The sequence below is a fragment of the Balneolales bacterium ANBcel1 genome (assembly GCA_029688905.1).
Lineage (GTDB): Bacteria > Bacteroidota > Rhodothermia > Balneolales > Natronogracilivirgulaceae > SLLW01.
Window position 1 is genome coordinate 1 of record JARULB010000009.1, and the last position, 57,671, is coordinate 57,671.

The 57,671-nt window shown below is 54.6% G+C and carries 53 protein-coding genes and 6 tRNA genes; 32 read left to right on the forward strand and 27 right to left on the reverse strand.

All coding sequences use genetic code 11. The annotated features are described in order from the left end of the window. Positions 1-73: 73 nt before the first annotated feature. The 7 genes from QA596_11890 to queA all read right to left on the reverse strand — a co-directional run bounded on the left by QA596_11890 (position 74) and on the right by queA (position 2,849). Positions 74-145 (reverse strand) — tRNA-Thr (locus QA596_11890). 8 nt (positions 146-153) lie between these two features. Further along, positions 154-229: transfer RNA gene (locus QA596_11895), tRNA-Gly, on the reverse strand. An 8-nt stretch (positions 230-237) separates the two neighbouring features. Continuing rightward, a tRNA-Tyr gene (locus QA596_11900) sits at positions 238-320 on the reverse strand. Positions 321-356: 36 nt separating this feature from the next. After that, positions 357-429, reverse strand: a tRNA-Thr gene (locus tag QA596_11905). A 168-nt stretch (positions 430-597) separates the two neighbouring features. Further along, positions 598-1,086, reverse strand: a complete 489-nt coding sequence (gene ispF / locus QA596_11910) for a 2-C-methyl-D-erythritol 2,4-cyclodiphosphate synthase (GenBank protein ID MDG5768163.1) — start codon at positions 1,084-1,086, stop codon at positions 598-600. Further along, entirely contained in the window at positions 1,083-1,799 is a 717-nt protein-coding gene (gene ispD, locus QA596_11915; protein MDG5768164.1) for a 2-C-methyl-D-erythritol 4-phosphate cytidylyltransferase, read from the reverse strand. Before ispD ends, ispF begins: the two co-directional genes overlap by 4 nt. Positions 1,800-1,802: 3 nt before the next feature. Then, complete coding sequence (gene queA / locus QA596_11920) at positions 1,803-2,849, reverse strand: tRNA preQ1(34) S-adenosylmethionine ribosyltransferase-isomerase QueA (protein ID MDG5768165.1); 1,047 nt, start codon at positions 2,847-2,849, stop codon at positions 1,803-1,805. Between the two features lie 104 nt (positions 2,850-2,953). On the opposite strand from queA, the gene QA596_11925 reads away from it, so the two are divergent. The 9 genes from QA596_11925 to QA596_11965 all read left to right on the forward strand — a co-directional run bounded on the left by QA596_11925 (position 2,954) and on the right by QA596_11965 (position 10,392). Further along, positions 2,954-3,040 (forward strand) — tRNA-Ser (locus tag QA596_11925). Between the two features lie 183 nt (positions 3,041-3,223). Further along, entirely contained in the window at positions 3,224-3,742 is a 519-nt protein-coding gene (locus QA596_11930) for a hypothetical protein (GenBank protein MDG5768166.1), read from the forward strand. A 65-nt stretch (positions 3,743-3,807) separates the two neighbouring features. Next, the gene (locus QA596_11935) at positions 3,808-4,248 is read left to right on the forward strand and encodes a LytR C-terminal domain-containing protein (protein ID MDG5768167.1); all 441 of its coding nucleotides are present in this window, start codon (positions 3,808-3,810) and stop codon (positions 4,246-4,248) included. An 8-nt stretch (positions 4,249-4,256) separates the two neighbouring features. Continuing rightward, positions 4,257-4,643 carry a ribosome silencing factor gene (rsfS, locus tag QA596_11940; GenBank protein MDG5768168.1) on the forward strand — a complete coding sequence of 129 codons (387 nt, stop codon included), beginning with the start codon at positions 4,257-4,259 and terminating at the stop codon, positions 4,641-4,643. Then, entirely contained in the window at positions 4,615-5,037 is a 423-nt protein-coding gene (locus tag QA596_11945; protein MDG5768169.1) for a hypothetical protein, read from the forward strand. Before rsfS ends, QA596_11945 begins: the two co-directional genes overlap by 29 nt. A 198-nt stretch (positions 5,038-5,235) precedes the next feature. Next, the gene (locus tag QA596_11950; protein MDG5768170.1) at positions 5,236-6,579 is read left to right on the forward strand and encodes an MATE family efflux transporter; all 1,344 of its coding nucleotides are present in this window, start codon (positions 5,236-5,238) and stop codon (positions 6,577-6,579) included. 396 nt (positions 6,580-6,975) lie between these two features. Beyond that, entirely contained in the window at positions 6,976-8,244 is a 1,269-nt protein-coding gene (locus tag QA596_11955) for a type III polyketide synthase (protein ID MDG5768171.1), read from the forward strand. Between the two features lie 174 nt (positions 8,245-8,418). Next, the gene (locus QA596_11960) at positions 8,419-9,210 is read left to right on the forward strand and encodes a methyltransferase domain-containing protein (GenBank protein ID MDG5768172.1); all 792 of its coding nucleotides are present in this window, start codon (positions 8,419-8,421) and stop codon (positions 9,208-9,210) included. Positions 9,211-9,237: 27 nt separating this feature from the next. Then, the gene (locus QA596_11965) at positions 9,238-10,392 is read left to right on the forward strand and encodes an NAD(P)/FAD-dependent oxidoreductase (protein ID MDG5768173.1); all 1,155 of its coding nucleotides are present in this window, start codon (positions 9,238-9,240) and stop codon (positions 10,390-10,392) included. A gap of 132 nt (positions 10,393-10,524) precedes the next feature. Here the strand turns inward: QA596_11965 and QA596_11970 are convergent, their stop codons facing one another. Then, a complete protein-coding gene (locus tag QA596_11970) occupies positions 10,525-11,268 on the reverse strand; it encodes a superoxide dismutase (protein ID MDG5768174.1) in 744 nt (247 codons plus the stop codon). A gap of 213 nt (positions 11,269-11,481) precedes the next feature. Between QA596_11970 and rplM the strand changes: the two genes are divergently transcribed. The 9 genes from rplM (at position 11,482) to QA596_12015 (ending at position 22,359) form a co-directional block, all read left to right on the forward strand. After that, positions 11,482-11,925: a 50S ribosomal protein L13 gene (gene rplM, locus QA596_11975; GenBank protein MDG5768175.1), complete on the forward strand. Its 444-nt coding sequence runs from the start codon at positions 11,482-11,484 to the stop codon at positions 11,923-11,925. A gap of 2 nt (positions 11,926-11,927) precedes the next feature. Beyond that, positions 11,928-12,314, forward strand: a complete 387-nt coding sequence (gene rpsI, locus QA596_11980; GenBank protein ID MDG5768176.1) for a 30S ribosomal protein S9 — start codon at positions 11,928-11,930, stop codon at positions 12,312-12,314. A gap of 133 nt (positions 12,315-12,447) precedes the next feature. Then, a complete protein-coding gene (gene rpsB, locus QA596_11985) occupies positions 12,448-13,443 on the forward strand; it encodes a 30S ribosomal protein S2 (protein ID MDG5768177.1) in 996 nt (331 codons plus the stop codon). Between the two features lie 75 nt (positions 13,444-13,518). Further along, positions 13,519-14,349: a translation elongation factor Ts gene (gene tsf, locus QA596_11990; GenBank protein MDG5768178.1), complete on the forward strand. Its 831-nt coding sequence runs from the start codon at positions 13,519-13,521 to the stop codon at positions 14,347-14,349. A 100-nt stretch (positions 14,350-14,449) separates the two neighbouring features. After that, positions 14,450-15,163, forward strand: a complete 714-nt coding sequence (gene pyrH / locus QA596_11995; protein ID MDG5768179.1) for a UMP kinase — start codon at positions 14,450-14,452, stop codon at positions 15,161-15,163. A gap of 77 nt (positions 15,164-15,240) precedes the next feature. Continuing rightward, the gene (gene frr / locus QA596_12000) at positions 15,241-15,807 is read left to right on the forward strand and encodes a ribosome recycling factor (GenBank protein ID MDG5768180.1); all 567 of its coding nucleotides are present in this window, start codon (positions 15,241-15,243) and stop codon (positions 15,805-15,807) included. A gap of 24 nt (positions 15,808-15,831) precedes the next feature. Beyond that, the gene (smc, locus tag QA596_12005; GenBank protein MDG5768181.1) at positions 15,832-19,347 is read left to right on the forward strand and encodes a chromosome segregation protein SMC; all 3,516 of its coding nucleotides are present in this window, start codon (positions 15,832-15,834) and stop codon (positions 19,345-19,347) included. Positions 19,348-19,437: 90 nt separating this feature from the next. Further along, a complete protein-coding gene (ettA, locus tag QA596_12010) occupies positions 19,438-21,111 on the forward strand; it encodes an energy-dependent translational throttle protein EttA (GenBank protein MDG5768182.1) in 1,674 nt (557 codons plus the stop codon). 9 nt (positions 21,112-21,120) lie between these two features. Next, positions 21,121-22,359, forward strand: coding sequence for a 4-hydroxy-3-methylbut-2-enyl diphosphate reductase (locus QA596_12015; protein ID MDG5768183.1), 1,239 nt, complete (start codon positions 21,121-21,123; stop codon positions 22,357-22,359). Positions 22,360-22,490: 131 nt separating this feature from the next. On the opposite strand, the gene QA596_12020 is transcribed toward QA596_12015, so the two are convergent. The 5 genes from QA596_12020 to eno form a co-directional block, all read right to left on the reverse strand. Continuing rightward, positions 22,491-23,480, reverse strand: a complete 990-nt coding sequence (locus QA596_12020) for a CdaR family protein (protein MDG5768184.1) — start codon at positions 23,478-23,480, stop codon at positions 22,491-22,493. A gap of 103 nt (positions 23,481-23,583) precedes the next feature. Further along, complete coding sequence (locus QA596_12025) at positions 23,584-23,883, reverse strand: DUF721 domain-containing protein (protein ID MDG5768185.1); 300 nt, start codon at positions 23,881-23,883, stop codon at positions 23,584-23,586. 2 nt (positions 23,884-23,885) lie between these two features. Further along, complete coding sequence (locus QA596_12030; GenBank protein ID MDG5768186.1) at positions 23,886-25,019, reverse strand: DNA replication/repair protein RecF; 1,134 nt, start codon at positions 25,017-25,019, stop codon at positions 23,886-23,888. An 81-nt stretch (positions 25,020-25,100) separates the two neighbouring features. Further along, a complete protein-coding gene (locus QA596_12035) occupies positions 25,101-25,709 on the reverse strand; it encodes a hypothetical protein (GenBank protein MDG5768187.1) in 609 nt (202 codons plus the stop codon). 181 nt (positions 25,710-25,890) lie between these two features. Further along, complete coding sequence (eno, locus tag QA596_12040) at positions 25,891-27,174, reverse strand: phosphopyruvate hydratase (protein ID MDG5768188.1); 1,284 nt, start codon at positions 27,172-27,174, stop codon at positions 25,891-25,893. Positions 27,175-27,355: 181 nt separating this feature from the next. Here eno and QA596_12045 point away from each other — a divergent pair, with 181 nt between their 5' ends. After that, positions 27,356-28,036 (forward strand): HAD family hydrolase, encoded by a 681-nt coding sequence (locus tag QA596_12045; GenBank protein ID MDG5768189.1) that lies wholly within the window; start codon positions 27,356-27,358, stop codon positions 28,034-28,036. 219 nt (positions 28,037-28,255) lie between these two features. Here the strand turns inward: QA596_12045 and QA596_12050 are convergent, their stop codons facing one another. Next, positions 28,256-29,089 carry a hypothetical protein gene (locus QA596_12050; protein ID MDG5768190.1) on the reverse strand — a complete coding sequence of 278 codons (834 nt, stop codon included), beginning with the start codon at positions 29,087-29,089 and terminating at the stop codon, positions 28,256-28,258. Between the two features lie 155 nt (positions 29,090-29,244). On the opposite strand from QA596_12050, the gene QA596_12055 reads away from it, so the two are divergent. The 8 genes from QA596_12055 (at position 29,245) to QA596_12090 (ending at position 34,255) form a co-directional block, all read left to right on the forward strand. Beyond that, positions 29,245-29,610: a hypothetical protein gene (locus QA596_12055; protein MDG5768191.1), complete on the forward strand. Its 366-nt coding sequence runs from the start codon at positions 29,245-29,247 to the stop codon at positions 29,608-29,610. Next, positions 29,607-30,467 (forward strand): peptide chain release factor N(5)-glutamine methyltransferase, encoded by an 861-nt coding sequence (gene prmC, locus QA596_12060; protein MDG5768192.1) that lies wholly within the window; start codon positions 29,607-29,609, stop codon positions 30,465-30,467. The genes QA596_12055 and prmC overlap by 4 nt, the downstream gene beginning before the upstream one ends. Before the next feature lie 389 nt (positions 30,468-30,856). Then, positions 30,857-32,359: a chromosomal replication initiator protein DnaA gene (gene dnaA / locus QA596_12065; protein MDG5768193.1), complete on the forward strand. Its 1,503-nt coding sequence runs from the start codon at positions 30,857-30,859 to the stop codon at positions 32,357-32,359. 10 nt (positions 32,360-32,369) lie between these two features. Beyond that, on the forward strand, positions 32,370-32,732 hold the full coding sequence (gene folB, locus QA596_12070) for a dihydroneopterin aldolase (GenBank protein ID MDG5768194.1): 363 nt from the start codon (positions 32,370-32,372) through the stop codon (positions 32,730-32,732). Beyond that, on the forward strand, positions 32,717-33,208 hold the full coding sequence (gene folK, locus QA596_12075) for a 2-amino-4-hydroxy-6-hydroxymethyldihydropteridine diphosphokinase (GenBank protein MDG5768195.1): 492 nt from the start codon (positions 32,717-32,719) through the stop codon (positions 33,206-33,208). Before folB ends, folK begins: the two co-directional genes overlap by 16 nt. Before the next feature lie 10 nt (positions 33,209-33,218). Further along, entirely contained in the window at positions 33,219-33,857 is a 639-nt protein-coding gene (locus QA596_12080; protein MDG5768196.1) for a deoxynucleoside kinase, read from the forward strand. Between the two features lie 3 nt (positions 33,858-33,860). Continuing rightward, complete coding sequence (locus QA596_12085; GenBank protein ID MDG5768197.1) at positions 33,861-34,103, forward strand: hypothetical protein; 243 nt, start codon at positions 33,861-33,863, stop codon at positions 34,101-34,103. A gap of 68 nt (positions 34,104-34,171) precedes the next feature. Then, positions 34,172-34,255: transfer RNA gene (locus tag QA596_12090), tRNA-Leu, on the forward strand. Between the two features lie 137 nt (positions 34,256-34,392). Here the strand turns inward: QA596_12090 and QA596_12095 are convergent. The 13 genes from QA596_12095 to QA596_12155 form a co-directional block, all read right to left on the reverse strand. Next, a complete protein-coding gene (locus QA596_12095; GenBank protein ID MDG5768198.1) occupies positions 34,393-35,568 on the reverse strand; it encodes a type II and III secretion system protein in 1,176 nt (391 codons plus the stop codon). A gap of 27 nt (positions 35,569-35,595) precedes the next feature. Then, on the reverse strand, positions 35,596-36,447 hold the full coding sequence (locus QA596_12100) for a hypothetical protein (GenBank protein MDG5768199.1): 852 nt from the start codon (positions 36,445-36,447) through the stop codon (positions 35,596-35,598). A 36-nt stretch (positions 36,448-36,483) separates the two neighbouring features. After that, positions 36,484-38,172 (reverse strand): hypothetical protein, encoded by a 1,689-nt coding sequence (locus tag QA596_12105; GenBank protein ID MDG5768200.1) that lies wholly within the window; start codon positions 38,170-38,172, stop codon positions 36,484-36,486. Positions 38,173-38,190: 18 nt separating this feature from the next. Continuing rightward, positions 38,191-39,405 carry an ATPase, T2SS/T4P/T4SS family gene (locus QA596_12110; GenBank protein ID MDG5768201.1) on the reverse strand — a complete coding sequence of 405 codons (1,215 nt, stop codon included), beginning with the start codon at positions 39,403-39,405 and terminating at the stop codon, positions 38,191-38,193. Positions 39,406-39,482: 77 nt separating this feature from the next. Next, positions 39,483-40,520 carry a hypothetical protein gene (locus QA596_12115; GenBank protein ID MDG5768202.1) on the reverse strand — a complete coding sequence of 346 codons (1,038 nt, stop codon included), beginning with the start codon at positions 40,518-40,520 and terminating at the stop codon, positions 39,483-39,485. A gap of 28 nt (positions 40,521-40,548) precedes the next feature. Continuing rightward, positions 40,549-41,103, reverse strand: a complete 555-nt coding sequence (locus QA596_12120) for a hypothetical protein (GenBank protein MDG5768203.1) — start codon at positions 41,101-41,103, stop codon at positions 40,549-40,551. Further along, positions 41,100-41,594 (reverse strand): cyclic nucleotide-binding domain-containing protein, encoded by a 495-nt coding sequence (locus QA596_12125; GenBank protein MDG5768204.1) that lies wholly within the window; start codon positions 41,592-41,594, stop codon positions 41,100-41,102. The genes QA596_12120 and QA596_12125 overlap by 4 nt, the downstream gene beginning before the upstream one ends. Before the next feature lie 87 nt (positions 41,595-41,681). Further along, a complete protein-coding gene (locus QA596_12130; GenBank protein MDG5768205.1) occupies positions 41,682-42,167 on the reverse strand; it encodes a hypothetical protein in 486 nt (161 codons plus the stop codon). Positions 42,168-42,329: 162 nt separating this feature from the next. After that, the gene (locus tag QA596_12135; GenBank protein MDG5768206.1) at positions 42,330-44,105 is read right to left on the reverse strand and encodes an ATPase, T2SS/T4P/T4SS family; all 1,776 of its coding nucleotides are present in this window, start codon (positions 44,103-44,105) and stop codon (positions 42,330-42,332) included. 106 nt (positions 44,106-44,211) lie between these two features. Beyond that, on the reverse strand, positions 44,212-45,540 hold the full coding sequence (locus tag QA596_12140) for a type II secretion system F family protein (GenBank protein MDG5768207.1): 1,329 nt from the start codon (positions 45,538-45,540) through the stop codon (positions 44,212-44,214). Positions 45,541-45,630: 90 nt separating this feature from the next. Next, the gene (locus QA596_12145; GenBank protein MDG5768208.1) at positions 45,631-46,062 is read right to left on the reverse strand and encodes a hypothetical protein; all 432 of its coding nucleotides are present in this window, start codon (positions 46,060-46,062) and stop codon (positions 45,631-45,633) included. 147 nt (positions 46,063-46,209) lie between these two features. Beyond that, complete coding sequence (locus QA596_12150) at positions 46,210-46,683, reverse strand: hypothetical protein (protein ID MDG5768209.1); 474 nt, start codon at positions 46,681-46,683, stop codon at positions 46,210-46,212. Positions 46,684-47,233: 550 nt separating this feature from the next. Beyond that, positions 47,234-48,415 (reverse strand): acetylornithine transaminase, encoded by a 1,182-nt coding sequence (locus QA596_12155; protein ID MDG5768210.1) that lies wholly within the window; start codon positions 48,413-48,415, stop codon positions 47,234-47,236. Between the two features lie 328 nt (positions 48,416-48,743). Here QA596_12155 and QA596_12160 point away from each other — a divergent pair, with 328 nt between their 5' ends. The 5 genes from QA596_12160 (at position 48,744) to QA596_12180 (ending at position 57,643) form a co-directional block, all read left to right on the forward strand. Further along, positions 48,744-49,487: a lysophospholipid acyltransferase family protein gene (locus tag QA596_12160; protein ID MDG5768211.1), complete on the forward strand. Its 744-nt coding sequence runs from the start codon at positions 48,744-48,746 to the stop codon at positions 49,485-49,487. A gap of 259 nt (positions 49,488-49,746) precedes the next feature. Then, the gene (locus QA596_12165) at positions 49,747-51,051 is read left to right on the forward strand and encodes an efflux RND transporter periplasmic adaptor subunit (GenBank protein MDG5768212.1); all 1,305 of its coding nucleotides are present in this window, start codon (positions 49,747-49,749) and stop codon (positions 51,049-51,051) included. A gap of 77 nt (positions 51,052-51,128) precedes the next feature. Further along, a complete protein-coding gene (locus QA596_12170) occupies positions 51,129-54,275 on the forward strand; it encodes an efflux RND transporter permease subunit (protein MDG5768213.1) in 3,147 nt (1,048 codons plus the stop codon). Positions 54,276-54,447: 172 nt separating this feature from the next. Then, positions 54,448-55,326: a carbohydrate kinase gene (locus tag QA596_12175; GenBank protein MDG5768214.1), complete on the forward strand. Its 879-nt coding sequence runs from the start codon at positions 54,448-54,450 to the stop codon at positions 55,324-55,326. Positions 55,327-55,345: 19 nt separating this feature from the next. After that, the gene (locus QA596_12180; protein ID MDG5768215.1) at positions 55,346-57,643 is read left to right on the forward strand and encodes an alpha-amylase family glycosyl hydrolase; all 2,298 of its coding nucleotides are present in this window, start codon (positions 55,346-55,348) and stop codon (positions 57,641-57,643) included. Positions 57,644-57,671: the final 28 nt, after the last annotated feature.

Genomic DNA, 57,671 nt, shown 5'->3' on the forward strand with positions numbered 1-57,671 from the left:
GATCGCTGATCTTTTGAGTAATAAGTAAGTTTGCTAAATGAAATGAATCGCTTCTTCTCTTCTTCAACACCTGAGCCGCTACTCGGATTTGAACCGAGGACCCCTTCCTTACCATGGAAGTGCTCTACCTCTGAGCTATAGCGGCTTAACAACTGGAGCGGGCGACGGGACTCGAACCCGCAACATTCAGCTTGGAAGGCTGACACTCTACCAATTGAGTTACACCCGCATGGGTTGTGGGGAGGACAGGATTCGAACCTGTGAAGGCGTAAGCCAACAGATTTACAGTCTGCCCCGTTTGACCGCTTCGGTACCTCCCCGGGTTTCAGTAATCGAAAAGAACACTACACTAAAAGAGCCAGTGACCGGATTCGAACCGATGACCGACGGTTTACAAAACCGTTGCTCTACCAACTGAGCTACACTGGCATTAACAAAACAACTGACTAACCGGGCATGAAATTGTATCCTTGACGGTATCGCCAAACCCGAAAATCAGTTTATTTGATTCGATAGGCGCAGTTTCCCGTACATATCGAAAGACTGTTAAATTAGGGACTCTCGCACACCATGTCAACAAAACGGTGAAAAATATTTTTAATCGTTTTTTTCGTCTTCAAAAATCAGACATGTTGCCATGGCGCACATGGCTTCCTCCCTGCCAATAATCCCTACTTGTTCAGAGGTGGTTGCCTTGATAGAAACTTTATCAACAGCCATCGAGAGGTCTTCGGCTACATTTGCTCTCATCATTTCAATATGCGGGGCCAGTTTCGGCTTTTCCGCAACGACAGTGACATCCACATTTCCCGGCCGATGCCCTTTTTCGGCGAGGAGATCCGCAACCGATCTCAGCAGCACCCTGCTGTCGGCATCCTTGTACTGTGACGCGGTATCCGGGAAATGTGTCCCAATATCTCCCAAGGCAGCCGCCCCGAGCAGGGCATCGATAATAGCATGCAGCAACACGTCGGCATCGGAATGACCGTCCAGCCCCTTGTCATGGGGTATCGTCACCCCACCGAGAACAAGCTTTCGGCCTTTGGCCAGCCTGTGAAGATCATATCCATAACCCACGCGTATCATACGGCCGAATGTGACTGAACCCATTTCTCTGCAAAAAAGAGATCGGATGGGTAGGTAATCTTGATATTCTCCTGGGATCCCCGGACCATATATACCGGATACCCCGCAAACTCTGCAAGTGACGCGTCATCGGTAGCTTTAAAGCCGCTTTTTTCGGCTTTTTTGTAGGCATCTACCAGAATGTCCTTGCGAAAAACCTGGGGTGTCTGAGCCAGCCAGACCGACTTTCGTTCCGGTGTGGAAACCACCTGCCCGTCCCTGACCACTTTCACCGTATCGCTGGCGGGTATTCCAAGAATAGCCGCTCCGTTCGAAAGCGCAAGTCTGATCGCCTCCCGAACCGCATTAAGTGGAAAGCAGGGGCGCACGGCATCATGAATCAGAACTACATCGGCACTGGATCCCATCAGATGAAGCAATCCGTTTTTTACAGAATCCATGCGTTCATCACCGCCATGGATGACATCCAATATGACATCCTTTTCTCTGCCGGCTTCCCGCAAACACTGCGAGGCGATATTCCGGGTAGTCTGAATCAATTCCGGTGAGGTCGGGATTACAAGGTACCGGACAGTTTCCAGCATCATAAGCCGGTGCACAGTATGAGCCAGAACAGGGCGGCCTCTGAGCGACAGCAATTGTTTTACCTGCCCGGAACCCATCCGGGTTCCACTTCCGGCCGCCGGAATTATGACCCCTGTCGTTGAATCCATGGGTTAAATAATTAACATCGCGTCCCCGAAGGAAAAGAAACGGTACTTTTTGGCTTCCGCTTCCTTGTACACCTCCATCAAAAAATCAAAATCGGCAAAAGCGGCCGCAAGCATCAGCATGGTTGATTCCGGCCGATGAAAGTTGGTGATCAACCCTTCCGTGATCTTGAAATCGTAGGGCGGATAGATGAACTTGTCGGTCCAGCCCATGGCCGGCTTTACATGACCGCTGGCGGTGGTGCTTGTCTCAATGGCCCTGACCGAAGAAATTCCACAGGCAACCACCTTGTTCTTCTTCGAGTTAAGCGCCTCGTTGATAACCCTTGAAGACTCTTCCGATATGTAGTAATTCTCTGAATCCATACGATGCTTGGTCAGGTCCTCCACCTCCACCTGACGAAACGTACCCCATCCGATATGGAGTGTAATCGGCGCCATGCGAACTCCTTTCTCCTGCAGCTTTTCGAGCAGCTCCGGAGTAAAATGCATCCCGGCCGTTGGTGCGGCCACCGCCCCTCGCTCCCGGGCAAACACCGTTTGATAACGCTCTTTATCCGCTTCTTCCGGCTTCCGCTTGATATAAGGAGGAAGCGGCATTTCACCCAGCTCGTCAAGAATGGAGTAGAGCTTCTCGTTGGGCTCATCAAAAAGAAACCGAATGGTGCGGCCGCGGGACGTGGTGTTGTCGACCACTTCGGCCACCAGGTCATCGCCGAAATAGAGCTTGTTGCCGATTCGGATTTTTCTGGCCGGCTCCACCAGCACATCCCACAATTTGTTTTCCGGCTGCAACTCGCGAAGCAGAAAAACCTCAATGGAAGCATCCGTTTTTTCCTTCTTGCCTTTCAGCCTGGCCGGAAAAACCTTCGTATTATTATATACCAGGCAATCACCCTTTTCGAAATATTTATGGATATCGGAAAAATTTTCATGCGTGACCGTTTTGGCCGCACGATCCAACACCATCAGCCTTGACGAATCGCGAGGCTCAACCGGGTGTGAAGGGATTTTGATTTTGTCCAGCTCATACCTGAAATCCGTTAATTTCATAATTCGGTTTGATTGATGAGGTTTTTCAAAAAAGTATTGTAGAACTGCGAAAAGTTCAGTAATATAAGCATTTTGGAGTCGTTTTACAAGCTTATTTTAGGAACGGAGGTGTGCCAGAGCGGTCGAATGGGGCGGTCTCGAAAACCGTTGTGCACGCAAGTGCACCGGGGGTTCGAATCCCTCCACCTCCGCTGCTTTTTTCTTGGCAGAGTATTATTCGGGACTGTTTCATAAAATCAGGCCTTCCCGCTGTCGTTTTTTTCTCTATTTTATCATATCAAGGCCTTGACATAATTTGAGCGTTTTCGTTACGTTGAGAAGTAACAAACGGAGTCATATACAGAACACTCACACCGAACATTCCCGGGAGTTGTATGAAAATTTCAACGGTTGTCAGTTTACTTCTTCTGATTATCTGCGCGCCGCTCCAGGAGGGGATGGCTCAGTTCCGCTCTGATAACAATTCCGAGTTCGACCGGACAGGACACATTCTGCGCAGCGACAACCCGGATGCCGGAAGCGGCCTTTTCGGATTGCAGGATTTCCAAATGGACCATTCATATGAAATGACCATGGGATCTTTTGGCGGCAACATGTACAACCAGAACATGTATACCAATACCATGCACCTGCTGTTTAATGAGAACCTCTACGGCCGGGTCGACCTCTCCGTTGCTCACTCCCCGTTCGGGAACAACTTCATGGGTCAGGACAACCAGGCCCAGTTTTTTATCCGCAATGCGGAGCTGAACTACCGGTTTAGTGACAATGCGCGCATCCAGCTCCGGTTTCAGCAACTGCCTGCCGGGTATGGATACGGCCGGGGATTTGGCTACGGCGGGCCGGCATACCACCGAAGCCCGTTTTACCACAACCCGTATTCCCGATGGTAACACCCCGGGAAATCGTCCGATCGCAATCTCCAGCGGTCACGCCCAAGCTATCTACAGTTATTTGAATGACGCATAACAAGAGCTCTACTTTCCTGGTTCATGCCTCTCTGGGCTTTCTGAGTATCCTTTTGCTCATCCTCCTGGCCGCCCTCTTCACACGCATCATTTATCCGCGCATAATTGCCGAACGCAGTGAAACCGGTACGCTGCTGAGCGAGGTTATTCAGATTGAAGTAGTCAACGGGTGTGGCGTCCCCGGCCTGGCCACCCGATTTACCAGCATATTGCGTCAAAACGGCTTCGACGTCGTACAGTCGGGAAATTTTGACACCTTCGACATCAGGGAATCCCTGGTAATCGACCGAAACGGAAATATGGAAAACGCCCGCAGGGTCGCACGGGCCCTTGGAATACCCGATGATCGCATTTTGCGGGAGATTTCGTCCGATTTCTATCTTGATGCCACCGTAGTCATCGGTGCCGATTATGAATCTCTAAAACAGTAAAACCATCTATGACCGAAACTTCTCAACCCGATGTTGAAACAGAAACCACGACCTTTCCGCAACTTGTATCCCTCATCAATGAAGCGCTGCTGGAGAGAAAAGCCGAACAACTGGTCGTACTTGATGTGAGCGAAATCACTACCCTCGCCGATTATTTTATTATCTGCTCCGGCGGATCGGACACCCATATCAAGGCCCTGGCCGACAACGTCAGTGAAAGTATCAAAGAGAGCACAGGCGAACATGTCTGGCGCAGAGAGGGGCTGGAAAGCAAAAAATGGGTCGTTCTGGACTATGTGAACGTTGTAGTGCATGTTTTCAACCACGAAACCCGGTCTTATTACGCGCTGGAGAATATGTGGAGTGATGCAAAAATCACCTCAATTGAAGATTGATACGACTGCCGCGATTGTACTGACTTTCGTTCTGGCCATCGCCTGCAGCACGGAAGAGCTGGCAGAGCGTTCGACGCATCGGCCCGCCGAACCCGAGAACTCCCGCAACATCTCCTCCGGACCGGTATATGTGGAAGCTCTCGGACTCAAGGAGGATAACAGCAAGGCTTTTCTGCAAATCAAGGGGCATCTGCCCACTCCCTGCCACCGGCTCTCTCCGCCCGTCCGGCATCAGCATTCGGATACCCTGAGCATCACCCTCTCCTCCTGGCAGCGTTCCGATGTCATGTGCGCACAAGTGCTGGAGCCTTTTGTGTTCTATCTGGAACTCAACGATGAGGAGCTCGATCTGGCCACCGTAATCACCTGCAACGGGATCACCATCACTCCCTGACCCAATCGCGCGCAACCATCCCCTCATCCAGGCGCCAAATCCATCCGCGCTGTTGGCTATTTAAAAATTCCGAATGGTTTTTTTGAAACACCGGCATATCTTTCCCGCCACCGGACACCCCTCGCTTTCGCATTTCATAACAATGGCCCGCGCATTCATCTACACAAGTTTGTCTCATTCTTTCTGGAGACGACCCGAATGAGCCTGAGAACCGAATTTCAAAACGAGTCACGGTTAACCCTCGGACTCGGTATCCCTCTGGTCGGCGCGCAGCTGGCGCAGGTGTCCATGAGTTTTGTCGATACGGTGATGGCCGGCAACTACCATCCCGACGACCTGGCCTCGGTCGCCATCGGTTCCAGTTTCTTCATGCCGCTCTTTACTATTGCCGTCGGCATCCTGATGGCGCTCAGTCCGATCATAGCACAGCTTTTCGGCTCCCGCCGGCTCGGGCTCATCGGCAAGAAAGTCCGGCAGGGCCTCTGGCTGAGCCTGTTCCTCTCTGTACCGGCCATACTCGTACTCAACAATCTCGGTCCGGTGATGAACCTCCTGGGCTTCACCCCTGAAGTCATCTCAATCACATCAGGCTACCTGTTCGCACTTTCCTGGGGCATCCCCGCCATCTTCGCCTTCATGGTGCTGAGGTTCTTCAACGAGGCACTCGGCGCAACCAGGCCGGCACTCTATGTAACCCTGATCGGACTGGCCTTCAACATTTTGGGAAATTACACGCTCATCTACGGACGCTTCGGGTTCCCGGAGCTGGGCGCTGTCGGCACCGGATGGGCTACCGCCCTGGTATTCTGGGTGATGTTCCTGGTGATGCTCTCATATACCGCCGGACGCAAAACCTTTCGGAGGTTTCAACTGTTCCGCCAGATTCGCCTGCCGGAACGACGGCATATCGGTGAAATCCTTCGTATCGGCACACCCATCGGCATCAGCATGGGGATGGAAACCAGCATGTTTGCCATGGTCGCCCTGCTTATGGGATCGCTCGGCACGACCATCGTTGCCGCCCATCAGGTAGCCATTAATATTGCCTCGGTTACCTTTATGATACCGCTCGGGCTCTCCATGGCCATTACCGTCCGTGTCGGTCAGCTTCGCGGGAGAAATCAACCGGCAAAGGCACGTTTTGCCGGCTTTACCGGCATCATCCTGTGCACCCTCATCATGAGCCTCGCCGCCCTGATCATGATCAGCTTCCCGAAGCAGATTGTCGGAATCTACACCGGCGATCCGGAAGTCATCGAAATGGCATCCATGCTGCTGATCATGGCCGCCGTTTTCCAGATTTCGGACGGATTGCAGGTGGGTGGATCCGGGGCACTACGCGGACTCAAAGACACCCGCGTGCCCATGATCGTCAACCTGGCCGCCTATTGGGGGATCGGAATACCGCTGGGCTACTTTCTGGGGATGATCCTGGACTGGGGTCCGCGCGGCCTGTGGATGGGGCTTATTGCCGGCCTGACCGTAGCCGCCATTCTTCACAACATAAGATTTCACCGCATCACCAGAAGAATGACCTCGTAGCGCTTCAATGACGAGCAGCTCCATTCGCACCTTCTGTTCCTCCGTTTGGCAACTCTCTGCAACCCAATTTATCAGTGATTCCTGAAATCGTTTGGTCACACTTCGGGGATCTCTCCGGACGAAGGAAATCGCTCAGGGTTTTCTTGTCCGAGTGACCCGGGTCGCCATCGTTTCACATGCCGACTGCTGTTCGGATAAACGATATCGTTCCTGTTGCGGTTATGGTCAGGGTACAACACGGTGCCGAAAGTTCCGCTCCCGGCAGATACGCAATACCCCGAAGAAGTCCGGCAGCCTGCCGTTATCCCGATTGTCGGGATTCTGCATTGTCTGGAAACGGGAGCATACCTTATCACCGCAGAGCCATTGTTAACGTGAAAAAAGTGAGGAAAATGCATGGCTGTCCACATTCACCGCATCGAGACCTCAGTCCCCGACACCTTCTACCGCCAGTCGTTTGCCTCCGAATTGATGCAAAACATTCCCTGGCGCAGGGCCGGGACCAAACGAATCCTTCGAAACATATACCAGCAGTCCGGTATTGAGAAGCGGCACAGTGTCATTACGGATTTCAACGGGTCAGCGACCTCTCCCCTGTTTTTCAACCGGGACGGTTCCCCGGCGCCTCCTCCCGATACACAAACCCGAAATGAGTGGTATACCCGTGAAGCGCGCCGGCTTTTTTTACGGCTTGGTGACCAGCTGTTGCGCAATTCGCCCGGATTCAACAAAGAGGATGTCACTCATGTGATTACGGTTTCATGCACCGGTTTCTTTGCACCCGGACCGGATTATTACGTAGTGCGGGAGCTGGGGCTCAGGGACTCGGTTCAACGGTATCATATCGGCTTCATGGGATGCTATGCTGCGTTTCAGGGACTGAAGATGGCGGATTCCTTCTGCCGATCGAATCCCGATGCCGTGGTTCTGGTTCTCTGCGTTGAGCTTTGCACCCTGCACCTGCAATTCAGCGAAGATACCGATGCCATCATTTCGGCTTCCGTTTTCGCGGATGGCGGATCGGGAGCACTGGTCAGTGCCCGGAATCCGTCCGACATCCGTCGGATGACTTCACAAGACGGCCACAACCCCCTTCCAAAATCACTAAATGACGATGATTCACCAACCGGTCTGCCCGACTCCGGGCAAAGTCAGGATATAACCCTGGAAATGCTGGACTTTCAATGCAGCATCACTCCGGAAGGAGAAGAGGATATGGCCTGGACCATTGGCAACCAGGGTTTTCTGATGAGGCTCTCCACATACGTGCCGGATATCATCCGGAAAAATATCGGGCCGGCACTCACATCCATATTGAAGTCGGCAGACCTCAAATCCGGCGACATCGCCCGATGGGCGGTGCATCCCGGGGGGCGGGCCATTCTGGACAAGGTCAGAGACGCATTGCAACTTCCCGACGAACAGCTTTCAGATTCCCGAGCCGTACTCCGCGATTACGGCAACATGAGCAGCGCCACAATTTTGTTCGTTTTAAAAAGGATGATGGAGGACACCAGCCTGCAGGCAAACCGGACCGTGTTTGCGATGGCCTTCGGACCCGGTCTCACCATCGAATCCGGTTTATTCCGCACCCGACAGATTTCGAACCGCGAATCGCAGCAAAACCGTCAAAATAAAGAGGTCCCGAAAGCAGTAAAATCCTGAAATTGAAGTTCCGTACCGGGTATCTTTCCTGCACATGCAAAACACCTGCACACAAACGCGAAAATCCTGCCGCAACAAACACCTGGCCTTTCGGCGGTGAAGCGATCCGGCTTTCTGCCGATAACCATTTCCGGTATCTTCTGTTTCCATCATACGATTTCCCGGCATTCCCCCATGATCACACCCCTTACCCAGCGACAGTCCGAGCTTGTTGAATGGATGGACAGGCCCGATTGCAACCCGGAGCTCCTGCGCAACACCTACCGCCACTTTTCTACCGTCAATGAGTGGATTTCAGGCTGGCGGGATGTGTATCTGCGCCTTATCCGTCCCGAGCTCGTTCCCGGCAAGTTGTTCCGGCTGCTTGATGTTGGTTCGGGTGGAGGAGACATCACAAAAAAACTCTGGAAATGGGCCAGAAATGACGGTTTTACGCTGGATGTCACGGGCATAGACCCCGACCCTCGCGCGCTTGCCTTTTCTTCGGAACACATACAGCCTCATAATTATCCAGGACTTCGATTTGTGCAGACCGACACCTCCGGACTCCTCCACAACAACATAAAGTTTGATTTCGTCGTGAGTAATCACGTGCTTCATCATCTTAAGAACAGGGAAGTCGCTCCGTTTCTGAACGGACTGTCGCAGCTTGCATCCAGACGCGTTATCTGCAGTGATATTGAACGCTCGTCCCTGGGCTATTTCCTGTTCTCCGCACTCACATTGCCGCTGTTCAACGACTCCTATATCCGAACGGACGGACTGATATCGATCAAAAAAAGCTTTACCTGTAATGAGCTCATGCGCATTGCGCCATCCGGCTGGACGGTCAGGCGCCAGTTTCCATTCCGCCTTCTGGCGATATATGACACTGCCGCATCAAAGCGTTCATCTGCAAGCAGCCCGCATCCCTACCGGTCCATTGCCGCCGGCAATCTCGCATCCGGTCAAACGAAACAAATCTGAGCACATCCAACCAGAAACGGCCGCCCCATGACCCTTCAGGGATCTTTCGATCTTGCAATCATCGGAGCCGGACCCGCAGGGCTGCTTGGCGCCGCTCTGGCTGCCGGAAAGGGGCTCCGGACACTGCTCATTGAAAAGGAGCCCACGGCCAATCGACACTCCAGGTCAATCGGCATCCATCCGCCATCCCTCGAAATATTCTCCAGACTTGACTTGCTGGACCCTCTCCTGCAAGAGGGGGTCAGCATCCGGAAAGGCCTGGCAAGTGAGGATGGGGGAAACACGCTCGGAGAGCTCGACTTTTCAACCCTTCCGGAACCCTTTAATTTCATCCTCACGATTCCCCAGTGGAAGACCGAGATGATTCTGGAACAGCATCTTAAACAAGTCGGTGTGCACGTTTTACGCGGGTACCGCCTCACCGGATTAACCCTTCCAGAGGCGCCGCATTGCCACCTTGAGATTACAGACTCTGCCGGAAACCGGCATCACATCGAGGCAGGCTTCGCCCTGGCCTGCGATGGCAAAAACAGCACTACGCGCAACTTGCTGGGCATTCGCTTCTCCGGATCCTCATACAGGCGACGGTTTGCCATGGCTGATTTCACCGACCACACCGGCTTTGGTCCGCATGCCATCGTTTTCTTGTGCAAGGAAGGACTCGTGGAAAGCTTTCCGTTGCCCGGAAATGTGCGACGATGGGTGGCAGGTCAGGTCCGTGGACAGCGTACCGGCAGTGCAGACGAGCTTGCAGCGATTATTGCAAGGCGAACCGGCTGCCGGCCTGACCCGCAGACATGTACCATGTTTTCGGAATTCGGTGTCGAGCGATACCTCGCAGAGAGATTGTCGCGAGGCAGAGTGATGCTGGCCGGTGATGCTGCCCATGTAACAAGTCCGATTGGTGGACAGGGAATGAACCTCGGGTGGATGAATATGGTGGATGCGACCGATGCCATTGAACAGGTGTTGCAGGGCGGCCTGAGTGCTGAAGATGCCGGCAGCCAATACGACCGGATTGCGCGAAAAAGGGCGGTGAAAGTGATTCGGAGGGCGGAAGCAAACATGTTGCTTGGCAGCCGCACCGTGTTTCACACCATCCGCAACGGCATGGTGAAAATGCTTCTGAAAAGTTCTGTGAGTGAGGTATTGAAGCGGCGGTTTACCATGCAGGGGCTATAAGCCACCAGGTAAAAAAAAAGCCCGGTCATTCGAAAATGCCGGGCATTGCAAGTAGTAAGGCCTAAACCTTTACGTTAATGTTTGCGGGTTACTTGTAAAGATAAAAGTCCGCCGGACATTGTCAAGAGGTTGTCAGCTATTCGTAGCGCGTGCCGTATGATACAGACGGGCGACGGCATCCCAGTCGATTACGTTCATGAACGCTCTCACATAGTCAGCCCGCCGGTTCTGATAACGCAGGTAGTAGGCGTGCTCCCAGACATCCACCGGCAGCAGGGGTACGGTCACCATGGGCGACAGGTTCTGATGCTTTTCCGCCTGCAGCACCATTAGCCGATCGGCATACGGCTCCCATGCCAGAACGCCCCATCCGCTGGCCTCCACGGCGCTTGACGCGGCGATATAATGTGCGGCGAATTTGTCAAAACTTCCAAAAGATTGATCGATGGCACGGACCAGGTCGGGATCCGACGGCTCGCCGCCGCCGTCGGGGCTCATCACTTCCCAAAAAATCTGATGCATAAAATGACCGGCCCCGTGAAAACCGACTTCTCTGGACCAGTGCTTCACCAGTGCGAAATCATCCGCTTCCCTCGCTTCGGCCAGTTTGGCAAGCGCGTTATTCAGGCCGTTTACATAGGACTGGTGATGAATACTGTGATGCAACTCCATGGTCTGGGCATCGATGTGGGGCTCGAGCGCATCATAGGAATAGGCAAGCTGGGGCAGGCGGTACTCACCGGACGACTCGGAAAAGGTCGATTCCAACCCAATCGCTCCGGCTGGCAGGCCGTTAGCCAGTGAAGTTCCAAATCCATAGGAGCCGAGCAGGGCGAATCCGCCCAGTGTTGATGTCAGGTATTCTCTGCGATTCATGGGGAGGGGATTAGGTTACGATTAGAATGAAAACTCACTCCAAACAACACCACGCACTGCAAAAAGGTTGACGGAAACTAAAAAAAACGACAACCGGCTATTGCTGAGAATCGGATGTTTATAATGTTGCAAGACAGAAATATTACTTTTATATTTCCAGACTTGACATAAATCTTATTAGTTAGCGATCTCCCAATAAAAAAACAAAAGACCGTGAATACCGAGAGTTTTAAAACATATTCGGCAAAACCTGGCGACATTCAGAAAAAGTGGGTGGTTATTGACGCGGAGGGACAGCCCCTCGGACGCCTGAGCACCAAAGTCGCGACCTTGCTCAGAGGCAAGCACAAGCCCGAATACACGCCCCACATGGATACGGGCGACAACGTGATTGTAATCAATGCCGGCAAAGTGGCCTTATCCGGAAAGAAAATGCAGGACAAGCTGTACTTTCGCCACTCCGGTTATCCCGGCGGAACCACCTTTACCACAGCGGAAGAGGCTTTGAAAAAAGATCCCACATTTCTGGTGCGAAATGCCGTCAAGGGCATGGTGCCGAAAAACCGTCTGGGCCGCAAGCTTCTTACCAACCTCCGTGTTTTCGCTGGACCCGAGCACAACCTGAACGCGCAGAAACCTGAAACAATTGAACTTTGACAATGGCTAATCAATCCTTTCTGGGCCGGAGAAAAACATCGACAGCACGCGTGCATGTAACGCCCGGCTCCGGTAAAATCACCGTCAACAAAAAAGACTTCGAAACCTATTTCGTATTGCCGGCTCAGCGTAACACGATTAACCTCCCTTTTGAGGTAACCGAGACTACCGGCAAGTACGACGTCAAAGTGACGGTTCGCGGCGGCGGCATCACCGGCCAGGCCGATGCGGTACAGCTTGGCGTAGCCCGGGCGCTCAATACGATGGAGCCCGAAACCCATACTGTGCTGAAGTCGCATGATTTACTGACCCGCGACGACCGGATGGTTGAGCGCAAAAAATACGGTCAGCCCAAAGCCCGGAAGAACTTCCAGTTCTCCAAGCGCTGATTTTTATCCCATTATCACAATCACACATACACAGTGACCCGTGACCAGGTGTTCTCTGCTGCCGGCGGCGGCGGGAATTTGTCACAGGGAATGACCTGTGTAGTGGCCCAACCTTAAACATACGAGTACCGACATGGCTAAAGCTGCATCAGTAGAAGAGCTCCTCAAGTCAGGGGCACACTTCGGACACCTCACCAGGAGATGGAACCCCAAAATGCGCGAATTTATTTTCATGCAGCGCAACGGGATCCACATCATCGACCTCAACAAGACCCAAGCCCTTCTTCAGGAGTCGCTGGACGAGATCGCAAAAGTCGCCCGTTCCGGAAAGAAAGTGCTTTTTGTCGGGACAAAGAAGCAGGCGCAGGAAATTATCCGCACCGAAGCGCAACGTTGTGACATGCCCTACGTTACACATCGCTGGCTTGGCGGTATGCTCACCAATTTTGTGACCATCAAGAAAAGCATTTCCCGCATGGAAGAGATCCATGCCATGCAAAATGACGGCACCTACGACAACATCACCAAGAAAGAACGGCTGATGCTTGACCGTGAAAAGCAAAAGCTGGAAGATGTCATGGGAGGTATCTCCAAAATAGGCCGCATTCCCGGTGCGCTTTTCGTTGTCGATATTGTCAAGGAGAATATCGCCGTCAACGAAGCCTTGAAGCTGAACATCCCCATCTTCGCACTGGTAGATACCAATTGCGATCCGGATGTGCCCGATTACATCATTCCCTGCAATGACGATGCTGCCAAAGCCATTCAGCTGGTAGCCTCTAATGTTGCCGACGCCATTATCGAAGGAATGGCCGAGCGGGAGGCTTATCAGCAGGAACAGCTTGCCACTGATGCTGCGCAGCAGGAGGAAGGCGAAGTAAAAGAAGAGATGACCGAAGCCGATGTGAAACCCACCCGGCGCAAGCGCTCACGCAAGCCGAAAGCAGAACCCAAACAAAAAGTGGCTGTAAAAGCCGGTAAAACGGATTCGGAAGAGAAAAGTGCGGCTGACGCAGGTACGACCCCAAAAGAAGCATCTGAAGACGCTTCCGGAGAAAAGCCGCAAAAAGCGGAAAAACCCGCTTCCGATAAGGATGCAAAAAGCGACTCGGCCGCATCCGACAAATAGCGGTGCTCCTTTGCTATCATTTCGCCGGGAAACCGGACCAGAACCACAACTTCCATTTTACGTATTGACAAGACAATGAGTATATCAGCCTCCGATGTAAAGAAACTCCGCGACCAGACCGGCGCGGGTATGATGGACTGTAAGAAAGCCCTGACCGAAAGCAACGGCGACATGGAAGCCGCCATTGAACTTTTGCGGAAAAAAGGGCAGAAAGTATCCGAAAAACGGGCCGACCGCGAAGCCAATCAGGGCGTGATCGTGTCCCTGCTCTCCGACGACAAGAAGAAAGCCGTTGCCGTTGAACTCAACTGCGAAACCGATTTCGTTGCAAAGAACGAAGAATTTGTCGAGTATGCCAACGACTTTGCCCGCGCCATCTTCGAGCAGGAGCCGGCTGACCGGGACGCGCTGCTTGCCGCAAAGGTAAGAAACCTCACAGTAGCCGACATGCTCAAAGACCTGGTCGGAAAAATCGGTGAAAAAATTGACATCGGCCGCTTTGAAATTATGAAAACCGATGGCCAGATCATTGACTACATCCACCCTGGCAATCAACTCTGTGTACTCGCCGAGTTTGAAGGGCCTCTTGAGAATGCAGGGGTTGGAAAGGATGTCGCCATGCAGGTGGCCGCCATGAACCCGCTGGCCGTAACCAGAGACGGTGTGGACAGCAAAATTATGGAAAAAGAGAAGGAAATCGCCAAGGAGCAGCTCATCAATGAAGGCAAGCCCGAGGAAATCGCAGAAAAAGCGGCCGCCGGAAAAATGCGCCGCTTCTTCGAAGAGCGGGTACTTCTGGAGCAGAAGTTTGTAAAAGACGGCTCCCTGAGTGTTCAGGACTACCTGAAGCAGGCCGGGGAACCGACAGTGCTTTCATTTGCCCGCATACAGCTTGGCGGTCAATAAGTAACGGCTATTCAAGGCTGCCTTCGGGCGGCCTTTTTTTTATCCCCGAACGGGGAAATACTGTCTCTTCATCTACTTTCCACCGAACCGGAGCGGCGTTGTGAAACATTATAACAGAGTACTTTTGAAACTGAGCGGGGAGTCCCTGCTGGGAAAACAAGGGCATGGTATCGACGGAGAGGTATTGACACGCTATGCCGAAGAGATTCAGGAGGCCACACAGACCGGAACCCAGATCGCCATTGTCATCGGTGGCGGTAATATCTTCCGTGGCGTCCGGGGCGCCACCCAGGGCATGGATCGCGTGCAGGGAGATTATATGGGCATGATGGCCACTCTGATCAACAGTATTGCTCTTCAAGATGCCCTGGAGCGTAAAGGTGTGCACACCCGCTTGATGTCGGCTATCAGGATGGAGCAGGTGGCCGAGCCCTTCATCCGACGGCGGGCTGTCCGCCATCTCGAAAAGGGACGGGTGGTGATTTTTGGGGCCGGTACCGGCAACCCCTACTTTACGACCGATACGGCAGCCTCGCTGCGGGCCATCGAAATCGAAGCCGATGCCATCCTCAAGGGAACCAGAGTAAACGGAATCTATGACTGCGACCCCGAAACCAACAGTGATGCGCAGAAATACGACGAAATTAGCGGAGACGACGTGCTGAAAAAGCGGTTGGCTGTCATGGATCTGACCGCCTTTACCCTCTGCAGAGACAACAAAACCCCGATTCTCGTCTTCAACATGGATCAGAAAAAAAACCTCAGCAAAGTGATCCGGGGCGAAGCTGTCGGCACCCGCGTTTACTGGGACTGAGCGCGCTTTTTTTTTTGCCAATTTGTTATATATTTCGCATCTGAAACAGCATTTCTCACTCTACTCTTCAGATGTTTATGATACCTGAACTGCAACCATTTCTCGACGAGGCTAAAGAGCGGATGGATGAAGCCATGTCCTTTCTGAAAAAAGAACTCGGCTACATTCGCGCCGGCAAAGCCACCCCCCAACTACTGGACGGCATCAAGGTGGATTACTATGGAGCCCAGACTCCCCTGAACCAGCTTGCCAATATTTCTGCTCCCGACGCGCGCCTGCTCACCGTCGAGCCGTTTGACAAGTCAACCGTCAAACAAATAGAAAAAGCGATTATGACGTCAGGGCTCGGCCTCAATCCCAACAACGACGGAACCCTCATCCGTATACCGCTGCCGGCACTCTCCGAAGAACGCCGGGCCGAACTGGCAAGGGTATCCAAAGACAAGGCGGAAGAGGCACGGATTAGCGTCCGGAACACGCGGCGTGAAATCAAGGACGAAATCAAGCAGGAAGTAAAAAACGAATCCCTGCCGGAAGACTCCCGCTTTGATGCCGAAGAAGAACTCCAGAAACTCACCGACTCCTACATCGTAAAAATTGACGGGATGCAAAAGGAGAAGGAAGATGAGATCATGACTGTCTAATTTTCGTGAACTGGGTAATCCTGCATGTATCTCGCCGAACTTGAACTACACGGTTTCAAAAGTTTCGCCCACAAGACCAAAGTCAAGTTCGACAGCGGCATAACGTCTATTGTCGGACCCAACGGTTGCGGTAAATCCAACATTGTCGATGCACTTCGATGGGTCCTGGGAGAGCAGCGGCCATCCCTCCTGCGCTCAGCCGCCATGAGCAACGTCATCTTCAACGGAACCGCCGCCAAGAAGGCGCTCGGAATGGCGGAGGTGTCGGTTACGATTATCAATAACCGGGGAGTGCTGCCCACCGAGTTCTCCGATATCACCATGACGCGGCGCCTCTACCGTTCGGGGGAAAGCGAGTACCTGCTGAACAATAAGCCATGCCGCCTTCGCGACATCACCGACCTCTTCATGGATACCGGTATGGGGGCCAACGCCTACTCGGTGATCGAGCTCAAAATGGTGGAAGAGATTCTCAACGACAAGAACAACGACCGCCGGAAGTTGTTCGAAGAGGCCGCCGGCATCACCAAGTTCAAGGAGCGCAAGAAACAGACCATGAAGAAGCTCTCCGATACACGCGGCGATTTGCAGCGTATGGAGGATATCCTTGTGGAGGTCCGCAAGAAGACCCGCTCACTGCAGGCGCAGGCTTCGCGCGCCGAACGGGCCCAGCGGTACCGCGAGGAGCTCGAATTTCTTGATAAAGCCGTATCCCGCCAGGAGTATCTGGACGTGCGGGCGGAACTGAATCCGCTGCTGGAACGTATCGCCAGCGCCACCTCCACCCGGGAGGAGTTGGATCGCCGCCTCAAACAGCTCGAACAGAATGAAACCGAAGCCCACGACGAGCTTATTGCCAAAGAACAGGCGCTGAATGAGTTACGGCAAAAAACGGCCGGACTGACCGAAAACATACAGGAGAAGCGTTCGGAAGTCCAGATCATCACACAAAAGATCACCAACGAAGAGAATATTATTCGCGGTTACGAACAGGATGTCTATCAGGCGGAGACCGACATCAAGGATTTACGCAAGGATCTGAAGGCCAACCAGGCGGAGCTGAAATTGTCGGAGGAGAAACTTGCGGCTGTTCGCGAGGAACGGGACGAAGCACAGGTATTACTGGAAAAAAACCGCCAGGAAGTGAACCGGGTCAGGGCGGAACTGGAAGAGGTCAACCGACGGCACAGCGATGCCGGCCGACGCATCAACGAGCTGCAGAACCGACGGATCCGGCTGGAATCAAGACTGGAGAACAATGCGGAGCAAAAACAGCGCATTGAGCGGGAACTCGGCGAAAGCAGGGAAAAGATAAACGCGCTGGAAGGAGAATATGAGAAGCTGGAAGGCCTCCATGAGGCATTGCAAGCCGAGTATGATGATGCCGAGCTGGAGCTTGAAAGAGCAAGAAAAGAGCGCGAAGAGCTGTTCAACGCAATCAACCGGCAGAAAGACACCATCCGCAGCCTCAAGAGTAAAAAGGATGCGTTTGAATCGGAGCACCGGCTGCTTAAAAACCTGGCGCAGTCATCCGACGCGCATCCTGCGGGAGTGCACTATCTGAAAGAGCAGCAAAACGCATTCACCAGACTCGAGATTCTGAGCGACCTGTTCCGGAGCAGGGACGAAGACGCCGCCGCCGTGGAAGCCGTACTGGGTGAAGCCGCCAATTTCGTGGTCACTTCCAATGAAGAGGAGGCGGTCCGGGCATTCGACATGCTTCGGGAAAAGGACAAGGGACGGGTGACTATCATCCCGCTCAACCTGGTTTCTGGCGGTCATCCTGTGCTGGAAAATGCGCTCTATCACGATATCCGGACCGACACTGACTACGAGCCGCTTCTGCGCCTGTTTTTCGGCAGTGTGATGCTGGCCGACGACATCAGCTCTGCTGTAAAACTGGCCGGCAGTGAATCTTGCACGGCCGTGACGAGGACGGGCGATGTCGTCACTTCCGACGGATTCATGTACAGCGGCAGCAGTAATCAAAACGCGGGCATCCGCATCGGTTTGCGCGAAAAGATCGAAAGGTGCCTGCAACAGGCCGAAGCGGCCGGCCGGGAGGTGGAATTGGCCGAAACCGAGCTGGGCGAGACCGAAGACGCCTATCAAAAATTCTCCCTCCAGCCACATCAGCAGAAAGTGAAGGAGGCCGCATCAGCCCTGCAAAAGCACGAGGCAAAGGCCGGATCCTTCCAGACCCAGTCCGGTTTTTACAGCAAATCCATTCAGGATCTGCAGCGCCGGATGGAAGAACTTGAATTCAGCACCGGAGAAGCCGACCGGGAGCTTGAAGAAATCACCCCGCAGCTCAAGGAGCTGGAGAGTACGCTGACCGGGATCGTCCGGGAGGAGGTCAGCCTCAAATCGCACCTGCAGGAAAAAGAAGATGCCCAGCAGCGGTCACAGTCGCGCTACAACGACATCTCCCTGAAATACCAGAATGCGGAAAACGAGGTCACGACCCTCAAACGGGACATCGAGCGTTTCGAGTCGGATGTTCAGTCGATTAAAGACCGCCTGCAGCATCGGGCGGATCGTGCCAGGTCGAGCAAGGACACCATCCTGAATCTGCGCGAGCAGATCGAGCAGGCCGAAGACGCGCTGCGTGAGCTGCTGGCCGCCAGAGAAACAGCCGTAAAAGAGCAGGATCAGGCCGACGAGGCCTGTTCACACCAGCGGGGGAAGATCAACCTGCTGGAGAGCGACCTCAAGGAAGTGCGCAACAGAAAAGAGTCCAACCAGGATCTGTTCCACTCCCTGGAAATGGCTAAATCCCGGCTGGAAATGGATCAGAAAAATATCAATGATCACATCTGGGACACCTACAGCCTTACCGTCGACCAGCTGAATCAGCAACTGCCGGAAGACACCGACCTGTCCACTGCGCGGGAAACCATCTTCACCCTGAAACAGCGGCTCAAAAACATCGGGGAGGTCAACCCCCTGGCCATCACCGAGTACGAAGAGGAAAAAGAACGCCTCGAGCATTTTGAAAAACAGATCGGTGACCTCGAACGGGCGGAGACTCAGCTCATTGAAACCATCCAGGAAATCAACCGAAACGCCCAGGAGCGCTTCAATGAAACCTTCAAACTGATCCGTGAGAACTTCCGCACGGTGTTCAATACCCTTTTCGAGGAAAACGACCATTGCGATCTGGTGATTGATGAAAGTGCCGACGACCCGCTGGAAGCCAAAATCGAGATCATAGCCAATCCCAGAGGCAAGCGTCCGAGTGTCATTGAACAGCTCTCCGGCGGCGAAAAAACCCTGACGGCCATCGCGCTTCTGTTTGCCATCTACCTGGTCAAACCCTCTCCTTTCTGTGTGATGGATGAGGTGGACGCTCCGCTCGACGACCCCAACATCCTGCGGTTCACGAAGCTGCTCAAAAAATTCAGCGAACAGACCCAGTTCATCGTCATCACCCACAACAAAACAACCATGGAGAAGTCCGAGACCATGTACGGGGTGACCATGCCGGAAGTGGGTATCAGCAAACTGGTTGGCGTGCGGCTGGATGAGGTCGCAGCCTGACGGCGAATTGCGGTTCCAGGCGCGGCGCTCAGAATTCCGCGCAATCCTTCGTATCTTTGGCGCTCAAACCTCCACCGAATTAGAACAGGAATGAGCGACAACAAAATCATTTTCTCGATGACGGGCGTCGGCAAAACCTATGGCCCGAACCGGCGCGTACTCAAAGGCATCTACCTCTCCTTCTTTTATGGGGCCAAAATCGGCATTATCGGGGCCAACGGATCCGGGAAAAGCACCCTGCTCCGGATTATCGCCGGCCTGGACGACAACTACGAGGGCGAAGTCACGTCAACGTCGGGTGTCACATTCGGGCACCTGCCCCAGGAGCCGGAGCTCGAACCCGGCAAAAAGGTTATCGATATTGTGGAGGAAGGGGTTCAGGAGCTGGTGGACCTTGTCAGGGAGTATGAGCAGATCAGCGAGAAGTTTGCCGAGCCGGATGCCGACTTCGATGCCCTGATCGCCCGCCAGTCATCTCTTCAGGAACAGATCGACCAGAAGGATGCCTGGGATCTTGAAAGCCGACTTCAGATGGCCATGCAGGCCTTGCGGTGCCCGCCGAAAGATACTCCGGTGGATGTGCTTTCCGGTGGGGAGCGGCGGCGGGTGGCATTGTGCCGGCTGCTATTGAAGGAACCGGATGTGCTTCTGCTGGACGAGCCTACCAACCACCTCGACGCCGAGTCGGTGCAGTGGCTGGAACAGCACCTGGAGCGGTACGAAGGCACGGTAATCGCCATCACCCACGACCGCTACTTCCTTGACAATGTGGCCGGATGGATCCTGGAGCTGGATCACGGCGAAGGTATTCCCTACAAGGGAAACTATTCCGGATGGCTGGAGCAGAAGCGAAAGCGCCTGGATGTGGAAAAGCAGCAGAACCACCGGCTTCAGCGCACCATCGATCGCGAGATGGAGTGGATCAACACCAACCCGAAAGGGCGCCAGACCCGGAGCAAGGCGAGAATCACGGCCTACGAACAGCTGTTGTCCAGCCGGGAACAGGAAAAGAGACGGGATGAGCTTGAGATTTACATCCCGCCGGGGCCACGGCTCGGCGACAAGGTGATTCGTGCACACGGCGTTTCCAAGGGATTCGGTGACAGGCTGCTCTTCGAGCAGATGGAATTCGACCTTCCGGCCGGCGGCATCGTCGGAGTTATTGGTCCGAATGGCGCTGGAAAAACCACGTTATTCCGGATGATCACCGGGCAGGAACAGGCCGACAGCGGAACCTTTGAAGTCGGTGACACTGTAAAAATCGGGTACGCCGACCAGGCCCGGCCGCTGGATCCCGCCAAATCGATCTGGGAAGAGATCTCCGGTGGAAGCGACACCGTCACGCTGGGTTCCATGGACATCAACTCGCGCGCCTACGTGGCCCGGTTCAATTTCAGCGGCAGCGACCAGCAGAAAAAGACTTCGGAGCTCTCCGGCGGCGAGCGGAACCGGGTGCATCTGGCAAAGACACTGCGCGAGGAAGCCAACCTCTTGCTGCTCGATGAGCCCACCAACGATCTGGATGTTCAGACACTGCGTGCCCTTGAAGAAGCGTTGGTGAACTTTGCAGGATGTGTTGTCGTTATTTCCCACGACCGGTGGTTTCTCGACCGGGTTGCCACTCACATACTGGCGTTCGAAGGCGACAGTCAGGTGCGATGGTTTGAGGGCAATTTCAGGGAATATCACGATTACCGCCGGGACGTGCTGGGGATCGACGACCAACCCAAAAGCATCCAGTACAAAAAGCTGAAAAGAGACTAATCCGCCGCTATGCCCAGGGAGTTTCACATACCGGACCTGTACCAGTCGCAGATCATCAAAACGGTTAAAAATGCCCGGCAGATTCTGGATCCGCGAAAAAAGGACCGAACGCCGAGCGTTCTGGATCTTGGTCCGGTTCGCTATCTGATTCCAAGACACTTCGGGTTCTGCTACGGCGTTGAAAACGCTATCGACATTGCCTACCGTACCGTGGAGAACCATCCCGGGAAAAACATTTTCCTGCTCAGTGAAATGATTCACAATCCGACGGTAAACAAGGACCTGGAGGCGCGGGGAGTCCGTTTCCTGTTTGAAACCGACGGAAGCGAACGCATCCCGATCGCAACGCTCACACCCGACGATATCGTGATTGTACCCGCTTTCGGCACCACCGTGGAAATTCAAAAAAAGCTGGAGGCCCAGGGAGTCGACCCCTATCAGTACGACACGACCTGCCCGTTTGTAATCAAGGTCTGGAATCGGGGCAAACAACTCGGAAAGAAAGGGCACGCATTGGTGATACACGGCAAACACAAGCACGAAGAGACCCGGGCCACTTTTTCACACAGTTCGCAGCAGGCGGCCTGTGTGGTCGTGCTTAACCCGGAGGAAGCGCGCATACTGGCCGACATCATGGTTGAAAAAAGGCCCAGGGATGACTTTCAGAAGTATTTCGGAATGAAATGCACCGACGGCTTTGATCCGCTGACCGATCTGAAGCGTTTCGGGGTTATCAATCAGACTACCATGCTGGCTTCCGAGACCCGGGAAGTGATGGAGATCCTGAAACAGGCGGTGATAGAGAAACATGGCGAAGCGGATGTGGAGATGCACTTTGCCGACACCTCCGACACCCTCTGCTACGCGACCAACGAGAATCAATCGGCAACCTACGCCCTGATGGAAGAGCGGGCCGACCTGGCGCTGGTTGTTGGCGGATACAACTCCTCCAATACCATGCACCTGGTGGAGTTACTGGAAGAGCGTTTTCCAACCTATCACATCCGCGACGCCTCGGAAATCAAGTCACAGTGGGAAATTCACCACTTCAACCAGTGGAAAAAAAAGGTGGAGAAAACCCGAAGCTGGATGCCGAAAACCGACGGGCCGATGACCATTGCGCTCACCTCCGGCGCTTCTTGCCCGGATGCTCTTGTGGATGAAGTGCTGCTCAAAACCGCCTCCTGGTTTGAGGATTGCCTGCCGCTGGAAAAAGCCCTGGAGCCGTTCACGGCCGAACCCGGATAACCGGCCACGATACTGTTCTATTCGAGGGGACTACCGGCACAGATTGGATCGAAACGGCAGAAATCGCAGCAAACCGTCACAAATCATAGCAAAACGGCAAGAATGGTCGCAAGCAGATAAAGAGCGGCCAACTACTCTCCGATTACCCTGAAATAGGAAACCCTGCGCGGCTGAAAGGATCGAAGCCTCAGATTCAGTGCTTCGGTGGTGGGCCTCACTTCCGGCACCAGAAAACCGGTAGTGTCTTCGATAACGTCAAAATAGTCCACATAGGCTTCATACGGTACCATCTCCTGGGCCCGGCTGTAATGCTCGATAGGCACATCGTAGCGAATCGTGAGCACGGACGGGCTTAACCTGACCTGCTCCCCCTCCGGAATATTCCTGGCCTGGACATAGACCCTGACCTCCCCTTCCGTGAATTCGGTCACATCAAACGACAACACCACACGGCTTGTATCCTTTGAGACGAGCGACCTGGACCCGGCAAGCCGTACCGGCTGTTCAACCCTGTCCTTGACGTTTCTGAGCCGCAGAATTTCGGTCGGCCAGCTGCTGATTGTATCCACAACCGATTCAGCCCCGGTAACGGTGACACTGTCGGGATCGGATCGGACATCGCCCATTATCTCAAACCGGCTCTCCAGCCGCACATCAATCCGGGGAGCGACCGGTACCCGCTTCTGCGTTTTCATCTCCATGGCTACGGTGAACTCCGAAGGCGCTACCTTGTTTACGACCAGGTCCGGGTAGCCTGCCAGATGCTCCTGGATTCTGTCCGCGACACTTACCGTGCCCCTTTCGTAGGGAATCACAATCTCCGGTGGATTTCTGTACAGAGAGAACAGATTCCAGCCTTCACCGCTGATACCAACCCTTGCTGAAGCCGGAGGCGGCTCCGAGAACGCCATCTCGTCGCTGTACTCGACCACCTGCAACGGCACTTCCAGCGTAATGCTGTATTCCCGGCCAAGGTTTACCAGCAGCCACAGGGAAAGGGCAATCACATAGCCGATCAAAAAAACGATCAGGATTTCCCTCTTGTGCAGATAGGTGGTTTCCCTCTCGGTTGGTTTGAACAACCGCATCAGCCAGTTACCGTTCTTTCGATCTATATCCATTCTCTTAAAATGGGCGATGGGTTATCATTATCAGTCAAGGAGACACATCCACAATATGCAGGGAAACGCATGCCGCCCGGCCGAGCCGGCATGGAACCGGCAACTACGATTTAACCACAATATCGCGAATGATTTCCTCTTTTACAGCACGGTTAAGAGTTTTTGCGAGTTGGTGGCGCTGCATATGGATTTCATGCCGCCAGGACGGATCAGAAACATGGAGGACCAGCCGGCTGCCCTGAAATTTCATATCCCGAACCTGTTCGCGAATAGCGGCTCCAACCTTCTCCGGCCAGAGAGCGAGAATCATCCCCCGTTTAAGCGAGACCCGGTGCGGATAATTATCGATATAATCATCCAGAAGGTCTTTCAGGGCTTTGGGTTGTTTGCGTCTGTATGCCATTATCAGGCCTTTTCAGATATCAACGTTCCTTCGCTTACACGAAATTCCGATATACGGGCATCGCCGCGGGAGGAAAAACCCGAAATTTTATCGGGGTGTGCCGCCGTTACAAACGACTGCCCTTCATGCTGCAGCAACATTTCCATTACGATACCGGTTTTATGCGGATCCAGGTCACCAAACACATCATCCAGTAAAAAAACGGGAAGGTCGTCCAGCGCATCCCGGTAAAAGTAGAGCTGCGCCATTTTCAGAGCCAGGGCAAACATCCGGTGCTGGCCCTGCGATCCGAATTTACGCAGTTCCATGTCGTCAAGAAAAAAAATCAAATCATCGCGATGGGGCCCGTGCAGTGTCTGCTGGCGCTCCAGCTCCCGGCTGTGCGATTCTCTGATTTTTTCCCCGTAAGCCATTCTGATCTCCTCGTCGGAGAGTCCTGTGTCGCAGACCGAACGGTATGTCATGGCGGGTTTCAGTCCGGTACCAGTCAGCTGTTCATGCGCCTCTTCCAAAAAATGGTAAAACTGCTGCACAACACTGCTTCGCTTTGCAACTATCCGGGCACCGGTCTCCACAAGTTGCAGGTCCCAGGGTTCCAGCATCGCCTCCAGTAATCCGGGCGTGTGGTGATGATCGGAGAGCAGCCGGTTGCGCTGCCTTACAATCTTCCGGTACCGGATGAGGTCATCCAGATAGGCCAGCGAGGTTTGCGCGATCAGGGCGTCCAGAAACGAACGCCGTTCGGCCGGACCCTCGCCTGTCAGTTTTTTATCATCGGGCGATACCAGAACCACCGGCACCCTGCCGATAAGATCAGCGTGACGCTCCAGCGGACTGTCGTTCACCCGCAGGCTTTTGCCCTCTCCTTTTTCATAAGCGCAGCTGATTTCAAAGCGGTCCCGGATGGAACCCCGAAACTCCCCTTTCACCAGAAAACCGGTTGCTCCCTGTCTCACCACGTACTGATCCGAGCTGCTGGTAAAACTGCGCCCCATGCACAGATAGTGAACCGCATCGATCAGGTTGGTTTTTCCCGCGCCATTCGGACCGGTAATGATATTGATCCGTTCACCCCACTCTGCGTCGGTATGAAAATGATTTCTGAAATTGGTGAGGGAAAGCCGGGTATTGATCATATGGATTATGTCCGGTCGAATGACCTGGGCGCAAATTAGTTATGGGCGATACATACCCGGCCAGGTGTGTCCCGGATCGGGTCAGGTGCCCTTTTCCTGATTCTTGCCGCTGTCGTCATTGCTATCTTCGCCGCTCTCGTCACTATCGGATTCCACGGCAGAGGGCGTCTCCTCCGAAGCAACTGAAGGCTCATCATCACCGGAGTCCCGGTCAGCGCCGGGTGCCATCTCATCGCGGGATGCATCTTCACCATCCGCAGCCAGCTCCTCGCCGGAAGAAACGGTTTCTGTGGAAGCGGATTGCTCGTCATGGCCGGCATCACCACCGGCTTCCTCTTCACCAGTGGAGCTATCCGCGCTGGTATCGGCGGCCTCATCCACAGCGTTGCCCACATATTCGTCCTCGTTAACGTCAGTCGGACTCTCATTCGCGCCATCGTCGCCCTCCTCTTTGGGCAGCGCCTCATTCACAACAATGGTGCGCTCGAGAAAGACGGTATTGTTCAGTTTTTCAATGGCCTCCTGCGCCTCACCATCTTCCGCCATCTCCACAAAACCGAAACCTCTGGATCTTCTCGTTTTTTTATCACGAACGATGAAGGCGTTGGTGACCTCACCAAAATTTTCAAACAGTTCTTTCAATTCCTTTCGCCTGGTTTTCCAGGCCAGATTTCCAACGTAGATATTCATAACGAAAATATACTTAGATACGGGTGACCATGGTTCGCAATACAACCTGCCACAGCAGGTAATGCCGGATGCAATTTAAAAAAAAAGCAGACTGCGAAGAAACACAGTCTGCTTTTGAAATAACCGCGGCTGCGCGAACTAACCGGGCAGGTTCATGATCGCGCAACGGCATACACCGGACCTAGACATTGAACGCGTCACGGCCCAGAAACTCGGCGCTTTCGCCCAACTGCTCTTCAATGCGGATCAACTGATTGTACTTGGCGAGGCGATCGGTACGGCTCATGGAACCGGTTTTGATCTGACCCGCGTTGGTGGCAACAGCAAGATCGGCAATGGTGGTGTCTTCGGTTTCACCGGAACGGTGGGAAATCACGGCGGTATAGGCATTTTTGTGTGCCAGTTCGATGGTATCGAGGGTCTCGGTAAGCGTACCGATCTGGTTTACCTTGATAAGAATCGAGTTGGCTACACCCTGCTCAATGCCCTGCCCCAGACGTTCGGAGTTGGTAACAAACAGGTCATCGCCCACAAGCTGGACCTTGTCGCCGATAGCGTCGGTGAGCTTTTTCCAGGCATCCCAGTCATTTTCGTCCATGGCATCTTCAATGGAGATAATGGGGTACTTGTCTACCCAGCTGCTCCAGAACTCAACCATGTCATCGGCATTCTTCTTGCTGCCGTCACTCCATTTGAACTCATAGAGTCCACTTTCCGGATTGTAGAATTCGGCTGAAGCGGGATCCAGCGCAAGCAATACATCGTCGCCCGGCTTGTAACCGGCCTTTTCGATGGCCTTGAGGATCACTTCCACGGCTTCTTCGTTGCTCTTCAGGTTCGGGGCAAATCCGCCTTCGTCACCAACCGTTGTTGCATAACCCATGTCGGTGAGCACCTTCTTGAGGTTGTGGAAGATTTCACCGCCCATCCGGAGTGCGTGCGAGAAAGAGTCAGCGCCACTCGGCATGATCATGAACTCCTGCAGATCGACGTTGTTGTCGGCATGGGAACCACCGTTGATGATGTTCATCATCGGCAGCGGCAGCACCTTTGCGTTCACACCGCCCACATACCGCCAGAACGGAATATTCAGCGCGTTGGAAGCGGCATCGGCAACGGCGAGGGAGACACCCAGCATGGCATTGGCGCCCAGCTTGGATTTATTCTCGGTACCGTCAAGCTCCAGCAGGATGTTGTCGATATCCACCTGGTTGAATACGTTGTAGCCGATCAGTTCGTCATTGATCGTTTCGTTGACGTTGTCAACCGCTTTGAGTACGCCTTTGCCCATGTAGGCATCGCCGCCGTCGCGAAGCTCAACAGCTTCATGTTCGCCGGTGGATGCACCGGACGGCACGGCTGCGCGTCCCATGGTTCCATCCTCCAGAATCACGTCTACTTCCACTGTCGGGTTGCCCCGGGAGTCAAAAATTTGACGTGCAATAATGTCTTCAATAATTGCCATAATAACAGGATTTAAGTGATAATTTTCGGTGTCGATTACGGTTTAAAGGTACCCTTTTTTTTGCTAAGTTGAAAAGATTGGTCGCATATTAATGGAAGAATAACTCCGCAGCCGGCCGGCCCCGGTCTCGCCCGACAAGCAGGCATTTTTGAGCCTTCCTCTTTCACTCCAAATAACCTCAATGAACCTGGCATACCTTTTTGATATTGACGGCACGCTGCTGAAAGTTAAGAACCGGGTTAACCGGGTTGTAATTCAGGAGGTGCTGAACCGGCTCGGAGTTGACAGGGAGGATGTGCGCACAGTTGACTTTGCCGGGCGAACCGACCGGGCCATTTTCACTGATCTTCTCGATGGCTATGGTGACGGCCTGTTCGACCAGGTCAAACGTCATTATATCAGCGCGCTCGATGCCTCGCTTCGCCGGGAGGATGTGCATGTTCTCCACGGTGTGGAGAGCTCCCTCCGGTATCTTGCTGAAAAGAGCGCATGGACCGGACTACTGACGGGCAATTTTGCCCGGGCCGCTGAAATCAAGATCAGCCGCACGGGCCTGGACAACCATTTCGCATTCGGGGCTTTTGGAGATGATCATGCCGACCGAAACGATCTGCCCCCCAACGCCATGAAGGCGCTGGAATCCTTCTCCGGAAAGGCATTCCGGCCTGCCGACCTGGTCATCATTGGCGACACCCCCAGGGATATCCTGTGTGCCAGGTCACATGGTTCCCCCTGTGTTGCCGTTTCAACCGGTCACTACACAAGAGAACAGTTGCGTTCATACCGGCCGGATGCCCTCCTCAATTCACTGGAAGAGTTTCCAGACTGGGACCGGCAGTTCCGCAGATCCCGAATGAACTGATGCTCGTTTTCCCGGTTTTCCGGCGGGAATGCCATTGTGCGGAAATATGAATGGGTACCCGGGATAATTAATTGCACAGGAAGAACGCTGTCTCTTGCCGCCGGTCCGGGACGCAGGCATAAGCGACCTCTCGTGCAGGAAAGAAACTCCCCGGCAGCAAATGGCTGGGGGGGATACGAGCGCCTCTCAGGAGAAGTGCGCGGGAAACATCCGCCGCAATTACCACATGGAACCGAAGACGAAAGTAATGTGGGGCGTTCCAAAGAAAGATTGCTTGCCGGCGGCCGGCTGAAGCGCTCCGTCCGGCAGTTCGTCTACAGGCAGAAAATCAAAACCAGGGCCGGGCATCTTCGGCTCCATAACCTGGATTCCATTGGGGAAGTAGTGGAAAAAGTATCCAATGCGGATGGTCTGGATGTTTCCGAAATCGCCGCCAAGATTGGCACCGATAGAGAGATGTCCGGCCGCCCCGAGAATAAACTCTCCATCGCCCCACCCCTCAAGCGGATCATAATGGGGATCCACATTAACACCAACCATGCCCTGGGTAATGCGAAACCCGTAGCCGAAACGGTCGTGGTCGTAGTAAGGATAGACAAATGCAGGGGAAGGTCCGCCGGAAACCTGACCGAACAGGCGGAAGTTGTCTGACAACGTCCGGGCGAAAAAGCGCTGCTGGACACCAAGCATCAGCGGAAATGCCATTACCCGGTTGTATTTGTTCGGGATGGTGGACAGCCCCCAGTTGGATTGAAACGTCTGCTCGTTCTCATCCTTGACATTGCCAATCTGAAACTCCAAAATCATTTTTCTGTTACGCGACAACACCCGGCGGTATTCCGCTCCGGCTCCGAACCCGAAATTGTTTACCTGCAGCCGGAAGCCGGCTCCATTTCGGATATCGAAATCAATCGGGCTCAACGGCTCGGTAATCTCAAGCAGGTCCGGTTCTACCCGCTCCTGCGCATGGGACACTCCGGTAACGGCAAGTACCGTACCGGCAAAGAAAAACAGAGCAACAGCGATAATGGAGTGCCTCATGGCATTACTCATGGTTGAATTTCGGTTGCAGCGGAGTTCAGCATTATGACTGACCGCTTGCGAATGACAAAAACTGTCGTATTTTCAGACATCCAAAAACGGATACTTCAGCGAGGATAACGCTTATTCCGCTTATATGGTATCCCGATCCGAAACCTGACAAAACAATGGCAACAGTTTCTCAATTCCAAATCTACGGACCCGGCAAAACCCTGAAAAGTATGGGTGCGGCCATGCAAAAAGAGACGCCTCACGTACATTATTTTACAAGAAGTATCGATGAACAGCAAAGCATCTGGGTTTTTTTGTACGAAGACCAGAATACTGCGGTTCAGAGCTCCCGTTGTGTGACATGCATTCTTTCTGAGTATCCTGACTCCTTGAGTTTGGAAATTGCCGATATCGGCAGACAAAGCGGGTTTCGCGGATCGCAGGGCCTTAACGAGGAGCCGGTCTACGACCAGTTGATTGATTTCATTCTCGATTACAGCAAGCAGTTCGGCCTGACTGTTCAGAACAAAGAGAGCGAGTGAGCAGCAGCGATAACAACAACGAGTGGGATGTGGTCCGCATGCTGGAATGGGGCACGGATTACTTCCGGGAAAAGGGGGTGCCTTCTCCCCGGTTGAGCATGGAGTGGATCCTCTCGGATGTGTTGAAGATCAGGCGGCTCGATCTGTATCTGGCATTTGACCGGCCTCTGACCTGTCGGGAGTTGGATGCCGTCAGACCGATGGTTAAACGCAGGGCCGAACATGAACCGCTGCAGTACATCACCGGCACCGCCGACTTCCATCAGCTCACTCTGCGGGTTACACCGGACGTGCTGATCCCCAGACCGGAAACCGAAGAGCTGGTGGAACGAATCCTGGAAGACCATCCGCCCGACACCGCACGCACCTTTCTGGACATCGGCACCGGATCCGGATGCATTGCCCTGGCCGTGAAGAAGGCCCGCCCGCAGTGGGAAGTCACGGCAATCGACCTCTCCGAAAAGGCGCTGGAGATCGCCCGGCAGAATGCCCGGGAAAACCGGCTTGATGTTGCGTTTGTCCATACTCCATTCGAGCCCTGGAAGCCCGGCCGCAACTGGGACATTATCGCCTCCAATCCGCCCTACATCCACGAAAACGAAATCCCGGATTTGGCCGAACAGGTGATCAAATATGAACCGCGTAACGCCCTGATTACCGAAGACATAGTGGACATATACCGCCGCCTGGCCGATTTTTGTGAAACCTTTCTCACTCCGGGAGGATCCTTCTATTTTGAGATAAATGAAGCACACGGAGAAGCCCTGCTCAAGACATGCGGCGAAAAAGCTCTAAAGTGCCGTCTTGCAAAAGACTATTCAAACAAAGACCGCTTTATTACAGGAGTTCGAAGCTGATTTGTGCTATTTCATTGTTTTTCAACGCATTACCTCATCCAACCAAGCAGGGGCCAATTTATTTACCTCGGGTGTTGAAAACTTGTTGAAAACTTTTGGCGCGGAACCGCCGCCTTTCTGAAACCTTATCGTTTGAATCCCAATATACGAATTTGCCTAATTTTGCCCAGCATACATTTTGAACATACCTCTCCGTATTTTACTAAATATCATTAATTTACCAGCTTATAATCAATGTGGATAAATAGGCCTTGCCGGATATACACAGAATTGACAAGTGTGCTAAATATTGCCATCTTCATTTCAGCCCGTCGTCAAAGCGCGACAGTAATTGTGGATAACCAGTACAGCCACACCTAAAAGTCAAGCGTTTTTTTTTAAATTTTTTAATGGCATTAGCAAAAAAATATCATACAGAGGAAAAAGGGAAAGAGGTATCGGCGGCCGGTGTATGGGCGGAGTGTCTTGAAATTATCCGGGATAACATTAATTACCAGAAGTATACATCCTGGTTCCAGCCGATCAAGCCGGTCGCATTAAACGACAAAACCCTGACCATTCAGGTACCTTCCCAGTTCTGGTACGAATGGCTGGAAGAACACTACTACAATATTATGCGATCCACGATATCAAAAGTACTCGGTGAGGGGGCCAGGTTTGAATATTCGATCGTGTTGGAAAAAGCGGAGCAGGAGAGTCAGGATTTATCGGTGAGAATGCCTCAGCGGTCGAACCCTCCCGTACAGGACAGCCGCAACCAGGACAGTCGGGGGGGAAATGGATTCAACAACGCCTATTCTGCGGATTCCATCCAGAACCCGTTTGTTATTCCAGGTATTCAGAAAGAGAAAATCCACTCCAACCTCAATGAGAGTTACGTTTTCAGCCATTTTATTGAGGGGGACTGCAACCGTCTGGCGCGGTCTGCTGCCATAGCCATCGCGGAAAATCCCGGAAAGAACTCCTTCAACCCGTTTTTTGTCTATGGCGGCGTGGGACTGGGAAAAACGCATCTGGTTCAGAGCATCGGAAACAAAATTCGCCAGGATTTCGGCGACAGGTACTCCACCCTGTACATCTCATCTGATCAGTTCACCAACGAATTCGTCCATGCCATCCGGAACAACCGGGCCCGGGAATTTTCCATGTTCTACCGGAGTATTGACGTACTGATTGTCGATGACATCCAGTTCTTCAGCGGCAAGGAAAAAACCCAGGAAGAGTTTTTCCACATTTTCAACGCCCTGCATCAGGAAGGCAAGCAGATTATCCTCACCAGCGACCGTGCGCCCAAAGACGTGCCCGATATCGAGGAGCGTCTGATATCCCGTTTCAATTGGGGTTTGAGCGCTGATCTTCAGATGCCTGATTACGAAACCCGCTACGCCATCCTCGAAAAGAAGTCCATTGACAACGGCATTGAATTTGACGGCGAAATATTCGAGTTCATCGCCCACAACTTCAAATCGAGCATACGCGATCTGCAGGGAGCGATCATCAAGCTTCTGGCCACCGCGTCGCTGCAGCGAATCGACAACATCGACCTGCCGATGGCCAAGCGCATCCTCAAGGATCTTATTAAAGAGACCAAGAAGCATATTTCGATCGAGAGTATCCAGCGCCTGGTCTGCGACTATTTCGGCATCGACCCGAACAAGGTCAGGGAAAAAACCCGCAAGCAGGAGATTGTCGAAGCCCGGCAAATCGCCATGTACCTCTCCAAGACCATGACCAAGTCGAGCCTGAAAACGATCGGGCTGCATTTTGGCGGGCGTGACCACTCCACGGTGATCCATGCCATCGGCTCTGTGGAAGACCGGCTCGAAACCAGTCCCAAATTCCAGCAAATCATCAAGGACATCCAGCAGCGTGTCGAGTTGGCCAGCATGTAACGGATCGGGTATGGACTGCATCACCATCAAAAACATGACCTTCCGGGGTCTGCACGGACATTTTCCGGAGGAGCGCCGGGACGGTAATGATTTTGAAGTGGATGTGACGATTTGGGTTCCGCTGCAATCCGCATCCCGTGATGACGAACTGGGACAAACGATCGATTACAGCCATGCAGCCGGACTGGTACGGGAGGTGATGGAGGGCCCGTCGGTCAGGCTCATAGAAACGCTGCTCTACCGGATCGGGGAGCAGCTGGCGACAACCTTTCCTGAAGCACATGAAATCGAGGTCGCGATCCGAAAGCTCCATCCGCCCATGAACCCATCATGCGAATACACCGAAGTCAGAAGCCGATGGCCCAGGCAGTAATAGCGTTAGGCTCCAACCTGGGCGACCGGGCGGCCCACATGTCCAAAGCCCGGGCCTTCCTCGGTTCGTTAAGCGAAAGCAGCCTGGTGGTATCGGCCATCTATGAGACCGAGCCCGTAGGCGAGGCTTCGACCCATATGTACTACAATGCCGTGTGCGCGTTTCAGACCCGGCTGGAACCGATGGAGCTCCTCGAAAAACTCAAGCGCTACGAGCAGGAGTACGGCCGGGATCCCTCCGCCCCTCGCTGGTCCAATCGGACGATCGACCTCGACATTATCGATTTCAACCGGGAAACCATCTCCAGACAGCGGCTTCAGGTTCCCCACCCGGAGTATACCCGGCGGCTTTTTGTATTGCTGCCACTTCAGGAGCTGTTCCCCGAATGGACCGACCTCCGGTCAGGTACGCCCATTTCCGACATGATCGCCTCCGCACCTAAAATTGATGTTTTTAAAAAAGGGGTAAATTGGTAGCTTTCCGTCCATGAATCAGTACGATTTCATAGCAATCGAAGGCGTGATCGGGGCAGGAAAAACCTCCCTGGCACGACTGCTTTCCGAACGCCACAACGCACGGCTGGTTCTGGAGCAGTTCGAGGAGAATCCGTTTCTGCCCGACTTCTACCGCGACCGCGAACGATACGCCTTTCAGACCCAGCTCGCTTTTCTTGCCAGCCGCTTCAAACAGCAGCAGGCCTTGCGCAGCCGCGACCTGTTCCAGGAAATGGTAATATCGGACTATCTGTTTGAAAAGGACCGAATTTTTGCCCGGCTTAATCTGTCGGGGGACGAGCTTGCCCTCTACGACAGCATCTATACCATTATGAACAGCATCGCCGCAAAAGCCGACCTGGTGGTGTTTATTCAATCTTCAGTGGACCGCCTCATGCAGAATATCAGTGACCGGGGAAGGCCGTATGAAAAGGAGATCAGCCGCTCTTACATCGAGGAACTCAACGACGCCTACAACCATTTCTTCTATCACTATACACGGTCACCGCTGCTGATTATCAATGCCAGCGAAGTGGACTTCGTGCAGGACAAACAGCAGCTCAAATACATTGAAGATCAAATATTTCTGGAGCCTATTCGTAGCAGTACTACACACATCACTCCCAGATAGCCCATGTTGCGTATCCTGCTTATTATTATCATCGCCTACCTGGTGATTCGCATCGCCCTGAGACTGTTGCTGTCGGAATCCCCCTCACAGCGCCGCAACCGGGTAAACAGTGCCGGAAACTACGGACAACCCAACGGAGATCCCCGCTTCAGCCGTGGCAAAAAAACCGGCCGCTCCCGTTTTGACCACATCGAAGACGCCGAATTTGAAGAAATTCCGGACAAATCGTCACGGAAGAAAAAATAACGGAACCCGGAGTGAAGCGGTTGCAAAAGTAGAGCGTATCATCGTATATTTGGAATCTACTCTCAAATGCCCTGGTGGTGGAATTGGTAGACACGCTATCTTGAGGGGGTAGTGCCTTAATTGGCGTGCTGGTTCGAGTCCAGTCCAGGGCACATAAGTAAAAAAAAGCCTTGCAGCTCAATTAGTTGCAAGGCTTTTTTTTGTTGCCGGTTTTTGGTGCGAGCCTTTTGGCGGATTTCTTCTCTTCCACTCACTCCCCGTCTGATACACCCGCAAAAACCGCTAGCTGTCAATCCAGCAATTCGAATTCCTCGCGCATTCCCTCGATCAGTTCCGGAACGGTGAAGAAGGTGCCTTCCAGCCGTTCCTGAAGGGTGGGTACCAGATTAGCTTCCAGAACCACAACCAGCTCCTGGACATTGTAATTCGTCGAACTGTATCCGAACAGGTATCGAAGTCCGAAGAACCAGCCCGGCAGATCCTTGAGAATCGGAACGCCGCGGCGCACTTTGGAGGTCTCGGTTTCGTAGAGGCCGCCGATCACGGTTGACTCGCCGCTCAGCATCAGTATCTCCGTATTGGCCTCCTGCTTATTGACCACCGTGCTTACGGCACCCGGAGCCGCAGTGCTTCTCTCGGCCTGCACCGTCATGTATATAAAGGGTTGGCCCTGGTGGTAGAGCACGTTGGGGGTCACTTCCAGAATGGTTCCGGTACTGAAAAACTCGTCGATCACATTGCCTGCAAAATCACGCTGGCGGATGGAAAAGTCCTGGCCCACCTGAATGCGCCCGGTCTCCCCGTCCATCACCTTGATGTTCGGCGACGAGAGCACCTCTCCCTTGTTACTCGACTCAAAAGCGTTGAAAAGAGCCGATATGTCCCATCCCGAGCTTCCGATATCATCCCAGTTCACCTCCACGCTGAAGGCATCTTCGGTCACCTGCGCGGCGGCGACGTTATCCACTCTGACCTTCCCGTTGTGCAGGGAGGTCCAGTCGATACCCAGTTCCCGTATCAGCTGCCGGCTTCCTTCGAAGAAGGTGGCCTTGATCTCAATTTCCCGGGTATTGAAATCAATGACTCGCTCACCGTTTCGGCGTACCGGCTCCGCTGCCTCCTGCCGCACCGGCTGCTCCACGATTTCGATCTGCCGCTCCCCCTCCCTCACTACAAGATTGTGATAGGACGCAATCCGGTCGAGGGCGTCGCGCCAGTGCAGCCTGGGAATCGGTACACCAATGGCTCCGCTGAAACCCGATCGGTCGACGATGGATTTGTTTCTGAAACGCTGGGAGAGCTCTTCGAAAACAACCAGCGCCTCGGAAAAAGGCACGTTCTCGGTCAGCACCACCAGTTCATCGGGGTGGGTGTACTCCCGTTGCGGCAGCTGATTTTGTCCCGTCGCGATTCCGGTTGCTGCAAAAACCATCACCCATGCCATAAACCCTGTTATATACCTCATCCGATTCTCCTGTTTCAGTGAAAGAAATTATTCCAAATTAAGTGTAACTCTGTCCACAATTCCGCCGCGGTTAAGCTGAAAGACCGCTCGCTGATCACCGGTGTCGATGCGCTGCAAATGGCCGAGATACACCGGATCGCCCACCGACAGCCTGCGCACCGCACCGCCCTGATCCTCGACCAGGATATAGCGGGTGGTCATCCCGACCATCGAGCTCTGATCCACGTCCACAAGGCCCCGTGTATTGGGTGGTACCGGATGGATCAGCGGATAGAAGGGATTGTGCCCGACATTGCCGGCAGAGGCGGGCAGTATCAGGGAAGCGGTATAGTCCAGACGGTCGTCCCGGTTGTAGTAGGCCTGGAGAGTCATCCGGAACTGGACACGGCTCAGCCGCTCGAGTTCTGTAATATTCCGAATCTCCACCGATTCAATTTTTATAATGGGACTTCCATGCTCAATGCGGTATATGAAATTGTAGAGGTTCCGGTAATATCCCTCCCCGTCGATGGTCAGATTCAGGTACCCGTAATCATCCTGCAGGACCGAGTCGCGGACCGAGTAGTTCAATTCGGTGAAAGAGATACCCCGGTTCAGCTGTTGCAGATAATCATACAGCCGGCCGGCACGGTTGTCGGTCAGCAGCTCTTTGGGGTGATTTTCCCGGATGTGGACCTGCCTCGCATACTCCATCGAAATATGGTCATACAGCCCGGCCACCTCGGCAAGTTCGGCGATGTCCTGCTCCCTCTGCTCGCGGGTCTCTTCAAGCTCAACCACCTTTGAGGCATACGTCAAATGAAGAACAAGCCACCCCCCGCCTGTAAACAGCACCAGTGCCAGGGTGAGTATCAAGGTATTTCGGATTCCGTAATTCATGGTCAGCTTTTGTAAAAGGTTAATTCCGTCTCCTGGTCAGGGCATCTCCCGGAACCCCGAAACATCTTCAAAATTAAATTCCGGTATATCGGGGTTGAAGCGTTCCTCATCCGACCTGAAATTGTTGACGCGAATGGTGAAATGGTAGACCGTAGCGCCGCGAATGGTCCCCTCCGTCACCTGAAATACATGGGCGTCGTCAAAAATTTCGGATACCAGCGGGATGCGATGCCGGTACAGGGAGTATCCCTGCAGATTCAGGTCGTTGCCGGCTGTCTGAAGTGACGTGATCCAGGTGTTCCTGATATCTCCCATCCCCTCGTTGAGCTGTTTTATGGTTTCCGACCACAGCAGGGTCTGTTCCGAAAGCCCGGTAATCCGTTCATTCATCTCCTGCAGAACCAGTTGCTGCTCCATCAGATGGTTCACCTCGGAGGCAATCGGCTGCAGTTCGGAGATTCGTGCTTCGCTCAAAGCCACCTGCCGTTCAAGCGACTCCTGCTGCGCGGAATAATCCTGATACCAGTGGTTGATCAGGAACGGCGTGGCGGCAATCATTGCGAGCAGCAGCATGCCGTGCCACTCCAGTTTGAACACCCGCTGGCGCTCGCGGACATACTCCGGAAGCAGTGAAAACGAAGGCCATTCGCCCGTATCCACGCCTGCCGCAGCCTGGGCCGCTCCGATAGCCGTGAGATAGGAGTTGAGCGCGTCAGGGTCGCCGGCCAGTTCCTCCGGCAACAGCAGTTTTTCCGGATCGGGTTCAAAAAGCTCCACTTCGGTATCACGGAACTTGTCCCGGAAAAAATCACGTGCCTGTTCACCCATTCCGGAACTGTGCACAATCACCAGTCGCTCAAGTGACGTGACGGTTCCCTTGTCGATTTCAAACAGGACTTTGCTGAAAAGCGTCTGCAGAATATTCCGGTTTTTGGCCCCTTCCCCGATGAGGGGCATCACCTGCACAATTTCACGGCCCTTCAGAAATACGATGCGGCTGGTCTTTTCGCCGATACTGATCAGACCGGTTGTCTCGTCGTCTGCCAGTTCGTAATGCGAGCGCATCAGGCCTGTCCAGATGGCCTCGTCGGGTAGCATCTCACTGATCAGCATTTTGCCTCTATAGCTGGTTCCGGCCAGCTCAACAAGGTTCAGCAAACTGGTATCCTGGTCGTATGAAACCAGCCATCCCTCGCCATTTTCCCCGACATCCCAGGTATACTGCTCGGTGGTTACGACCTCATTATAGATTGGTGCCAGCTTGCTGGTAAAAAACTCTTCCCTCTCCCGTTTCTTCATCCTGGCGGGCTGAACATCGCTGAGCGGCTGAAACACCGATCGTCCCTGGGGGATGTTGAGGCCCACATACACTCTTCGCCTCCCAAGATGGTGGAAAAACTCGGACACAACCTGATCGTTGCTCTCTTCTTCTGCGGTTTCGAAGACACTTCCGGAAAGATCCAGCCCCTCTTCATCTTCGTCGGTTTCACTTTCCTCCGAATAGGAAGGTTCCGGTTTGTCCGGCTGCCCCTCCAGGTTAAAAATATCCTCTTCCGAATCCTCTTTGGTCTCCTCCGGCTGTGATGCCGTCCCCTGATGTATCGTCTGGGGCAGGACCAGTGTCTTGACACTCAACAGCTCCAGCGCGCCTCCCGCTTTCCCCAGCCGCGCGGCGTAAATCCGGTTGCCGTCGAGGGCAAATCCAATATATTCCCTGGTAGCCAATAGAAACTCCTTTTTTAGTTATCTGAGCAGATCTTTCAATCGCTTTTTGTTGTTTGCGTAGTTCATTGCCTCGTCTACCGAGATCATATGCTGATCCACCAGCCGCTTGAGATCCTGCTCCAGGGTGTGCATCCCGTATTGGGACCCTTCGGCCTGCATCTGGTAGATCTCCCCCACATTGTTATTTCGGATGGCGGCCCTGACCGACGGTGTCGCGAGCATCACCTCTTTGGCCAGCACCCGTTTTCCGTCGGTGGTGGGAACCAGCTTCTGACTGACAACACAGGTAATGACATCCGCCAGCCTGTTCCGCACCCGTTCCTGCTCCCTGACCGGCACTTCACCGATAATCCGGTCAATGCTCTCCATCGCGGAAGCCGTATGCAGTGTGGAGAAGGTTTTGTGCCCGGAGTCGGTGATTTCGAGTGCGGCGAGAATGGTCTCGTCGTCGCGCAACTCCCCGATTACGATGATATCGGGATCCTGGCGCATCGCCTGTACCACTCCTTCCCGGAACGATGGCACATCCCGGCCAACCTCGCGGTGGCGGATGATGCTTTTGATCGGGGTATGCACCAGTTCCACGGGCGCAGAAATAATCACGATGTGGGCGGGTGATGTCCGGTTGTTGGCATCGATGATGGTATCAAGCGTGGAAGACTTTCCCGAGCCGGTGATACCGGTCACCAGTGTCAATCCGTATTTCAGGTAATTCAGGCTCAGGGCCCGGGCCACCTCGGGATGAAACTGCAGTGATTTGAACGGCCGGATCTCAGTGTCGATTCGTCGCATGTTCAGCGCCAGGTGCTCCAGGTCGAAATACATGTCGGCGCGAAAACGCCGGTCGGCTCCGTCATCGCTGCGAATGACGTACGAAAAATCGAGGTTGCGGTGCCGAAGCAGGTAATCGAGCTGGTCGTCACTGATGATGTTCAGCAGCAGCAGGTCGGTCTCCTCCAGCCGGTAGGAACCCGTACCCGGCACGGGCTTTTTGTTGCCGTGAATCCGGTACCAGACCTGACCGTTGCACCCGACCCCGCCGATATCAATATCCGACGCCTCGGCGGGTTCCATCCCCAGCAGATGATGCTCCAGCTCGGAGACGAGATGACCACGCATATCAGCCGGAAGATCCTCCAGCAGCTGTCGGATTTTTTTAAAGCGATCCACCCCTCTCACATGAGAGATCATGGTCTGAAGCTGCTGAAACACCCCCTCCAATTGTGAATTCAAAACCTGCGATCCCATAAAAAAGTGTCTTGTAAGGTCACCCGGAAACCGGATGCCCGCCCAAATAATTAAAAAAAACGTTAGTAGTAGATCCGGTCCACTACCATTCTTGTTTCATCAAAAATTCCGGATAGACTGTTGTTGATATTATTGAGTGCCTGGCTGCTGTACTGAATGGTGGCATTGCCGGTGAAGTAGGCATCGCTGCTTTCCGGGTCGTCAATTTCCAGCAGCGCGTTGTCGGAAAACATCATCGCACCGTACACATGCACATTCCCCCGGATGTCGAGTTCACCCTCGACCAGCACCAGGCCCTGGAACGCGAAATTTCCGCGAAAGTCCACTTTCGATCCTTCCGTAACAATCATGATGCCGGCGGCATTGACATTGTCGCTGACCTTGTTGTACCCGTCGAACAGCGTGATCGCCGGATACTCCACCGATCCCAGATCCGTCTGGCTCTGATAGACAGTTGCCTGTGTCTTGTACATTTCAAGAAACTCGAATACCGTCTGGGCGTTCATATCCTCCTTGTGTATGAAGTCTGGGTCTCCGGTGTATGATGCGTTCCCCTGGTGATTAATCAGGTAAGACTCCTCATCGACCGCGGCAATACCGGGAACCGCAGCCTCCGGACCCTCCGAACCATCGGGGTTGGTATCATATCCACTAATCTTCGCGTTTCCGCTCAGGTTAACTTCGGAACCTGTCCCGTAAAATCCAAGCGCGCCGTCCACCGGTGGTATAATGGTTCCTTCATTGACAAAAGCGAACGATTCGAACTCCCGCCCGTGCAGGGTATGGCCGGCTCTAACCCTTAAAAACCGGGGAGGAACTTCACCGGGGGCATCGTCGTGGGTATCTACATGCACATTGATATTCATACCGTCAACCGTAAACACCCAGGGCGGCGAACCGCTTAGCTGCTGGTCCTGGTCATGAAAAAGGCGGTTCAGGCCCAGTTCCAGGCCGATCCCGGTGGCATTGCGTGCCTGGTTGACCTCAAATGTCTGCACATTGCCTTCTGTGGCCGACAGCTGCCGCTGATAGACCGCTCTCTGGACCATGCCGAGAATGATCATCGAACCCAGACAAAGTATCAGCAGTGCGCGGCCCATGAAAGCAGTTGTTGGTGAAAGAAAACGGTCAGTGCAGGTGAAGCGGTGTAATTTCCGTGGTACGGGAGGAGCGTCCGAAGTGCCGGTTGTCGTACCCTTCGGCACTTTCCGTCACCAGCTCCAGTCGAATCTGCCGGATTTCGTCATATGTTGCGGGATCCGGCTCGAAGGTCTGGCGGTGTTCGTCAAGATACTCCAGTCGAAAACGGGTGACGCCGGCACTCACCATCTGTTGATTGCCGTCAACGATACGGTAAAGCGGGCTGATCGATGGGTTGTCGGGAGAAACCATCGCTCCCTGGTCGAACTGCCAGCGAATTTCGGTCGGGTCTTCATCGCCTTCAAAATGTGCCCTGAATCGGATCTGGTGGGAATCGGCGGCGACAACGGGTGCCGACTCCACCCGGTAGCCCATGGCCCGGAAATCTTCGGCAATCAGCTCCAGCACCAGCTCGGCGCGGATATCTGCCATACGGTACATCGTCTGCTCCCCTCCTGTCCGCGACACATGGTGATTCAGTGCCAGCAGCGACAGCATGATAAGTCCCGAAATGATGGAGCTGATGATGTATCCCAGATTCATGCAAGGCCTCCGGTGCAGTCAATGAGTTTTCGCTGGAGCCGGGCCACTTTGGAATTCATGGCCGTCAGCCGTTTCTGCTGGATCTCCAGCAGATTCATAATAAAGAGCTTGAACACCCGCTCCGGGCGGGTTCGGAAAAAGCGCAGCACAGCGTCCCGCTCAAAACGGATCATGGCACAGTCTGTCTCGGCCTTGACCGTTGCGATCCGGAATCCGTTGCTGAAAAGGAACGTTTCACCGATAAAATCGCCGGCGTCCAGTTGTGCCACCTCGATCCCGTCTTTCCATATGCTAAGCTTGCCGTCGGTGATCAGCCATGCATCGCTGATTTCATCCGAACTCTCCGACAGGATGATTTCACCAGCCGGATAGGTCTCCAGATCCCCTGTCATCAGAAAACCCCGGAAATCCTCCGGGGCAAACTTTCTGAGCAGGGCGGGAACATTCTTCAGTATCTGCTGGACCCTTTCGTGATTAAGCAGGTTTGTCATGACTCCTTCCCCCTATTTTCCAATATGCGCCCGGTACCATGTACCGTAATGTTATTCGATATGTGATGTCGTTTGCTGCCCATGGTGTCAAAAGTAAGTTTTAACATATTGCAAACGAACGCTTTGCTCCGATTGCAGCGGCCTGACCCTCGCGGTCAGCTGCTTGCTGAATGTCGGGTGCTGCACAACTTGAAACGGAGGCTCCGGTTCCACGTAGGTGACGGTCACCTCCAACTCATAAAACCCGAGGCTCGTCTCCACCGTATCCCGGTATCCGTGAAAGTGGTCGAAAACGGCAAAATCGCCGCGGCTCATATGCTCCGCCGCACCCAGCTGTTGCCGAAATCCGCCGGGGAGCGTTTCCGGATCCACACCGGTCAACAGCACCTCGTCAAATGGCTTGCTTCGGGCTTCATCTACGATAGACTGTGCCAGCGCGATGCCCGTGTTCTCATATTCATGATCCACGATCATCTGGTCGCTGTGCACCACAAAGTGATTTGCCTGTAAAACCAGTACAGAGAAAATCACAATGGAGGCCATCGCAAAGAAAAGGTCCGAAACGTCGCTCATCAGCTGTTCCTTTCTGTTTTCGTTTCACTACCGTGTTGCTGCTGATGCCCGTCCGGCATCCTTCTGCCTCTTCGACACCCGGCGGGACATGTGCACTGTCATCCTGTTATCGGCTGTGTGCTGTATTCATATTAATAAATTCTAACTTTAGCTCCTAACTTCTTAATCTTCAAGCGTTGTCGCTACAATTTCATCGATAGTAGTAGTGCCGCTTTTGATCCGCTCCCGGCCCGACGCCCGCAGGGTGAGCATTCCGTTTTCCTGCGCCTGGCGGCGAATCCGGTCTTCGTCGATATCCGCACCCGATTCAAAGATGATGTTCTTGATCTCCTTGTCGAAGTAAAGCGCTTCGTGGATAGCCACCCGGCCCTTGAACCCGCCGTTGCACTTTTCACATCCCACCGGTTTGTAAAAGGTGGTCTGCTCAATTTCTTCATCGGTGAAACCGAGGTTTTTGGGCAGCTCCGGATTGAGCTCCTCCATCGGCACCTTGCAGTTTTCGCACAGCCGGCGCACCAGCCGCTGGGCCATCACCAGATTGATGGCGTTGGCGATCAGAAACGGCTCCACGCCCATCTTGAAGAGCCGGGCAACGGCGCTGGGCGCATCGTTGGTGTGTAGGGTGGAGAAGGTGAGGTGCCCCGTATTGGCCAGTTTAATGGCGATTTCGGCGGTTAGCAGGTCACGGATCTCGCCGACCAGCACGATGTCGGGGTCGTGCCGCAGAATCCCCCTCATGGCGTTGTCGAAGGTCATGTGATCGGAGATCTTGAGCTGGCGCACGCCACGAATCAGGTATTCCACCGGCTCCTCAACCGTCAGTACATTTACGGTAGGGTCGACCACGGTGTACAGGGCCGCCACAAGGGTGGTTGATTTACCACTTCCCGTCGGACCTGTAATGATCACAATACCCGAAGGCTTGTGGATCGCCTTGTAAAAGTCTTCGTACGCTTTTTCCTGCAGGCCCAGCTTGTTCAGGTCGGTGATCACCTTGCGGTCGTCGAGCACCCGGATAACAATGGACTCGAACTTGCGGTCGAACTCTTCCCCGACAATCGGCATGATGGAGACGCGATAGCGGATATTGTGGCCGTCCACCCGCCGCTGGATGAAACCGTCCTGCGAGGAATCCCGCTCAAACCGGTCGATATTCCGGCTTTTGTCCTTCACAACGGCGGCCAGCGCCTCGGGCTTCATGTTGGTCTGCGAGAACCAGAGCCGCAGCTTGCCATCCACCCGAAACAGGATGTCGGTCTTGTTGCCCGCCCCCGGAATCACATGGATGTCGCTGACGTCCCGGCGCACCGCCTCCACCAGCATCCCCTCCACCAGCGAGTTGAGCATGCTCTGGTTGATCTCGGCGTCGAGCTCCTCCTCGTTGATCACCTCGTCCTGGAGATCCTGATCTTCGTAGTCGATCTCCTCGAGAATTTCCAGAAACTCGTTTTTCTGCTCATACACCTGGCTGATGATGGACTGGATGGTCTCCAGCCGGCAGTAGACCAGCTCGTAGTGCTTGTAGGGCAGTTCCCGCGCGTACTCGGTGAGTTCCGGATCGGTCGGATCGGCGGTAGCCAGCACCAGCCGGTTCTTCCGGATTTCGAGCGGTATGGTGCTTCGGTGGATGAGTTCCTCGGCAAGCTCTTCGGGGAGCTCGCGGATGTTGTTTTTGATGGCCTCCAGATTCAGCTCTTGCAGGCTCCCGTTCGTGAGCACTTCCCGGAAAGCGTACAGATCGGCAATCGTACGCATCACTTCGTGCCGGTTGACTCCAATGTCCTCAATGATGATGGTCCCCAGCCTGCGGCGTACCGAATCCGGCTCCGCTTCAAAAATCCTGATGGCGCGCTCCAGCTGGTCGTGGTCGATGATACCCTTGCCGACCAGCGCTTCGCCGATATGCCTTCGTACGTTGGATGTAACTGACGAACTCATCACTGCTTTTAGAAACCTGTGTGTTTTGTGTGGCTGATGGCGTCCCGTCATCAACGGGAGCCGTTTGTAAACGCGTCACCTGCCGATAGTCCGGCGGCAGTGCCGGTTAATTGGGCTGGATCAATGCCGATTCGGAGGAGACCACCGTGATTCCGATGAGGGCGACCATGATAAACAGGTTGATGCCCAGGTTGACCATGTCGACCACCGCATCCATCTTGTAGGTGGTCTGCGATTCGTAATACTCCGACAACTGGTAGGCGTTCTGCTTGAGCGTGCCCGATTCGGCGCCCAGGCGAAAACGGCTCAACGCCGACTGTGGAAACACGCCGGTTGCCTCCAGCGACTCCAGCAGCCCCCTGCCGTCGTCGAGCATCATCCGGATGGCGACATCCTTGATCCGTTTTTCGATATGAGTGTTGCGGCACGCCTCGGATGCAACCCGAATGACCTCGATGTTTTGACCGGAGCCGCTGTAGAGCGTATAGAACACCCGTGAAAAGATTTCGATACTGGTTTTGTGAAGCAGGTCGCCAATAACCGGAAGGCGTAACAGGTTGCGGTCGAGCCAAAGGCGTCCGGTGGCCGACCGGATGAATGCCAGAAAACCGGCGATCGGGAGCACATGGGCTAGGGTGACCAGGATCCAGTTGGCTTTGAGCCAGTTACTGAAGTCCAGGGTGGCGGCGGTCATCGGCGGCAGCGCGATATCGAATTCCAGGAACATCTCGGCGGTCTGGGGGAAGATGTAGCCGACGTAGAAGATGATGACCAGGATCACCGCGATGAAGGTGATCACCGGCATAAGCAGGGCGCGGCGCATGTTTTTGCGGAATGTGGCGTCCCGCTCCATAAACTTGGCGGTGCTTTCGAACACCTCGGCCATGTTACCGCTTGTGGAAGCGACGCTGAGCATGTAGGCGGCAAACCGGCCGAAAATACCGCTGTGCTTGCCGTAGACCTGCTGTCCCTCTTTGCCGTCGCGCAGGTCTTTCTGAATTTCCCGAATCACCTCACGCATCCGTTTGTTGGCCGTATCGGCATGCAGCAGGTTCAGGATCTGGTCATAGGGGAGTTTTTGGCGGAGGAGATCGGAGGAGAGCCGGATGAAGGTGACCACCTCCTGGTTGGGGACTCCGCCCTTCAGATCGAGCCACTTTTTCCCGATACGGTCGACCTTGAAGCCCATTTTGATCAGGGCCCGTTCCACCTCTTCCTTCCGGTAGGCTTCCTGTTCGCCCTCGACCGGGGGCCTGCCCGGTTTCCGCGCCTTGTAGATGAAGACGGTTTTCTGCTCCAGGGCGCGGATGGTCAGATTCCGTGCCTTCGCCAGTTTTTCGACCCTGGCTTTGGCCTCTTTCCTGCCCGGCGCCTCGAATTCGCTCTGAACAAGTTTGCCTTGTGGATTTACGCCCTGAAAACGAAACTCAGGCATGGAATCGGTGGTTGCTTGTGGTGAAAAATTTGCGGCCGTCCCGGTGCTGCTTTTGAACGGAAAGCCGTTCGGAGAGGCCCTGTTAGCGGATCAATTGGCGGCATCGGAAACACTGACGTCCCACTGGCGGGTATCGGTATCCCTGGCAATGGTGACCAGGATGGCCGGTCCGCCGCTGGACGGGGTGCCACGAATGGTGACGGCATCGGAGGTGACATCCCCTTCAATCTCATAGGTTCCGTTTTCGTTGCTGAAGGTGCCGTCGGCATTTTCCCGGGCCGGCAGACGGAGCCGCCGCAGCAGGTCGTCCTCGACACGGGTGAAATCACCGCCGGCGCCGTCCATCATTTGGGGCCTGACGTAGACGGTCTGCGCCACGCTTGCCGCGGCCAGCAGATCCTGCCGCACAGCGTCGCGGTTGGCATCGGTAGCCGCGGTTCCGAACACATTAAGGCCGACTACGGTCGCGGTACCCACAATGATCGTCACAAGAATGACTAATAATAGCTGCTGTTGACCCATAATAGTGGTATCCGGGGTGAATAATAATTGGGTATCCGATACCTGTTCAAATTATCGGATAAGTCCGGCAAAAACTTAAACAAAAAAGGCTCTCGCAAGAGCCTTTTTTGTTATCGAGAGTTGGGGATATGATGAAGCAATGACAAATTAATCATTAACAGATGCATCACTCCAAGTGATGTGCCATCCTTCATCTGGTCCATCTGTACCTTCTCCATCAGAGTAGAGAATTGTTGCAACTATATTAGCACCACCACTCGCCGGCACGCCAATTATATCAAAACTATCGTCATTCAGGTCACCAATACTGTAGCAACCATTTTCATTGCCGAAAGTACCGGTTACGTCATCACAATTGTTATGACCCGAAACAATCGGCATACCCAACCGTTGTAACAGATCAGCTTCAGAAAAATTACTAAAATCACCACCCGCACCATCCATCATCACAGGACGCGCATAAATCGCCTGCGCCATGGTGGCACCTTGCAGAATATCCTGGCGTACGGCGTCGCGGTTGGCATCTTCCGCCGCCCCTCCGAATACGTTCATGGCAACCACTGTTGCGATTCCCACGAGTATCACTACCAATATCACGAGTAAAAGTTGCTGTTGACCCATTGTTATCTCCTTTTTGTTTGGTTCAGAGAGAGGCGCCGCCGGATTCCGGCCGTGACCTCCCCCATGTTTTTTGGTGTATTACCTTCTTCTTCCGTGCAAAATCTTTTCGTGTGGCACCGCAATATTAATATAGTCCGGCCGGCTTCCTCATAAACCGGCCTCAACCATGCGGCTCTGCCCGACTCATATCTATCCTATATTTATTAAGAGGAGTTCCCAGATACTCATTTGTTACACAATACTTTTACTTTTTTTAGCCTGGCATTAGTGACTAATATCCCTTTTCCGGTTAATATAAAACATTAAATTTCTCTAACAAGTTGTTTCGGCTTTTTTTTAACGTCAGGCAGGATCCGGCGTTAAAAAACAGGCGCTTGCCGTCTGCATATTTTCGGACCGTGCCGCCTCCCGTTCCGCCACCTACTGCGAGCCTTTCCATTAGCTCGTAAACCGGCGGCGTCTTTTGCAAACCGGAACATCCCTCCATACCCGCCGGCAACATGACCGGCCTCTCCGCCTCTGCCGAAGCAGTACCGGCCGCCAGGCCCGGTCACCCGGCCTGCTCGTCCAGCACTTTCCGCAACACTTCCACCGCGGTGGCAAGGTCTTCCTTCGATATCACCAGCGGCGGCACAAACCGGATCACATTCACCGACGCCGCATTGGTCAGCACGCCATACTCGGCCATCTTTTTCATCACCGGACCGCCATCCACCGTGAGCTCCACGCCCACCATCAGGCCCTGCCCGCGGATCTCTTTGACCAGCGAGTGCCCCTTCAGCTTCTCCCTCAACTGCTGCAGCAGGTAAGCGCCCTTCCCGGCGGCCTGCTCCACCAGTCCGTCCCGCTCAATAGTCTTCAGCACCGCCAGGGCCGCGGCGCATGCAAGCGGGTTGCCGCCGAACGTGGTTCCGTGCTCGCCCGGCTTCAGGCTGGAAGCCACCTCGTCGGTGGCAAGAATGGCACCGATCGGCACACCCCCGCCCAATCCCTTGGCCAGGGTCATGATATCGGGTTTGACGCCGCTGTGCTCGCAGGCGAACATGGCGCCGGTCCGGCCGATCCCGCACTGGATTTCGTCGAAAATCAGCAGCGCGCCGTGCTCATCACATTTTTTTCGCGCATAGCGCAGAAAATCCGGGTCTGCCGGACGAATTCCCCCTTCGCCCTGTATCGGCTCGATGATGACGGCAGCCGTATCACCATCCACGTGCTCGTCCAGCGCTTCGCGGCTGTTGAACGGGATCTGGCGGAAGCCCGCCGGCATCGGCTCAAAGCCCCGCTGGTATTTCTCTTTCCCCGAAGCGATTCCGGCGATGGAGCGGCCGTGAAAGCACCCCTCCATGGAGAGGATGGGACCCTTGCGCCCCTTGGTGTTGGCGACTTTACGCGCAGTCTTATAGGCTCCCTCGATGGCCTCCACCCCGCTGTTGCACAGAAATACACGATCCAGGCCGCTGATCCCCGCCAGTTTTTCGACCAGCCGGGCCGCCGTAACCGTAGAGTAGAAATTGGAGACATGGATCAGTTTCTCCGCCTGGTTCTTGACGGCATGGACCAGCATCGGGTGCGCGTGACCCAGGGCATTAACCGCGATGCCCGCCAGCATGTCGATATATTCTTTGCCTTCGGTATCCCAGACCCGGGCGCCCTTGCCGTGGCTCAGCGTAATGGGCAGCCGCTTGTAGGTGGGAAAATGATATTTTTGATCCAATGTCTGCACTTCGTTCATAACACTCCTTATCTGGCTAATTTTCATGAGTTCCTGAAACTACCAATTACCGGGCTAACAGACAATCGGCGATGCCGGCGGTACGATTTTTTCCGGTTGCGGCTCCTTCGTATCTTGCAATCCGTACCATCAACCGTTAAATCGTTACCTCCTGCGGCAGCATCCGTTCCGCACGGACTCCGGCCGGTGACACGTCCGGGAACCATGCCGCCGGTCCGCCGGCCCCGATCGGATACCGAAACCGCTTCTGCTGTTCCGGCCGTACAAACCGCGGCACACAACCCAATCCCGCATATCTGTTTCCTCACACCATACACAACCAGCCCCGATGAAGCACAATCCCGGTATTTTCATAAAAATCCGCATGATCGTCACGCTGATCTACATGCTGTTGCTGCTGCCGGTTCTCTGCGCAATCACGATTGTGGTGTCGATACTGACCCTCGGCCGCCTCAGCACCTTTCTCACCCACTGGATCGGATACATCATGGGGGCCTCCTCGCTTGCGGTCGCCGGAGTGCGTTTTAAAAAAGTGTACCACGGCGAGAAGCCAAAGGACCCGGCCATTTTCCTCATCAATCACAGTTCCACCCTCGACCTGTTCATTATCGTCTCCCTGTTCCTGCCGGGCATTCGCTACATCGCCAAACGGGAATTGCTTTACAATCCGTTTTTCTGGGTGCTCACGCGCTTTTCCGGCCAGATCATGATCGACCGCAAAGATTCGAGGAAATCGGTTGCGCAGCTCAGAGAGGCAGCCCGCTACGTCAAAAAGAACGGCAATTCGCTCTTTTTCGCTCCGGAAGGAACCCGTTCGGAAACCGGCGAAATCGCCCCTTTCAAATCGGGGGCGTTTCACATGGCGATGGATCTCGGATATCCCATCATCCCTATATATATAGAAGGCGCGTACGAGCTGTGCCCCGGGAAATCGCTGGTCACCCTGCCGGGAACGGTAACGGTGCACTTCCATCCGCCCATCGACTCCAGCCACTGGGAGAAAGGCAACATCCGCAAACACATTGAAGAGGTGCGGAACCGGTACCTGGAGTGGTCGGAAGTATACCGGTGACCTGCTGACGGTGCCAGGAGCGCTTGTCGGGCCGGCCAGCCGTGGCTGTCGCCATTTTGCAGCCATACTACCCCTAATCGCATATTATTAATTATTTTAAAAACCTTTTACAAAAAACTTCCAACCAATTGGAGTATTTTTCGTCCAAATGGTTGTTACCGTTACCGTGCATGCCGGTCATGCTACATACCTTACCGGCTGCAAACGCCTCCTGGAGCGCAATTTGCCGGGCCACTCCGGCTTTCCCGAATTCACCACCATGCAAATATCCATCCAAAAAAATCTCATTTCGTTACTTACCTTTGTCATGCTGCTTGTCCTGGCCGGCTGTTCCGGCAGCGATGAAAATGGCAACAACGGGTGGAACAATGCACGGCCTCCTACGGTGGAAGCGGTTCAGGTGGTTACCGGAAGCCTTCCGCTGGAAGAGACACTGACCGGGGTGGTGCGTGCACGCAATCAGGTGGACATCTATCCGGAAATCACGGCGCCCGTCACCGAGGTACTGGTCAACAACGGGGATTATGTGGAGCAAGGCCAGGTGCTGGTCAGATTGCGCGACAACGAAGCGCGCGAGCGGTTGCGACAGGCGGAAGCGGGGCACCAGATTGCCCGGGCCCAGGTCCGGCAGGCGGAAGCGCGGCTCAACCGGCAGCGGCTGGAACTGGAGCGGGTGCAGCAGCTGCACAGCCGGGAGCTCGAAACCGACGCCGCGCTGCAGAATCTCGAAGCGGAGGTGGAAGCCGCCGACGCCACCCTGGAGCTGAACATCGCCCAGATGAATCAGGCGGAGTCGGTGATCGATGAGCGCCAAAACGAACTTGAGAACACGGTAATTCGCGCGCCTGTAAGCGGCTATGTGGGGTTACGGAATGCCGAAATTGGTCAGCAGGCCAATCCGTCCACCCGGCTGTTCCAGATTGGCGACCCCGGCCAGATGAAGGTCGAACTGACCCTGACCGAAGCCATGACCGGCTATATCCGCTCCGGACATCCCGCTACCATCTCATCGCCCGGCAACGGCGGTGTGGTGGACGGCACCATCACCCGGATCTCCCCGTTCCTCAATCCGGTAACCCATACTACCACGGCGGAGATCGAGGTAGACAATCCCGATCGCATCCTCCGATCCGGCATGTTCGTGTCGGTGAACATCCGCTATGCCGAAAGCGAACGCTCCGTACTGGTGCCCAACAACGCGATCTACTACCACCCCGACCGCGGCCAAAACGGTATCTATGTGGCGGAAAGAACCGGCCAGGAACTTTTGTTTGATGGAGATGAGCCGCCGGACGAGCTGATCGGCCCGGCATCGGTACAATTTGTCCCCATCCAGATAGTAGCCCGCGGACGGCTGATCACCGGAGTTGAAGGGATTCCCCAGGACAGCTGGGTGGTTACGCTGGGGCAGAATCTGCTGGTCCGGGGTTCCGAGGAAGCCTATGTCCGGCCCGTTTCGTGGGATCACATCATCAATCTGCAGGAAATCCAGAGCCGTGACCTGTTTGATATCATCGAGCGGAAAATGGCCTCACAGGCCAGCAGCGACTCTGCCGAAGCCTGACGCGGAGCCGCGAGCCGCATTATCGGCCTCGCATGCTGCCGCGCCCATCCATCGTTTTCCAATAACGCACAAATGCCATGTCCATAACCGAACGTTCTGTCGCCAGGCCGGTAACCACGATGATGGTCTTTTTGATCGTCATCACCCTCGGCACCCTCGGTTTCCGCTACCTGCCCATCGACCTTCTCCCCCCTATTGAATACCCGCAGCTCACGGTCGCGGTATTCTACAGCAACGTGGGTCCGGAGGAGATGGAACAGCTGGTCACCGAACAGGTCGAAAACTCCCTGGCCGGCATCGCCAACGTCGAACGATTGACTTCGCGCTCGTCGGAAGGCAGCAGCTGGGTAACACTCAACTTCTCCCAGGGCACCAATATCGACGAGGCCACCAACGATGTGCGCGCATCCCTGGACCGCCTGCGCAACAACCTGCCGGAGGACGCCGACCCGCCGCGGATCTGGAAATTCGACCCGAACGATGCCCCGATTGTGATTGTAGGCGCCCGGTCGGCGCGCGAACTCTCGGAACTGACGCGCATCCTGGAACGGGACGTCACCAAGAATTTTGAACAGATTCCCGGAGTGGGTGCCATCGATATCTGGGGCGGTATTTACCGCGAGATACAGATCGACCTGATCCGCGAACGGCTGATCTCCAGCGAACTGACCGCCGCCGATGTGGTCCAGGCCATCGGCCGCGAAAACATAACCCTGCCCGGCGGCAACGTGAAAGACGGACTGAGCGATCTCTACGTGCGATCGCTTGGAGAGTACGAACGTGTCGAGGACATAGCGCAGACCGTGATTACAATCGTCGACGGCGCACCGATTCGTATCGGCGATGTGGCCAATGTCCGCGAAGGGTACCAGGATATCTGGCGCTATATCGAAATCGACGAGCAGCCGACCATCCGTTTCGGCATACGGAAACAGACCGGCGCCAATACGGTGGCCGTGGCGGAGGGCATCCGGAGCGAGGTGGACCGCATCAACCGGACACGCTCCGACCTTGAGCTCCGCATCATCACCGATCAAAGCGATTTCATCCAGTCGTCGATCGACAACGTGCGGAACGCCGCGCTTTGGGGCGGCATCCTGGCGATCATAGTGCTTTTTGCCTTCCTCCGGAACGGCTCGACCACCCTCATCATCGGCATCTCCATCCCCATCTCCATAATCGCCACCTTCGCACTGCTCTATTTCGGCGGACTCACGCTCAACCAGATGAGTTTCGGCGGATTGGCCCTCGGCGTCGGACTGATTGTCGACAACGCCATCGTGGTGCTGGAGAACATTGTCCGGCAGCGGCAAAACGGAAAATCCCGCAAACAAAGCGCGCTGATCGGTACCCGGCAGGTATCCGGAGCGATTGTCGCGGCCACGCTTACCACCTCTGTCATCTTCCTGCCGGTCGTTTTCATGCAGACCATCACCGGACTGCTGTTCCAGGAGCTGGCAATCGTCGTGGTGTTCGCGCTGCTCTGCTCCCTGGTTGTCGCCCTCACCCTGGTGCCCATGATGAGCAGCAAGATTCTGTCGGTCCAGCCGGACGATCCGGATCCCGACAAGCGGTCACGCTATCAGCGCATGTTTGAGAAGCTGGAAAACGGCTATGCCCACATGCTGGAGCGGGTACTGCAGCGAAAGCTGATTGTCTTTGGCGGGGTGCTGGTGCTTTTTGGTCTGGCTGTTTTCGGCTTCCGGACCATCCCCTACGAACTCACCCCCCAGGTGGACGCCGACGAGGTGCGCGTGCGAATGACCATGGCCGATGGAACCAATATCGCCGTCATCCACCAGTATCTTGAGGAACTGGACCAGATCGTGCAGTCGGTGGTTCCGCAGGATGAGGTGGTCTATTATTCCAAGGATGTGCGCAACGGCAATGGCCGCATTGACATAACCCTCCGTCCGCCCGACCAGCGGAGAATCGCCAGTGCCGATATCGCCGACGAACTGCGTGAAAAACTGCACGGGGTGATCCCGGGAGCGGACATCCGGGTTTCGGCCCGCTCGGGCCTGTGGGTGCTGCGCCGGGTGTTCGGCGGTGGCGGTGGCGGCGGAGACGACGACGGCGGCGAATCGCTACAAATTCAGCTGCGCGGCAACAACCTGGAGCAGGCGGCCCAGCTTTCCCGTGAATTGATAACCGTTCTGGAACGGCTGCCCGGCGTTACCGATGTCGAAACCGACCGTGGCGAAGGCAATCCGCAGCAGGACATCCGGTTCGATCGGGAGCGGATCTCCCGTCTGGGGATCGGAGTCAGTGATGTCGCCCGTGCCATTCAGACCAACATCGGCGGTACCCAGGCCGGCGTGTTCCGGGTGGATGCCGAGGAGTGGCCCATAACGGTGCGGCTGCGGCCTGAAGACCGGCTCTCCGCGCTGGATCTCGACAATATCTCCATCCGCAGCGCCAACGGTACCATCCTGCCGGTCTCGTCGGTGGCCAGTCAGGAGTACACCCGCATGCCGGAGAATATCAACCGGGTGAACAACCAGCGGGTCACCTACATCACCGCAAACCTGGAGAGCGGGGTAGCCCTGGGCGACGCGGTGGCCAGGATGGAAGAAGCTCTGGCGGAATTCCCGATGCCGGACGGTTTTTCGGTCTATTTCGGCGGCGAGTACGAGGAACAGCAGCAGGCGCAGCGCGACTTCACCCTCTCCATTATTATGGCTCTGGTTTTGATCTACATGGTGATGGCAGCGCAATTCGAGCGGTTCATTGATCCGCTGATTGTCATGTTTTCGGTGCCGCTGGCACTTATCGGGGTTGTTCCCGCACTCCTGCTCACCGGCACCACCCTCAACATGCAGAGCTTCATGGGAATGGTGATGCTGATCGGCATTGTGGTCAACAACGCGATCGTTCTGGTCGACTACATCAACCTGATGAGGCGCGAGCAAGACCTCCCGCTCTACCGGGCGGTCGTCGAAGCGGGCAAACTGCGCCTGAGGCCCATCATGATGACCACCCTTACCACCATTCTGGCCATGGTTCCCCTGTCGCTGGGTACCGGTGCCGGAGGCGAAATCCAGGCATCCCTGGCCCGCGTGGTGATCGGCGGCCTCGCCGTATCGTCCCTCATCACCCTTGTATTCATTCCGGTGGTGTATGTATCGGTGACTTCCGCCTTCGACCGACTGCGCAGCTGGCTCGGTTCCTGGAAAAGCGAGCAAGAGGCCGATCCCGCCGCCGCGACATCCCTGCCCGATTGAGTCTTGCGGCAGGGCCGTCATCCCCATCCACAGCTCTGTTAGTTCCATGCGCTCCCCGGATTTCCCCTTCCGGCAGAACAGAATCCGGGCCGACGGAACATCCCTGCGCAAGCGTCTGTTATAGACATAGCCAACTGTCCATTCCATTATTTTGCAAAAACGGAGTTATTCTATGAAAAAACCGATCATCGCAGGAATAGGGGAAGTGTTATGGGATGTGTTTCCGGAGTACAAACGGGCCGGCGGCGCTCCCGCTAACGTGTCGTTTCATGCGACCATGCTCGGCAACCGCGGGGTTCCCGTGAGCCGCGTCGGCAACGATGAGGACGGAACCGAGCTGCTCAATGTTTTAAAATCCTGCGGACTCGACACCACATTTATTCAGGAAGATGACCGGGTGCCCACGGGAACGGTGGAGGTCACCATGACCAACGGCGAAGCCTCCTACGATATTCCAGAAGGCGTGGCATGGGATCGTCTGTCGCTTACCTCTGAGCTTCAGGATCTGGCCCGCGAAGCGGATGCCGTCTGTTTCGGAACACTCGCCCAAAGAAACGATGTCACCCGGCGGACCATCCGTGAGTTTATCAACCTGACCTCCGGCGACTGCCTCAAAATCGCCGACATCAATCTTCGTGCACCCCACTATTCCGAAAAAGTGATTCTGGAAACACTGGAAATGGCCGATGTGGTGAAACTGAATCAGGACGAATGGAGCCATATCGGGGAGATGTTCGGGGTAACGGACCTGAAAAGCTGGCTGTTCAACGAGAAAGGGGTTCGCATTCTCTGCCTGACCAAGGGCAGGGAGGGAGCGGAGCTGATGACTCCCGAACAGCATCTGGTGGAGCCCATCCATCCGGTAGAAAATTCCAGCGGCGACTCCGTTGGCGTCGGAGATGCATTTACCGCTTCCCTTACTCATCATTTATTGCGAAATTCCCCGTTGGATGTCAGCCTGTCGGTCGCCAACAAGTACGCCGCCCAGGTTTCCGCTCGAAAAGGGGCCATGCCCGAGCTTCCATCCGCCATCATCAATTCCCTAACCTGACAGATCACCTCTTTTTTACATGGCATTAAAAACCTGGAATCCCAGATCGGTCTCGCAGTATATTCCGCTCACTATCTCACGGGAAGCGTGGAAAGCGGGCGACAAGCGGGCGCTCATGAAACGGGATATCCTGAATCGATACGAACAGCATTACCATCGCTATCCGTATTTGAAGAACCGAATCCGGAAAAACTTCGACGATTTCTGGCGGTTTTACACCACGATCTACGGTGACGGCTACGAGCAGCAGCACTGGATAATCCGCCTGTTCAATTCCATCCTTCAGGGTCTGCAGGACCGGAAGAAGGACATGCGGGAGCTCGATCTGGAGCGTGAAAAGAATCCGCTCTGGTTTCAAAGCGAAGAGCTGGTGGGCGGTGTGTTGTATGTCGACCTGTTTGCCGGCGACCTGAAAAAACTGCGCGACAAGATCCCCTACCTCAAGGAGCTGGGCATCAACTTTCTGCATCTGATGCCCCTTCTCAGGCCGCGGGACGGCCTCAATGACGGCGGGTATGCCGTGCAAAATTACCGCGATGTGGACCGCCGCCTCGGAACCTACGACGACCTGCGCAAAACATCACGCATGCTGCATAACGAGGGCATCAACCTGGTGCTGGATTTCGTGATGAACCACACCGCCAAGGAACACGGCTGGGCCCAGGCGGCCATGAGCGGCCACCCCCGCTATCAGAAGTTCTACCACATGTTCGACGACCGGAGCATACCCGACATGTACGAACAGCACCTGATCGAGGTGTTCCCCGATTTCGCACCCGGCAACTTCAGTTATTACCCGCAGATCGACAAATGGGTGTGGACCACGTTCTATGAGTTTCAGTGGGATCTGAACTACGCCAATCCCGACGTGTTTCACGCCATGTTTGATGAGATGGTGCACCTGATCAACACCGGAGCCGACTGCCTGAGGCTGGACGCGGTCCCCTATCTGTGGAAAAAGCTGGGCACGCACTGCCAGAACCAGGACGAAGCGCACCATCTGCTGCAGGCCTACCGCGCACTGCTCCGCATCATCTCTCCGGGAGTATTATTTAAAGCGGAGGCGATTGTGGGTCCGGAGGAAATCGTTCGCTATCTGGGCATCAACGGATTCGAAGGCAAAGAGTGCGACCTTGCCTACAACGCCACGCTGATGTCGCATGTCTGGCATGCGCTGGCATCCGAAAACACCCATCTGCTGCGCACTGCGCTCAAAAGCCTGCCACGGGCCCCGAAAAACACCTCCTGGGTCAATTATATGCGGTGCCATGACGATATCGGGTGGGGGATTTCGGATGAATTCGCGGGCGCGGTCCAACAGAACGGACACGACACCCGTATGTTCTGCACCGATTTCTACACGGGCAAGCTGGCCGGCAGCTACGCCGAAGGGTACGCCTTTCAGCGTGATTACTACTCCGGTGAAGCCCGGGTATCGGGTACCATGGCGTCGCTCTCCGGGCTGCAGAAGGCCATGGTCGAGGCCGAAGACCTTGGGATCGACGATGCCGTAAAGCGCATTATGCTCATCAACAATATTATCTTCAGCTGGAAGGGCATCCCCCTGATTTACATGGGCGATGAGATCGGACAGACCAACGAGTACCGCTATCTCTCCAACCCTCTGAAGATGCGAGACAACCGCTGGGTTCATCGTCCGGCTATGGACTGGGACAAGGTCGAGCTGCGCAACATGCCCGGCACCATCGAACACCGCCTGTTCAATGAGTTTCGCAAACTGGTCGATTCGCGGAAGAAAACCAGAGCCATCCACGGCTCGTCATCCGACCATCTGCTGATCCTGGATATCGACTCTGTGTTTTGCTTTGAACGGCATTGCGGTGACGACAGCGTGCTTTTTCTCTCCAACTTCTCCAGGGAGCCCGTGCACATCCCGACCTCCATCCTTCCGGACGAGTGGAAACGCCGGGTGTATTATGATCGCTTCTCGGGTCGCACGCTCCATTTCAGCTTTGATGAAATCGTCATGGAGCCGTATGGCTTTTACTGGCTGGCGCCCACCGACCTTCAGCCCGCCATCGAAGCCGAGAACACTATTATAGATGTACTGGTGGAAACGGTTATGGGTGAGCAGGTGTATCTTGTTGGAAATATCCCTGAACTGGGCGCCTGGAATCCCGACAAGGCGATTGGTCCGCTCGACCCCTCCTCCTACCCCACCTGGGAGATACAGCTCAAACTCCCGGCAAACACCTATTTCGAATTTCAGTGGATCAAAAAGCGGAATGGAAGCATCCTGGAATGGGCTCCCGACAAATACTGGATGAAGAGCGGGGACGAAATTTCGTACATATAGGCCGGCAATCCGCAGCCCCTCAAGAGCA

Bases quoted from the DNA above. Each gene is read 5' to 3' on its own strand.
- QA596_12050 (MDG5768190.1), bottom strand. From the start codon at position 29,089: ATGAGTAATGCCATGAGGCACTCCATTATCGCTGTTGCTCTGTTTTTC.
- QA596_12120 (MDG5768203.1), bottom strand. From the start codon at position 41,103: ATGAATCTGGGATACATCATCAGCTCCATCATTTCGGGACTTATCATG.
- QA596_12170 (MDG5768213.1), top strand. From the start codon at position 51,129: ATGTCCATAACCGAACGTTCTGTCGCCAGGCCGGTAACCACGATGATG.
- QA596_11970 (MDG5768174.1), bottom strand. From the start codon at position 11,268: ATGAATCGCAGAGAATACCTGACATCAACACTGGGCGGATTCGCCCTG.
- rsfS (MDG5768168.1), top strand. From the start codon at position 4,257: ATGACCGAAACTTCTCAACCCGATGTTGAAACAGAAACCACGACCTTT.
- rpsI (MDG5768176.1), top strand. From the start codon at position 11,928: ATGGCTAATCAATCCTTTCTGGGCCGGAGAAAAACATCGACAGCACGC.
- QA596_12150 (MDG5768209.1), bottom strand. From the start codon at position 46,683: ATGGGTCAACAGCAACTTTTACTCGTGATATTGGTAGTGATACTCGTG.
- QA596_12020 (MDG5768184.1), bottom strand. From the start codon at position 23,480: ATGGATATAGATCGAAAGAACGGTAACTGGCTGATGCGGTTGTTCAAA.
- QA596_12155 (MDG5768210.1), bottom strand. From the start codon at position 48,415: ATGAACGAAGTGCAGACATTGGATCAAAAATATCATTTTCCCACCTAC.
- QA596_12085 (MDG5768197.1), top strand. From the start codon at position 33,861: ATGTTGCGTATCCTGCTTATTATTATCATCGCCTACCTGGTGATTCGC.
- dnaA (MDG5768193.1), top strand. From the start codon at position 30,857: ATGGCATTAGCAAAAAAATATCATACAGAGGAAAAAGGGAAAGAGGTA.
- QA596_12115 (MDG5768202.1), bottom strand. From the start codon at position 40,520: ATGGGCCGCGCACTGCTGATACTTTGTCTGGGTTCGATGATCATTCTC.
- QA596_12160 (MDG5768211.1), top strand. From the start codon at position 48,744: ATGAAGCACAATCCCGGTATTTTCATAAAAATCCGCATGATCGTCACG.
- QA596_11935 (MDG5768167.1), top strand. From the start codon at position 3,808: ATGACGCATAACAAGAGCTCTACTTTCCTGGTTCATGCCTCTCTGGGC.
- QA596_12035 (MDG5768187.1), bottom strand. From the start codon at position 25,709: ATGAATATCTACGTTGGAAATCTGGCCTGGAAAACCAGGCGAAAGGAA.
- QA596_11950 (MDG5768170.1), top strand. From the start codon at position 5,236: ATGAGCCTGAGAACCGAATTTCAAAACGAGTCACGGTTAACCCTCGGA.
- QA596_12045 (MDG5768189.1), top strand. From the start codon at position 27,356: ATGAACCTGGCATACCTTTTTGATATTGACGGCACGCTGCTGAAAGTT.
- frr (MDG5768180.1), top strand. From the start codon at position 15,241: ATGATACCTGAACTGCAACCATTTCTCGACGAGGCTAAAGAGCGGATG.
- QA596_12125 (MDG5768204.1), bottom strand. From the start codon at position 41,594: ATGACAAACCTGCTTAATCACGAAAGGGTCCAGCAGATACTGAAGAAT.
- QA596_11955 (MDG5768171.1), top strand. From the start codon at position 6,976: ATGGCTGTCCACATTCACCGCATCGAGACCTCAGTCCCCGACACCTTC.
- eno (MDG5768188.1), bottom strand. From the start codon at position 27,174: ATGGCAATTATTGAAGACATTATTGCACGTCAAATTTTTGACTCCCGG.
- QA596_11930 (MDG5768166.1), top strand. From the start codon at position 3,224: ATGAAAATTTCAACGGTTGTCAGTTTACTTCTTCTGATTATCTGCGCG.
- QA596_12130 (MDG5768205.1), bottom strand. From the start codon at position 42,167: ATGAGCGACGTTTCGGACCTTTTCTTTGCGATGGCCTCCATTGTGATT.
- folK (MDG5768195.1), top strand. From the start codon at position 32,717: ATGGCCCAGGCAGTAATAGCGTTAGGCTCCAACCTGGGCGACCGGGCG.
- QA596_12080 (MDG5768196.1), top strand. From the start codon at position 33,219: ATGAATCAGTACGATTTCATAGCAATCGAAGGCGTGATCGGGGCAGGA.
- QA596_11965 (MDG5768173.1), top strand. From the start codon at position 9,238: ATGACCCTTCAGGGATCTTTCGATCTTGCAATCATCGGAGCCGGACCC.
- QA596_12030 (MDG5768186.1), bottom strand. From the start codon at position 25,019: ATGATCAATACCCGGCTTTCCCTCACCAATTTCAGAAATCATTTTCAT.
- ispF (MDG5768163.1), bottom strand. From the start codon at position 1,086: ATGATACGCGTGGGTTATGGATATGATCTTCACAGGCTGGCCAAAGGC.
- QA596_12175 (MDG5768214.1), top strand. From the start codon at position 54,448: ATGAAAAAACCGATCATCGCAGGAATAGGGGAAGTGTTATGGGATGTG.
- QA596_12015 (MDG5768183.1), top strand. From the start codon at position 21,121: ATGCCCAGGGAGTTTCACATACCGGACCTGTACCAGTCGCAGATCATC.
- QA596_12140 (MDG5768207.1), bottom strand. From the start codon at position 45,540: ATGCCTGAGTTTCGTTTTCAGGGCGTAAATCCACAAGGCAAACTTGTT.
- QA596_12095 (MDG5768198.1), bottom strand. From the start codon at position 35,568: ATGAGGTATATAACAGGGTTTATGGCATGGGTGATGGTTTTTGCAGCA.
- QA596_11960 (MDG5768172.1), top strand. From the start codon at position 8,419: ATGATCACACCCCTTACCCAGCGACAGTCCGAGCTTGTTGAATGGATG.
- QA596_12165 (MDG5768212.1), top strand. From the start codon at position 49,747: ATGCAAATATCCATCCAAAAAAATCTCATTTCGTTACTTACCTTTGTC.
- smc (MDG5768181.1), top strand. From the start codon at position 15,832: ATGTATCTCGCCGAACTTGAACTACACGGTTTCAAAAGTTTCGCCCAC.
- QA596_12100 (MDG5768199.1), bottom strand. From the start codon at position 36,447: ATGAATTACGGAATCCGAAATACCTTGATACTCACCCTGGCACTGGTG.
- queA (MDG5768165.1), bottom strand. From the start codon at position 2,849: ATGAAATTAACGGATTTCAGGTATGAGCTGGACAAAATCAAAATCCCT.
- QA596_11945 (MDG5768169.1), top strand. From the start codon at position 4,615: ATGCAAAAATCACCTCAATTGAAGATTGATACGACTGCCGCGATTGTA.
- QA596_12135 (MDG5768206.1), bottom strand. From the start codon at position 44,105: ATGAGTTCGTCAGTTACATCCAACGTACGAAGGCATATCGGCGAAGCG.
- ispD (MDG5768164.1), bottom strand. From the start codon at position 1,799: ATGGATTCAACGACAGGGGTCATAATTCCGGCGGCCGGAAGTGGAACC.
- QA596_12055 (MDG5768191.1), top strand. From the start codon at position 29,245: ATGGCAACAGTTTCTCAATTCCAAATCTACGGACCCGGCAAAACCCTG.
- ettA (MDG5768182.1), top strand. From the start codon at position 19,438: ATGAGCGACAACAAAATCATTTTCTCGATGACGGGCGTCGGCAAAACC.
- QA596_12180 (MDG5768215.1), top strand. From the start codon at position 55,346: ATGGCATTAAAAACCTGGAATCCCAGATCGGTCTCGCAGTATATTCCG.
- rpsB (MDG5768177.1), top strand. From the start codon at position 12,448: ATGGCTAAAGCTGCATCAGTAGAAGAGCTCCTCAAGTCAGGGGCACAC.
- tsf (MDG5768178.1), top strand. From the start codon at position 13,519: ATGAGTATATCAGCCTCCGATGTAAAGAAACTCCGCGACCAGACCGGC.
- QA596_12025 (MDG5768185.1), bottom strand. From the start codon at position 23,883: ATGGCATACAGACGCAAACAACCCAAAGCCCTGAAAGACCTTCTGGAT.
- folB (MDG5768194.1), top strand. From the start codon at position 32,370: ATGGACTGCATCACCATCAAAAACATGACCTTCCGGGGTCTGCACGGA.
- QA596_12145 (MDG5768208.1), bottom strand. From the start codon at position 46,062: ATGGGTCAACAGCAGCTATTATTAGTCATTCTTGTGACGATCATTGTG.